The following is a 55680-nucleotide window of genomic DNA, read 5'->3' on the forward strand; positions in this document are numbered from 1 at the left end:
GGCGTTGGCGATGGCCGGCAGCGCAGCGGGGTCGGGGTATGCCAGGTAGAGGGGTTCCCAGCGGGGGTGGAATCTGGCTTTGAAGGCGTGGAGGGTGCGGAAGCCGTAAATCGGCTCCAGGAGCGTACCGACGCGGTCCAGGGCCCGGTCGAGGGCCGTGCCCGAGGAGCCCAGGGTGCTGCGGGCCAGAGGAGCCCCGGAGAGGCTGAGGGTCTCGAAGCCCTCGTCCCTCAGGGCCAAGGCGGCGGACGCGATGAGGAACTCCGTCGCGGACGCGAATCCGCTGCTGGCGCGGCGCATGAAGTCAAGGGTCCACCCGGTGACCGTGCCGCCGCGGTGGACGGGCAACCAGGAGGAGACGGCGTGGACGGCGCCATCGGCGTCGACGGCGAGAAGGACGCGGACCCGGGAGTCCTCCATCTCCTTGATGCCGCCGAGGGTGAAGCCCATTTCGGGCATTGCCTTGTCCGCGATCCACTCCTCGGAGATCACGTCGATCTGGCGACGCAGAGCTGGTGACGTCTCCGAGTAGCGGATCCATCGGGCGCTGATGCCCTCCCGACGGGCACGGTTCAGCGCGGTGCGGGTGTTCTGGTGCTTCCTGCCGGCGAAGTCCAGAGCCTGGAGGTCCAGAACAGCGTCCTCGGCCACCTCCACGCGGTCCCAGCCGAGGGAAGCCGCCGCGGCCCCGGCGGCGGGGCCGATGGAGTAAAGGCAGGGCACCCATCCATTCGCAGTGGCGAAGGCGGAGAAGCCCCGCAAGGCGGTGTCTTCTTCCCCCGCGGGACATACTGGCGGGCCCAGTGCCAGGGCGACCCCGGCGTGAGGCCGGTACGCGATGTATCCCGTCCCGGCGGGAGTGAACCAGTACCGATTCCCGGACCAGGTCGTCATCCAGGACAGGCTGGATCCGCCGGAGGCGGCCAGGATGTCTGCGGCACGTTCCCGGTCCCGCTCCGCCGGCGTACCCGCGGCCCCGAGAAAGGTGGCCAGGGCCAGCGCCGCCGCTGAGCCCCAAAAGACGATCCCGACACCCTCGTACAGGACGGTCGCTGGCACGCTCACCGGCACGAACGCCGGAGGCACGTCGAAAAGGTATCCCAAGGGCAGGAATCGGTCGGGAATATTGGCGAGCAGCTCCAGGGGCCCGGGGATCGGGGAGAAGCTTTGGATCAGGGTCAGCGCGGCCCCGAAATAGAGCAGAGCCAAGGCTCCGGCCGCACCGGCGAGTCGGGCAGCAAGACGGAGGTAGGTGCCCCCGGGGGCGCGGACAGCGAAGTGGCCACGGGCCACGACGAGCAGCCCAGCGAGCGCGGCGGGGGTCAGCAGTGGCAGGACGAGGGCGAGCCGGTTCCGAAAGGTGCTGGCATCGACACCACCGAAGGCCTCCCATCCGGCCGCGCCCGGCGGCACGGGAAAAATGGAGGAACCGATGCAGGACGCCGCCAGGACGGCCAGGACCGCCTCCACCGCCAGTGCCCCGGCCCAGGCTGCGCGGCGGCCCCGGCGGAGACCCTCGGCGAAGAGCAGCAGCAGGACCGAGGGCAGCACGGCCATGAATATCGCCCCGGCGCCCGCCCTCTGTTGCAGCAGGGCCGTTGCGCAGTCTCGGGCCTGGGAGGGGTCAGCGCACAGGGCCCGGACGGTCAGGGGGTCGGTCGGCTGGATCCCGGTGAACGCCAGGTGCAGCACGGCAAACGGGCCGACCGCGTGGGGCAGCAGGCCGGCCAAGACTGGTCCGAGCGCTGCCACGGCGACGGTGACTGCGACCAAGGTCCGCATCTCCCGGCGGGACACGGCTTGGACCGACAGCCGGGGCCCCCGGCCCAGCAGAGCAGGTCCCAGCGCCAGGCCCAGGGCTGCGGCGAGGAACCGCGTCATGTCCGGCAGGGTCCCGCTGTAGAGCAGGAGCAGAGTGAGCAGGGCCATCACGGCCAGGCGGAGACGGCGGCGCCACAAGGCGGTCGAGGCTGCAGTGGCGGCGGCCACCGCGCCCAGCGCCATTGCGGTCGGCCCCGAGAAGGAGTGTGTGAGCAGCTGTGCGGACCAAGCGCCCCCGGTGGCCCGTAACGCCCAAGCCAGGCCCGACGCCGCGAGCACCGCCCCCGCATGGGTTCCCAGGGCTGCGGCCATGAACCTTCCCGCTCCCAGACGGCGTTCTGCCCAGGCGCCACCGCCCCCGAGCAGGACCGCCCCCAGAACGAACCCGGGCACACTTCCGGGCGAGAGGGCGCTTGCGGCCACGGCCCACCACCGGCCCGGGAGCGAGTGGGCGCCCACTGCAGCCCAGGAGGGCCCGGCCCAACCGGCCAAGGCACGTGCTCCGGCCACGGCCAAGTACACGGAAAGGAGCACTCCTGTTACCGGAGCACTCTGCAGCAATGCCCGCATCTGGGCTGTACGTCGGAAGCTGACTGGGCCCTCCGCCTTCATGCTCTCTTCCATGTCCCCTCCGCTTGCGTCCGGGCCGTCCCAGGAGGCGCTTCATGCCTGCCGCTGGAACACGACCCTGCGACGCCACCAGTCTGGGTTGTGGCACCTGAGCGGAGCCTGAGCCGGGTTGCTGATGCCGCTCAGGCTCCTCTCAGGCCGGCCTCCGCGGACTGGACCCGCTGGCCGCCCCTGGCCGCCGAGCCGCCGGCGGCCCGGAGCCCTGGGTCCGCTACTGCCAGGCCCTTTCCCCGACCCGACTGCAGACGTGGAGGCATCATGGGGCCCCTCTCCGGCCTGGACCTCACACAAGGTCCGCTCACCGGTGCCGTGACCGCCCTCGCCGCTGCCGCCGTCGTGTACCTCCTGGCTCGCCGGTGGCGCAGGGGTTTCCTGATTCCCGTTCTGACTGTCGTCGTCGCATGCCTGACCGCCTGCGCGGCTGGCTGGTGGGCAACCGAGTCCGGACTGAGCACCCATCCCCTCCCCGCAGACGTGCTCGCGTGGATCGGAGTTGCCACGCTCGGCATCCTGTTCGCCGCCGCGGGGATCGCCGCAGGACCTTGGCGCCGCCGCCTCCTCTCGCCAATTGCCGCAGCCGTTGTCTTGGCCGCCGCCGCCCTGCAGGCCAACGCCTACTACGGCCAGTACCGCACGCTGGCTGACCTCATCGGCGCCAGCACTGCTGACATCCCCTCCCTCGCCACAGTCTCCGGAACTCCGACGGCTGCGTCCGTGCCGCTGGGACAGAGGCAGGAGAGTTCCGCGGTGTCCGCTCACGGCCAGGTCTTCTCCAGCGGCATTCCCGGGGTTCCCTCCGGCTTCGCCGGACGCCCCGCCTACATCTACCTGCCCCCGGCATACAGCGCACCCTCCCACGCGCCATTGCCCGTGCTCGTCCTCGTATCCGGGCAGCCCGGCTCGCCTGCGGACTGGCTCACCGGAGGCCGCATCCGGACGATCCTCGACGGGTTCGCCGCGTCCCATCACGGCCTGGCGCCCGTCACCGTCGTCCCCGATGTCAACGGCGCCGCCACCGCCAACACCATGTGCATGGACTCTCGCATCGCCCGCGCCGATACCTACCTCTCCGCCGATGTCCCCGTTTGGATCAGATCCACTCTCGACGTCAGCTCCGAGCCCACCCGGTGGGCTATCGGAGGGTTCTCCTTCGGAGGCACCTGCGCCATCCAGATGGCCACCCTCCACCCTGGCACCTACGGCACTGCCCTAGACTTCAGCGGAGAAGGCGAACCCGCGCTCGGTCCCAGCCGCGCCGCCACTGTGCAGACCGCTTTCGGAGGCGACACCAAGGCCTTCGAAGCCCTCACCCCCCTTCACCAGCTTCAAGCTCACCGCTACCCCCACTCCTGGGCCTACTTCGCGGCAGGGGCCGCTGACGCTGAGTTCACTGCATCCATGCACGAGGTCGCCGCAGCCGCCCGCCGGGCGGGCATGACCACCCAGGCCACCGCCATTCCGAGCACCGGTCATTCCTGGGCCGTGCCTGCCACCGCCCTGCCCTCTGCTCTCGACTGGGTCGCCGCCCGCCTCGGCCTCGCCCCGTGACCACAGGCGCCGGAGTCTGCGGGGGGACCTCGACCGGAGGACCTCCGGCGGGTAGGGCCTTCCAGGTTCTTTCAGGTCTGCGGGGGAGGGTTGTCGGTGTTGGATACGCGGCTGCGCCGGACGCGGGAGAGGGGAGACGGTACGCATGCGGGTTCTCATAGTGGAGGACGAGAAGGTCCTGGCCGAGACGCTGCGGCGTGGGCTCGTCGGGGAGGGATTCGTGGTGGACGTAGCCCATGACGGCGTCGGGGGGCTGTGGGCGGCGACGGAGAACCCGTACGACGCGGTGATCTTGGACCTGATGCTCCCGGCCAAGCATGGCTACGCGGTCCTGCGCGAGATGCGCGAGCGGCAGGTCTGGACGCCGGTGATGATGCTCACGGCGAAGGACGGAGAGTACGACCAGGCGGACGCTTTCGACCTAGGCGCTGACGACTTCATGACGAAGCCCTTCAGCTTCCTGGTGCTGGTGGCCAGACTGCGGGCGCTGATCCGGCGCGGTGCACCGGAGCGACCCGTGAGCCTGAGGGTCGGGTCGCTGTTGCTGGACCCGGTTCGGCGGGCCGTCTCCCGCGACGGGAAGGAGATCGTCGTGACCCCTCGAGAGTATGGCCTGCTGATGTATCTGATGCGCAGGGCTGGTGAAGTCGTGTCCAAAGCCGAGATCCTTGACAACGTCTGGGACCCGATGTTCGAGGGCCCGGAGAACGTGGTGGAGGTGTACATCGGCTACCTTCGCAGGAAGATCGATGCGCCATTCGGGGTCGCGACCTTGGCCACGGTGCGCGGGATGGGCTACCGGCTCTCCGCGGACTGACCTTGCGGGCCCATGAGTTAGGGCGTCGGTGTCAGGGAAGGGGGAGGGCGATGCGGAAGCGGCAGCGCCCACAAGGCCCCTCCTCCGCCGAGACTGACCCACCGTGGGCAGCGAGGATCGTCCGGGCAATCGCTAGGCCGAGCCCGCTGCCCCCGGTGTCTCGGGAACGGCTGTCGTCCAGTCGCACGAATCTCTCGAAGATCCGCTCCCTCTCCCGCTCCGGGACCGGAGGGCCGTCATTGTCCACAGTCAGTACGGCTTCCTTCCCTTGGGTCGCCAGAGCCACCCAGACGGTGCTGGCCGCGTGCCGCTCGGCGTTGTCCAGCACGTTCCGGACGACCTGCGTCAAGCGGCGGGCGTCCCCCCGGACGCGGGCGGGTTCGACCACAGACTCGATCCGGCGCGTCCCGGCGGCCCTTGCGCGCGCGAGCTCGGACGAGACGACGTCGTCCAAGTCCACATCTCTGACCTCGGGGACCAGCGCGTGGTGTTGGCCTCTGGAGAGCGTGAGCAGATCCTCCACCAGGGCAGCCATCCGCCGCGCCTCTCCGGCCAGCATCGGCCCCAACTCCGGCCAGTGGCTCCCGCCTGCGTCGCCTGCCGCGACCTCGAGCCCGGTCTGGAGAGTGGCCAGGGGACTGCGTAGCTCGTGGCCAGCATCCGAAAGGAACCGGCGCTGCATCCTATCCGCAGACTCGACCCGCTCCAGCATTGCGTTCATCGTCCGCGCGAGCGCCTCGAGCTCGTCCCGAGTGTGAGGGACGGTGACCCGGCCGCTGAGGCTGCCAGGGGCAACCTGCTCGACCTGGGCACGGATCCGCTCGAGCTGCCTCAGGGACCTTCCCACGAGGATCCGCACAGATGCGCCCACCAGCAGCAGCAAGGCGGGGCCCGCCAGCAGCAGGAACAGGGACACCGTGCCGAGGGTTTCGGTCCTGACCTGGAGGCTCTGGGCGACCAGCACCCAGTAGCGCTGGCTCCCGGAGTCCACTCCGACCGCCTGCACCCGGTACCCGTCTTCGAGGGCGGGCACGGTGCCCCCTGGCATCTCTTGAACGGCGCTGGCGCCCGGGGCCGGACGGAGCCCGCTCATTGGCTCGGCGAGCAGGGCCGGCTGCGAGGCGTGGACGACGTGTCCGGCCGAGTCTACGATCTGGACCAGCACGTCGGGCCGGGTCCCCGACGTGATCGCCTGTCCGGCTTCGCCGACGTCCTGAGCTGAGACCAAGGCGGCCACGTCGTGCGACTTCGTCGCCAGCACGCTGTCGGTCGCGGCAGTGAGCGCGTTGTATAGCAGCAGCAGGGACAGCACGGCCACCGCCCCCAGCGCCAGAGCAGTGACGAGCACGGCGATCGCCATGGACTGGTTCCGGATCCCCCAGCCATGCGGCCGAAAGACCGACGAGGACGGCCGCTGCACGCCTCCAGCATCCAAGCACCTGCGGGCTTCCGCAAGTCGGTTCCCTGTGCGGACGCTCAGCCATCCTCAGCCTCCTCTCACCTGCCCCGAGGGAGAGTGGGGTGCAACCCCAGGCCGCATCGAGGGCTGGGGACGACGAGGAAAGGATGCAAAAGCCCATGAAGCCCAGGACCAAGATCGCAGGAGCCACCCTGAGCCTGCTCGTGCTCGCCGGGATCACCGGGACGGCGGCCGCGAACGCCGCCACCACCCCTGCCCCGGCTCCCAGCTCGGCCTCCGCCCCGGCTGGGCCAGCCGACCAGGCCACCCCCGGTGACCCAGCCGACAGCCCGACACAGGGCAGCACGGCCGCAAACACCGCGGACGGGGCAGACGGCGGGCCCAACGTCCAGCAGACCGGCGATCACGTCGACCCGGGAGACGCCCCCGGATCCAAGTGATCCCACCTCCGACCGCTGCTCTCGGCGACTGACCACGCCGGGAGCGGCCCGGACGGGTGATGACAGCGCCAGACGTGGACGACGGCGCTGCCCGCCGGAAGGCTGGCAGCGCCGTCGTGTGTGTGGTTGGCGCAGTCGTAAGGTCTGGAAGCCTAGGCCTTGAGCTTCGGCTTGACGTCCTTGTCGTAGATCCCCTGAAGGGTCTTCTTGAGGTCGCCCATCGTGGCCTTGACGTCGCCCTGCTGGGTGACGATTTTCGCTACCGACTTCGCCATCTCCTGGTCCGCGCCCGGCAGGAACACGCGGGCGTTGTCCTGGACCTTCGTCACGGCGAGCTGGTCGATCGCCGTCTGGATCTGCGGCGTCTTGGCCAGCACTGCAGTCATGTCCGAGGACTTGCGGACGGGCATGTAGCCCGTGGCCCCGGAGAAGGCTGCCGCATTCTCGGGTTCGCCCACGAACTTGATGAACATTGCGGCGGCCAGCTGCTGCTCCTTCGAGATCCCGGACGGGATGCCGAGGCCGGCACCGCCGGTCGGGCAGACCGGGTTGGTGGCCTTCGGGCCGCCAGGGAGGAAGCCGACCCCCACATTGAACTTCGCGGTCTTCAGGACACCGACGAGGGAACCGGTCGAAGAGATCGTCGCGGAAGTGATCCCGCCGCCGAAGTCGGCAGAGGAGTCCTTCGAAGACACGCCGGCCCATTTGTCCTTATAGACCGAATCCTGCACCCACTGCATGGCGGCGACCGCATCGTCTGAGTCGCAGGTGATGTCCCAGCCCTTGGACCAGCCCGAGCCCCAGCCCCAAAGGTTGTTCTGGAGGGTCCAGCCCGCGTAGTCAGCCAGCGCAGGATACATGTAGGCATACTGCGCCCCCGAGGAGGCCTTCAGCTTGGGGGCCCACTCGGCGAACTCAGCCCACGAGGTCGGCGCCCGGTCCGGGAGGCCGGCGGCCTTGAAGTGGTCCTTGTTGTAGTAGAACAGCGGGGTGGAGCGGGCGTACGGCATGGCCCACTGCTTGTTGGCGTACTGATAGTCCTTGACGAGCGAGTCGCGGTAATCGCTGAGATTGATGTCGAGCTGCTTGACGAGGGAGTCCATCGGGATGATGTTGCCGTTGATGTAGTAGCGGAACCACCAGACGTCCGAGAGCACCACCACGCCCGGGAGGCCGGAGTTCGCCGCCTGGGCCGTCTGGAACTTCTGTGCAATCTCCTCGTAGTTCGCGCCCGCCGTCACGAGGTTGACCTTGATCCCCGGGTTCGCGGCCTGGAACTTCTCCACGAGCTGCTTCTCCACGTCTTCCGACTTGCCCGGGTGGTTCGACCAGAAGTCGATGGAGGCCGCTGGCTTGACGTCCTTGAAGTCGATGTCCGCCGCCGCAGAGGTCGCGCTGCTGCCGGACGTGTCGGGGCCGCCGCACGCGGAGAGGGCTGCGGCGGTGGTCCCTGCTCCGGCAAGGGCCAGGAAATGACGACGGTCCACTCGGAATGACATAGGTGTGCCTTTCGTAGGGTGCTTCTCGAGGGTGATGGAACTGCGGCCTGCACGACCGGGGCAGCCCGGCCCTCACAGCGGCCGGACCACGTGATGCACTAGCCGGTGACGCTGCCCTGGGTGAGGCCAGCCACGATGTAGCGCTGGAGCATGGCGAACACGACGAGGACAGGCACGATCACGAGGACCGCGCCGGCCATGAGGATGCCCCACGAGCCTGTGCCGCCCTCGGAGTTCTGCAGGAGCGTGAGCCCGACGGGGAGTGTCATGACCTCCGGGCGATCGGTGATGATCAGCGGCCAGATGTAGTCGTTCCACTCCGACACGATCGTCACGAGAGCCACCGTGGCGATCGAGGGGACTGAGACCGGCACCACGATCTGCCACAGGCGCTTCCAATGGCCCGCCCCGTCGATCTCTGCCGCCTCGAGGATCGAGGCCGGAAGGGTCATGAAGTGCTGGCGCAGCAGAAAGGTGCCGAACGCGGTGCCGAGCCCGGGCAGGATGATGCCCCACAGTGTGTTCTTGCCGCCTATGCCAGCTATGAGCACATAGTTCGGCAGGATCGCGACCTGCGGGGGCACCATGAGCGCCACCAGGATGAGGATGAAGACCACGTTCTTGAACGGAAACCGCACGAACACGAGCGCGTACGCCGTCATGATCGCGAGGGTGACCTTCACGGCCGCGCCGACCGCGGTGACGATCGCTGAGTTGAGGAAGAACCGGCCGAACGGAACCGTGGTCATGGCCGTGCTGTAGTTGTCGAGATTGACGGATTCAGGCAGGACCTTCAGGTCAGTCGTGACGATCTCGCCGGGAGTCTTGAACGAGCTCAGGACCATCCAGAGGAGCGGAAGGACCACTATGAGCGTCGCGACAATGAGGGGAAGATAGCCGCCAGCGATCGTACGGGCCAGGTTCTGCGACGAGAACGGGCGCGGTCGTTCAGGCTTGCCGACCGTCTCCGTGACCGCCAGGGGTGCGGGGGCACTCATGCGTAGTGCACCTTCCTCTCGACGAACCGGATCTGCACGACCGTGACGACGAGGAGGATCGCGAACAGGACCACCGAGATCGCGGCGGAGTATCCGGCCCGGTTGTACGACCCGAATGCCTGCATGTACGCCTCATAGATCAGGGTGCTCGTGCCGCTGCCGAGCGGGGTCATGATCCGGATGAGATCGAACGCCTGGAGGCTCGAGAGGATCGTGGTGATGAGGAGGAAGAACGTAGTGGGGGAGAGCAGCGGGAGGCTGATGCTCAGGAAGCGGCGGCCAGCCCCGGCCCCGTCGAGCGCGGCAGCCTCCATCACGTCAGCGGGCAGGGACTGCAGCCCCGCGAGGTACACGATCGCGCAGTAGCCCAGGTTCTTCCAGACATAGACGATGATGACCATCGTCAGCGCAAGCGGAGGCTCGTTGAACCACTGCGGGCTCGCGATGCCGATGCTCCGCAGGAACCAGGCGAGGGCCCCATAGCCGGGGTCGAAGATGAACATCCACACGAGGCCCACACCCACGCCCGAGAGGACGTAGGGCGCGAACACGGCCGAACGCGCGAACGTCGTGCCGCGGACCTTCGCATTCAACGCGAGCGCAACGAGCAGGCCCAAAACCATGGACACGCCCACCGTGAGCACGGTGAAGACAGCAGTGGTGCCGAGGACTCGGGGGGCGTCGTCGCTGCCGAAGAACGTCGCGTAGTTCTCAAATCCGATGTACCGCGCCGTCTTCGATCCGAGCGTCCAGTCCAAGAACGAGTACTGGATGTTCGCGAAGAGCGGTCGGTACGTGAACACCGCGATGAGGATCAGGTTCGGGAGGGCCAGCGCGAGGAAAACAAGGAAGTCGCGGCGGGTGCGGCCGGAGAAGCGGGGGCGCTTCCGCTCCGGCTGGGAGGTCGACGACGCGCTGCGGCGGCGCGCTTTGGTCGTCTCGCTCATGGAACAATCGGGCAAGCGGGCTGGGACATCGGCGGGCATTCCTTCGGCAACTGGGATACGGGGGTGACCGTCTCGAAGTAGTCGACCATGCCGGAATGTTGCCAAAGGGCGACATCTGCTGAACCGCGGGTGAATTCCGATCTACCTCATCGAGAATTCACAGCTGATAGCTAAGTGGGTGGTGTAGACGGGGGCCTCCCGCCAGCGAGGGTTCGCGTGAGTCCGCCCTTCGCCAGCCGGACAGTCCCGTGAAACCCACACTTCCCACCAAGGCGCTTGACAGGTATGGGCGTGATTCTGAAGTGGACGGTCCGGGAAGGAACGGCCCGGCGGCCTACCGACTGGAGAACAGCATGAAAGTCAACCAGCGCCTCGGCTACGCGGCCGCTTCGGGGCTCGCCGTTGCAGCCCTCATCGGCGCCGGGACCGCTGCGGCCAGCGCAGCGACCACGCCCAGCCCTTCCACGACTAGCGGTGCGATCAGCAGCTCAGGCACCTCGCCACCGCCACTTCGAACGGCTCGACAGTGCGGTACGAGGTGAGCGCCGACTATTCGAGCGTCACCGCGGACAGCGGCTTCGGCCGGGGCGGGTTCCACGGCCACGACGGGGGAGCGTCGACCTCGAGCAGCGCCTCCCCAGGCACCACCCAGGGCTAAGGCCCTCCGACGGTTCCGGGCTCCATCCCTCCCCAGAGGACCTAGACAGAGGTTCTGGGGAGGGGGGGCGTCCGGCCGAGAGCGCCGTTACTTGGCGGGTTCCTTGGTGACGACCAGGATCCCGTAGATCACTCCCGGAATGTGACCGAGCAGCTGCCACAGCAGCGCCCAGAGCACCTTGCGGGATAGGCCGTCGTGGAAGAGTACGGCCAGGGGTGGGAGGAAGAAGCAGAGGATGACCAAGAGGATCTTCTTCATTCCCTAATCCTGCACCATTAATGCCCCGGTTCTGGAGGTCACGTCCAGAGTGCCTTTCGCAGGAGCTTCCTCAGCGTCGCGGCCTCCGTGTCCGTCAGCGCCGCGAGCTGCTCCCGCTCGCACTCCAAGACCGCAGCCTCAGCCTTTTCGTGCAGCCGCTCGCCGTCAGGCGTCGCGAGCACGGTCTTCTGCCTGCGGTCGGTCCGCCCCTGTTCACGGGATACCAGCCCGCGGCTCTCGAGCTCATCGACGAGCGTTACGATCTGGCTGGGGTCCAGGCTGAGGAAGTCGGCGAGCTCGCGCTGCGTCGGCTCGAGCCCGCTGCACGCGAGACGCAGTACCGAGTACGAGCGCTCGCGCAGCCCGAACTCGGCCAGCGCCTTGTTGTTCACGACAGATCCGGCGGCGCGCAGCTTGGCCAGGAGGAGCCCGATGTCGCCTGCGATCGCTGCCTGTGCCAGTCGCGGCACCCCGCCTTCGATGTCCTCCGCGCTCACGCGCCTCGCCTCCCAATCCGGTGGAGCTAAATCATTGACATTCTCAATGATCGGATCTTTCATGGATCTTGGCAAGGGCCTCGCGGCCCGAGGGTCACCGGACAGGGGACCCGAGCAAGAGTGCAAGGGAGCATGGCATGAGCCTGGCAGGCAAGGTAGCTATCGTCACCGGCAGTGGGCAGGGCCTGGGCCTGGCATACGCCCGGGAGCTCGCGCGGCAGGGCGCCGCCGTCGTCGTCAATGACGTCAACGAGGAGGCAGCGGCTGCCGCGGTGGCCCGGATCGAGGCCGACGGCGGGAAGGCGAGGGCCGTCGTCGTCCCCGTGGGCTCGACGGAGGCGGCCAAAGCCCTCGTCGAGGGTGCGGTCGCGGCGTTCGGACGGCTCGACATCCTCGTCACGAATGCGGGCATCCTGCGGGACAAGAGCCTTCTGAAGATGACCGACGAGGACTTCGACCTGGTCGTCAACGTCCACCTCCGCGGCACGTTCACCTGCGTCCGCGAGGCGTTCGCGTACTTCAAGGCCAATGGTGTCCAGGGCCGGATCATCGCCATCGGCTCCCCGACAGGCCAGCGCGGGAACTTCGGCCAGACCAACTACGCCGCGGCGAAGGCCGGGATCGTGGGCATGGTCCGCACGTGGGCGCTGGAGATGAAGAAGGCCGGCGTGACGGTCAACGCCGTGATCCCGGTCGCGGCGACGGCGATGACCAAGACCGTCCCGTACTTCGCCAAGGCAGTCGAGGCCGACGAGCGCGGCGAGGCCATGCCGGCCTTCTTCCGCCACGACCTCGGCTTCGGGACGGCCGAGGACGTCGCGGGCCTCATCGCGTACCTCGCCTCGGACGAGGCCGCCGGCATCACAGGCCAGGCGATCGGCGCGGGCGGGGACCGCCTGCAGGTCTGGACCCACCCCGAGCCCGCCACGACGGACTACCGCGAGGGCGGCTGGACCTACGAGGCACTCCGGGAGCACGGCGCGGAGCTCATCGGCGCCCACCTGCAGAGCGTTGGCGAGGAGTTCCTCCCGCTCCCGGAAGGGCTGCAGCCCCAGGCCGAGAAGACCGGCGCCGAGGTCCGCTGATGCACTACGAGCTCGGCGTCGACGCCGGCAAGGTCGACGCGATCGACATGCACGTCCACCTCGAGGTGGACGGACACGGGCACGCGTCCCTCCCGACGGCACTGACGGAGGCCTCCGCGAAGTACTTCAAGACGGAAGACCGCTCCCCGAGCCTGGAGAGGATCGCGGAGACGTACCGCGAGCTGAACATGGCCGCGGTCGTCTTCACCGTGGATGCGCGGACCCAGCTGGGGCACGAGCCCAACAGCGTCGAGGAGCTCATCGAGGGCGCGGCCCGCCACAGCGACGTCCTGATCCCGTTCGGGTCCGTGGACCCGCGCACGGGGGAGGAGGCGATCGCCCGCGCGAAGCACCAGGCGCTCGAGCTCGGCGCGCGGGGGTTCAAGTTCCACCCGTCCCTGCAGGGCTTCGATCCCTCGAGCGAGGAGTTCTACCCGCTCTGGGAGACGCTCCAGGAGCTGGGCCTCCCGGCCATCTTCCACACCGGCCAGAACGGGATGGGCGCGGGCCTGCCGGGCGGCCACGGCATCAAACTCCGGTACTCGAACCCGCTCCTGCTCGACGACGTCGCCGCCGACTTCCCCGCCCTGACCGTGATCATGGCCCACCCCTCCGTGCCGTGGCAGGAGGAGGCGAACTCGATCGCGACCCACAAGTCCAACGTCTTCATCGACCTCTCCGGCTGGTCCCCGAAGTACTTCCCCGAATCGCTCGTGAAGGCGGCCAACTCGGTCCTGCAGGACAAGGTCCTCTTCGGCACCGACTTCCCGCTCATCACCCCCCAGAAGTGGCTCGGCGCGTTCGCCGGCCTGCCGCTCAAGGACGAGGTGCGTCCCAAGATCCTCAAGAGCAACGCCATCCGCGTCCTCGGACTGGCCCGATAACAGCGTCACCCCGAAACAGGGTCAACAACGACACAACTCAACCCGGGAAACGCGGAATCCGCACCCAGGAACGCCGCGACTTGTGTCGATTGAGCCCCCCACCCCACCCAAGGAGACACCCATGACCCAGCCCCGTGTTGTCGAGCCCCGCCTCGTCGTCGATTTCGACAGGCTCCTCACTATGGCAGGAGCCGACCTCGGCGCGACCGACTGGCTCGAGATCAGCCAGGAGCGCGTGAACCTCTTCGCGGACGCCACGGACGACCGCCAGTGGATCCACATCGACCCCGAACGCGCGAAGGAGGGCCCGTTCGGCGCGCCGATCGCCCACGGCTTCCTCACGCTCTCGCTGCTCATCCCGTTCTGGGGCGAGCTCTTCGACGTCGAGGGCGTCACGACCAAGGTCAACTACGGCCTCGACCGCGTGCGCTTCACCTCACCGGTCAAGGTCGGCTCGAGGGTGCGGATGCTCGGTCAGATCGCCGAGGTGACCGAGGTCAAGGGCGGCGCGCAGATCAAGGTCAACGCGACCATTGAGATCGAGGGGCAGGAACGCCCGGCTGTCGTCGCGGAATTCCTCGCCCGTTTCTACAAGTAGAGCCTGGGCCGACCAAGGGAGGGATGCTGTGTACAACAACGGTGTTGGTTCGTGGCTCGAGCGACGCCGCCCGAAGTCGGGCGCGAAAACCGCCCTGATCGCGGGTGAGCGGAGCATCACCTACGCGGAGCTGGCCGAGCGGACCCGGAGGCTCGCCCACGCTCTGCGCCGTCGCGGCGTCGCGCCGGGGGACCGGGTCGCGTACCTCGGGGACAACGATCCCGCCTTCGTCGAGACGCTCTTCGCCTGCGGGCTCCTCGGCGCGCTGTTCGTGCCGCTGAACACGCGCCTCGCGGCACCCGAGCTGCAGTTCCAGCTCGATGACGCAGGCGTCCGGATCCTCGTCAGCGCCGAGCGCCTTGAGGCGCTGGCCGGGAGCGCGGCCGGGGGCACCGGCGTCCAGCGCCGGCTTGTCGTCGGGGAGGGCCCGGAGTCGGACGACGACGGCCGGGGAGCCTCCGCCGCTCAGGCCGGCTCCGCAGTGGAACCCTATGAGGAGGCGCTTCGGGCCGCTGCCACCGAACCGATCGACGAGACGGTCACGCTCGAGGACGGGGCGATGATCCTCTACACGTCCGGCACGACGGGCCGCCCGAAGGGCGCGCTGCTGACGCACGGCAACATCATCTGGAACTGCTACAACGTGCTCGTGGACACGGACCTCGCCTCCACGGACATCGCGCTCATGATCTCGCCGCTGTTCCACGTGGCCTCGCTCGACATGGGGCTCCTGCCGATCCTGCTCAAGGGCGGCACGGCCGTGCTGGAGCAGAAGTTCGAGCCGGGCCGCGCCCTCGAGCTCATCGAACGGCACCGCGTCACGACGCTCAATGGCGTGCCGACCACGTTCCAGATGCTGGCCGAGCACCCTTCCTGGGCGGCCACCGACCTCAGCTCGCTCAGAAGGCTCACGTGCGGTGGCTCGGCGATCCCGGCGAGCGTCCTGGCGGCGTATGAGGAGCGCGGGATCGGCTTCTCCAACAACTACGGCATGACGGAGGCAGCGCCAGGCGTGACGACGCTTCCGATCGAGCGCTCGCGCGAGAAGGTCGGCTCGGCCGGGCTCCCGCACTTCTTCACAGACCTCCGCGTCGTCGACCCGATCGGCGAGGTCCTGGCGCCGGGGGAGGTGGGCGAGATCCAGATCTCGGGACCGAACGTCATCAAGCAGTACTGGAACCGGTCCGATGCGGTCCGCGATTCCTATGCGGACGGCGTCTGGTTCAGGTCCGGGGACATGGGCTACCGCGACGACGAGGGCTTCCTCTACCTGTCCGACCGGCTCAAGGACATGATCATCTCGGGCGGCGAGAACATCTACCCCGCCGAGGTTGAGGCCGTCATCGTCGAACTGCCGCAGGTCGCGTCCGTGGCGGTGATCGGAGTCCCGGACGAGAAGTGGGGCGAGGTCCCGAGGGCGGTCTTGACCCTCCGCGAGGGGATGGAGCTATCCGAGGACGACGTGCGCACCCATCTCGACGGGCGGCTCGCCCGGTACAAGATCCCGAAGTCGGTGGTGTTCGTCGAGGAGATGCCGCGCACTGCGAGCGGCAAGATCCGCAAGGCCGAGCTCCGCAAGCAGTGCGCCCACTGAGGATCGTCCTTGCCTACGGGTGGCCCGGTGCCCTCACGGCGTGGCCGGGACGAGGACGCCGGCCTGCGCCTCGGGTGCGAGCTCGCCGAGGACTTCGCGCACATGGCGCTCGGCGAGGGAGGCCGTCGCCTCGAAGACGGCGATGTATGCCGCTCGTGCCCGGAGGAGCGGCCAATCCTCGGGGAGCAGTTCGTAGGGCATCCCCGGATCGTCCCAGGGGAACGCCCGCCACTCGTCCAGGACTTCGACGCGAGCTCGGAAGCCTTCCCGCGCGTCGAGCTCTCCCGCCTGAAGCCGCTTGAGGCGGGCCTCGTTCGCCGCGGCGAACTCGGCATACCGCCTGGGGGGCTCGACAGTGTCGATGATGGCGGGACGGCGTCCCTCGAACGCGTCGTCCTCGACCCGGAACGCCATGAAGTCCTCGACGCCGTACCCGTCGGCGATCTCCCGCACCTGCTCCATTCGATCCCGGGGCGAGAACCAGAGTGCGTCGTACACGGGTGCGAAGCCCAGCCATTTGAGGCGGGCGCGGAACGCTTCGCGGACGTCGCGCTCCTTCTCGGGCACGGAGAACGCGACTGCCGTCCAGTGCCGGTCCCATGGAATGCTCGGGTCACCGAACTGGGCGATCTGGGCGGTGCCGACGACGAGCCTGGCCCGGGCTGCGGCTGTGAAGCGGTATCGCGAAGAGCGCCCTCCGCCGTCGTTCTCGAGGACCCCGCGCGCGGCGAGCCGGCTCAGGGCCGTCGTCACCGCCGAGCGCGTGAGCCCGACGTCCTCGGCGAGCCGGACGATCGCGCGGGCGGGAAGCCACAGGTCCGTGTGCCGCCAGAATTCGCCGAGCATCGTCACGAGGAGATGCTGGCTCGTTCCCCCTCGCTGGGGCCTCGGAAAGTCGACGGCGGTCGCCTCGACTCGCCCTTCTCCGTCATAGCGCACCATCACATCCTCCCAGCCGAAAAGAATCTTTGCAGATTTATTGACGCTCGCGAGATTTATCGCAATCATGGATGTACGAGTGATGCACCCCACACAGCCCGAACGACGAGGTTCACGAGAGCACACTCGCCCCCCACCCACCGCAACACCAGGAGATCCGCAATGACCGCTGGTCCCGCCACTTCAGTCACTTCCACTGGCGTCGCCCCCGGGCGCCACGCCGGCAAGGCAGCCGTCGCAAGCTTCGTCGGCAGCACGCTCGAGTACTACGACTTCTTCATCTACGGCTCGGCCTCGGCCCTCATCTTCAACAAGGTCTTCTTCCCGGGGCTCGACCCGCTTCTGGGGCAGTTCCTCTCGATGGCGACGCTCGGCATAGGCTACGTCGTCCGGCCGCTTGCGGCAGGCTTCATCGGCCACTTCGGCGATCGCATCGGCCGCAAGCAGATGCTCGTCTTCACGCTCGTCTCGATGGGCGTCGCGACGTTCCTCATCGGCTGCCTCCCCACGACGGCGGTGATCGGCGCAGCCGCGCCCGTGATCCTCGTGCTCCTGCGGGTCCTCCAGGGCATCTCGGCAGCCGGAGAGTCCGTCGGCGCCGTGACGCTCTCACTCGAGCACGCTCCGTCCCGCCGTCGCGCCTTCTTCGCGAGCTGGGTCAACACGGGTGCCGCGGCCGGCATCATGCTCGCCTCGATCGCGTTCCTGCTCGTCTCCCTCATGCCCCAGGCGTCGCTGATCGCGTGGGGCTGGCGCATTCCGTTCCTCGCGAGCTTCATCGTTGCGGCCGCCGGCTTCATCATCCGGCGGCGCGTCCCCGAGACCGAGCTGTTCGAGCAAGCCCGCGAGGCGGGGGAAACCAAGCAGGAACTCCCGCTCAAGGTCGTCTTCCGCGACTACTGGCCCACCATCATCAAGGTCATCCTCTTCGGCGTCTGGGCCGTGGTCTCCACGATCGTCTCCGCGTTCAGCCTCTCCTACGCCACGAACGGCCACCTCGTCTCGGGCACCATCATGCTCGCGACGACCATCATCACGGCCGCGCTCGGCATCATCGCCCAGCCACTGTTCGGCATCCTCGCCGACAGGATCGGACGCAAGCCCGTCTTCATCACCGGCAACCTCATCTGCGCCGTCATGATCTTTGCCTACTTCTGGTCGATCTCGCAGAAGGACGTCCCCCTGGTCTTCGTCACCTCGATCGTCGTGATGGTGGTCGGCTACGGCATGGTCAACCCGCTCGGTCCGGCGATCGTCGCCGAGATGTTCCCGACCCGCATCCGCTACTCCGGTGCGGCCATCTCCTCCCAGCTCGGGCTCATCGTGACTGGCTTTGCTCCCACGATCGCCGCCGCCGTCGTACGCCCCGGCCCTGGTGGATGGGTCCCCGTGGCGGTCTTCACCGCCGTCTGCTGCGTTGTCTCGGCCCTGGTGACGCTCATCTGGGTCCGCGAGACCTACCGGATCGACACCGACGACCTCGGGAAGAAGGTGGCTTGAGCTTGGCGTACAACGTCCTCATCGAGAACGATGTCGAGACCCCGCTCCGCGACGGGACCGTCCTCCGGTCCACCGTCTACCGGCCGGCCGCCGAGGCCGAGCGCTTCCCGGTTCTCATGACCCGCACCCCCTACGGGCGGGACCTCTCGGTCAACTCGGCCTACTTCAACCCCGCCACCGTCGCCGCAGCCGGTTTCATCGTCGTCCTCCAGGACGTGCGCGGCCGCTTCGGCTCGGACGGCGAGTTCGTCCCGAGCGAGCATGAAGCGGACGACGGCGCCGAGGCGGTGGAGTGGGCAGCGAACCTGCCGTACTCATCGGGCAGGGTCGGGATGTGGGGCCGTTCGTACTTCGGGGAGTCCCAGTGGCGCGCTGCTCGCCGAAATCCCGTGGGCCTCGCGGCCTTGGCCTCCGGCGTATGCGCGGCGGGCAGTGCAGACAACGGCGCTCTCTTCCGGGGTGGCGCCTTCGAACTCGGCTCGCGGCTGAGCTGGGGCCACGGTTCGATCTCGCTCGAGGCGGTGCGCCGCGAGTTCGCTGGGGACCCCGCTCGGCTCGAGCGGGAGCTCGAGGCCTGGCGCGACTTGGACGCCTCTTTCGCGGACGGCTCCGCGTTCGGGACACTTCCGCTCAACGACCTCAAGTCCCGCGCGAGCACGTTCATGCAGTCGTACATCATCCCCTCCACGGGCGAGGATCCCGGCGGCGAGACGTCGGAGGCGTGGAACTGGCCCGCCTCCGAACCTGTTGCCCTGGAAACCCTCAACATCGGCGGCTGGTTCGACATCTTCCTGCCGAACACGCTCGCCCACTACAGGCTCCAGCTCGAGGCATCGAGGAGGGATCCAGTCGTCCCGCGGCCCAGCCTCATCCTCGGCCCGTGGAGCCACACCAATTACACCGGGATTTTCCCGGGCACGGCGTTCCCGGGAGGGTCTGCTGGTGCGGTCGGGGCCTATGGCGACCTGTCCTCTATCCACGCGCGGTGGTTCGCCCGGGTGCTGGGTGACGGGCCTGGGCAGGAAGGACCTGGGCACGACGGGCCGGGGCGCGACGGGCCTACGCAGGAGCTGCCTTCGGCCCTCGTCTACTTCATGGGCGAGAACAGCTGGCGAGGCTTCCACGAGCTGCCGGAGCCTGACGGGGCGGTGGAGCTCTTCCTGGGTACGGACGGCTCGCTCCTGCGCGAGGCCGGCGACGACGGCGCGGTCGAGTACGACTACGATCCACTCGATCCTGTCCCGAGCACGGGCGGCGCCAGCATGCACCTGGGGGCAGACCTCGCAGGCCCGGCCGAGCAGTCGCCGGTCGAGGCGCGCGGCGACGTCGTCGTCTTCACGACGGAGCCGCTGGCGGACCCGCTCACTGTGTTCGGCGATGTGACTGCGACACTGTTCGCCTCCTCGTCGGCTGTCGACACGGACTTCGTGGTGCGGCTGTGCCGGGTCACGCCCGACGGGCGCTCCGTCGGCTTGGCCGAGGGGATCGTGCGCGCGTCATGGCGCGACGCGTGCGCTGGCGACGGGGTTTTCCGGCCGGGACCGCCGCGCCGTCCGCTCACGCCCGGACAGGTCGAGGAGTTCCGGGTCAACCTCTGGGCGACTGCCTGCACGTTCCAGGCCGGGGATCGAATCCGGGTACAGGTCACGTCGAGCTGTCACCCGAAGTGGGACCGCAACCTCAATACGGGGGCGAAGGCCACAGATTCCTCGGACACAGTCGTGGCCCGGCAGCGAGTCCTTTGGGGCGAAGCCGCACCGAGCCGCATCACCCTCGGGGTGCTGTCCCAGCCATGACCCTGCATCCGGAGCCGCAGGCCCCCGCCCTCGACTACGTCGGAACGCTCACAGTGCACATCGCCGAGCCGATCGACGTGGGCCCAACTCCCGAGGGGCACCGGCGGATCATCCCCATCACCGGCGGGACGGCTGCGGGGCCGCGGCTCACGGGGCGCGTGCTGGCAGGGGGTGCGGACTTCCAGACACTCCACTCCCGGGAGCTCACCGAGCTCGAAGCTCGCTACGCGCTCGAAACGGAGGACGGCGCTGTCATCTCAGTCGACAACGCCGCCCTCCGCTCGGGGAGCCCCGAGGCCATGGGCCGGCTCATCCGGGGCGAGGCGGTGGACCCCGCGGAGATCTACTTCCGGTGCGCGGTGCGGCTGCGGGCCTCGGCCCCGGCCTGGGACTGGGTCAATCGCACGCTGTTCGTCGGGACGGGAGAGCGGTACCCGGGCTCCGTGCTCGTCCACATCTTTGCGATGGGCTGACCGCTGGGCCCACGTGGGCGACGCGCTCGAAACGGGGGAGGTCTCGGCTTCGACGTGCGGAGGCCTACTGGGAGGGCAGGAGCGCTGGCATGGGCGGTGCCTTCGGTCGCGCAGCCACGTCTGGAAGAAGCTGCTCAGATCCGAGCCGCTGACCGACTCCGCCGTGTGGATGAAGTCGTCGGTGGTGGCATTTCCGTACCGATGCTGTGCCGCGTACGTGCGGAGGATCTGGAAGAATGCCGAGTCTCCCACCCGCAGCCGCACGTATCCGGCTCCGCACGGTGGTGCGCCCTCTGACAGCCATGGGCAGGGCTGCTGCGTCCCTGCCCGAGCAGGGCCGCGGCCCATTTCACCGCCAGGGTCCCCACCGCCGGACCAACCGAACCGCAGGAGTTCCGGGGAGAGTCGGATCAATCCCGAGGATGGCGGGAAGAAGCTTCTCTGGGCGTCATCGCGGAAGCGGCTGGGGTGCGGGTGGCCCCCCGTAGCGGGCTGAAGGCCGGATGATCTTCGGATCGGCGGCCTGCTCAAGGATGTGGGGGGCCCAGCCTAGGGCGCGAGCGGCAGCGAACGTTGGGGTGAAGAGGCTGCGCGAGAGGCCGACCTGCTCCATGACGACGGCGGCGTACCACTCCAGATTGGTGTGCAGGTGTCGACCGGGCTTGAGTTTCTCAAGTAGGAACGGAATCCGCTCCTCGACCTGGATGGCAAATTGGACTCTCGGTCCTTCGAAGCGCTGTGCGACCTCCTTGAGCAGACGTGAGCGCGGATCCTCGACCCGGTACACCGGGTGCCCAAAGCCCATGATCTTCTGATGAGAGAGGACGCGTTCAGTGACCCAGGGATCAATGTTCTCGACGGTGCCGATGGCGTCGAGCATGTCCAGTACGCGGCTGGGTGCACCTCCATGGAGCGGGCCGGAGAGGGAACCGAGGGCGCCGACGAAGCACGAAGAGACGTCGGCCCCTGTGGACGCTATGAGGCGCGCAGTGAAAGTGGAGGCGTTGAATCCGTGGTCGATCGCGGCGACCAGATAGGTCGACAGCGCCCTTGCCCTCTCGGCAGTGGGTGGCGCGCCGTCCAGCATGTACAGGTAGTTCTCGGCGAAGCCCAGTTCCGGGCGGGGCATCAGCGGCGTCTGCCCGTTCGACAGACGAGTGAGGGCGGCGATGAGCGTAGAAATCTGCGCGGCCGCGCGGACGACTTCCGTGCGGCGGGTCGGTTCATCCAGGTCGAATAGCGCGGGGGAGCCCCTTAGCGCTCCGTCAAGGGCGACGGCGGCCTTCACAGCCCCGAGCAGGTCGGCTGAGGCCGACGCCGCCACCGTCGCCACCAGCCGCTGGAGTTCGCTCGAGGGGACGGCTGCAGCGGCAATCTCGCTCCGGATCCCCCCGAAGCGTCCTGGCTCGGGCAGTTCGCCGTCGATCAGAAGCCACCAGACTTCCTCTACGGAGCAGCGACGGGCAAGGTCTGTGGCGGAGAACTGACGGTAGGTGTAGAAGCCTTCGCTTCCCCGAACGTCGCTCAGCATTGTCTCGGCGACTACGACGTTCCTGAGACCACGGGGCACGTCGATGAGGGTCTCGTCCACGCGGTCGATCGTGGTCGGATCCTTGACTTCCCTCACCCGCCGACCTCCTCGCAGCAGGGTCCAAGGGTCAGACCCGGGCCCGACTCAAGAAGCTCGCCCCTCCCAAAGTGGTGGCGACGACCGACGTCGGCTGCTCTGCTGGCGAGCCGCACGATCGCCTTCCATGGCTCGACGCCCGCAGGGGCAATGCCGACCTCCCGCGCGTTCTGACCCTCGGCGTCGTGTCGCTCGCGGAGAATCCGCCGGCGCTCCAGCTCCTCCTCGAGGCGCTCCTCCCTGAACTGCCATAGCCGCCAGAACGTGAACTCGTCGATCAACATCGTGTGCCCTCTTCCCTGGCGATCTACTTCCCTCGCGGCGCCCCTGAATGCGCCGCGAGCGTCGTTCCATGCATTCGATATTCGGCCGGTCCAGCGGACATCGGCAGTGGCAGAGGTGACCACTTCCGCGCATTTTCCGCCATACTGGGGAGATGCTGCGTTCGGTTGCCGTCATTGCCCTTCCCGGCCTGCACTCCTTCGAATTCGGGGTGGTGTGCGAGGTGTTCGGCCTGAGGCGCGCGGGACTCCCGGCCTTCGACTTCAGGATCTGCACCGAGCGGCCGGGCCTGCTCCAGACTGACGTGGGAGTGTCCATCCTCGTCGACTCCGGTCTCGATGCCGCCGACGATGCTGACTTGGTGATCATGACCCCCTACGACCGAGGTAGGCCCCTTCCGCCGACCGTGGCCGAGGTGCTTCGGCGCGCGGACTCCCGCCGAGCCCGCATTCTCTCGGTGTGCGCCGGCGCGTTCGCTCTGGCCGAAGCCGGGATCCTGAACGGGCGGCGCGCGACCACCCATTGGCAGCATTCACGCGAGCTCGCGGCGGAGTTTCCGGAGGTGACTGTTGATGAGAATGTCCTCTACGTCGAGGACGGCAATGTGATCACCAGTGCCGGGACCGCGGCTGGAATCGATGCGTCCCTGCATCTGATCAGGACAGAGTTCGGTGCGAAGGTCGCCTCCGCCATAGCACGCGGAATGGTGGTCCCGCCTCATCGGGAGGGCGGTCAGGCCCAGTACATCGATCGTCCCGTTCCGACGCAGCGCGGTGACACGATGGAGAACCTCCTGGTGTGGATGGCCGAACACCTTGATGCCGAGCTTCCAGTCAGCAGGCTTGCGTCCAGAATGCACATGTCTGAGCGAACCTTCGCGCGCCGGTTCCGAGAAGAAACCGGTGCCACACCCGCCGCTTGGGTCAACTCGCAGCGGCTCCTCAGAGCTCAGAACCTGCTCGAGGAGACAGACCTCAGCATCGACGCCGTCGCAAGTGCCGCGGGCTTCGGACAGGCTGTGCTCCTGCGGCACCATTTCCACAAGCGGCTGGGTGTCAGCCCAGCGGCATACCGTCGGACGTTTCAGGCGCGTGAGGTGCGCGCAGGCGCTTCATGAGATTGGCGGAAGGCGCCCCCGGATTGGCAGGAAATTTGTAGAAGCATAATCTCTGCCACTGGAACGATGGCACCATGACCCCTACACGAGCCCGTGATGCCGCCGCTCCTTCGCCTCGGGTGCTGGCAGGGACCCCGACGCTGGGGGATGGCTCTCCAGTGTCAGGGCAAGGGACAGTGGGAGTCCTCCAGGGATCGGCCCTCTACATCTCGGCAGTGCTGGGCACCGGGATCCTTGTCCTCCCCGGCCTAGCCGCCGAGGTCGCAGGCCCGGCATCCCTCCTCGCGGTAGCCGCCGTACTAGTTCTCTCGGTCCCGCTCGCAGGAACGTTCGCAGCGTTGGCGGCCCGGTTTCCTGATGCCGGTGGCGTTGCGACGTTCGTGCGGATTGCGCTCGGCAGGACGGCAGCACGCATGGCCGGCTACTGGTTCTTCTTCGGGGTGGGCGTAGGCGCCCCCGTCGTTGCGGTTCTGGGAGCCTCGTACCTGGTGGCGACCTTCGGCGGTCCCCGCTGGGCCGTCGTCGTCCTCGCCGTACTGCTCCTCGTCCCGCCGTTCCTGTCGAACGCCTTCGGAGTTCGCGTTTCGGGGCGCGTCCAGCTGAGCCTCACGGTCGCTCTCGTGGCGACCGTCATCGGTGTGGTGGCACTCTGCGCCCCGGCCATGGATCCAGCCCGCTTCGTGCCGTTCCTGCCTCACGGGTGGGCTGGGGTAGCGACCGCCGTGAGCCTGTTCGTGTGGGCGTTCTCCGGCTGGGAAGCAGTGACCCACCTTGCCGCGGACTTCAGGGCTCCTCGACGGACCATCCCGTTGGCCACAGGAATCGCCGTTGCGGTCGTCGGCAGCTCCTACTTCGCCCTGCAGCTGATGACCGTCACCGTCCTGGGAGGGAAGGAAGCCGACGGCGACGCCCTGCCATTGTTGGCCTTGGTCACCTCCGCCGCTGGTGGAGCAGGCCGGGCTGTCGTCGCGACCATCGCTGCCGTCGTCGTACTTGGAGTGCTCAACGCCTACGTCGGCGCGTTCGCCAAGCTCGGCGCCTCCCTAGGCCGCGACGGCGACTTGCCGCGTTGGCTTGCGGCGGGCTCGGGACCCGGGCAAGTGCCTCGGCGGAGCCTCGTGGCTGTGGCAGCCCTCACCGGCGTCTATCTCTCAGTGCTGATGCTCACCGGACTGGACCTGTTCCCCTTCATCCTGATCCACACGAGTTCGATGGTCTCGGTCTATGCCCTGGGAATGCTGGCGGCAGTGCGCCTGTTCGACCGGTTCTCACTCGGCTGGTGGCTCGGACTCGTGTCCCTTGTGCTCACCGCCGGCCTGCTCCTGCTGGCCGGGACGCAGCTCCTCGTGCCGGGGTGCATCGCAGTTGGCGCGTTGCTCGTCGGTGCCTCCAAGAATCTGCGCGGCTTACGCATGCGCCAGTGGGCCTCTAGGCTTCCGAACCGGTTTCGCGGTGGCTCGATTCGCGGCGTGACCAGTCCTGTGGGATGGCGGCCTCGAGGGCGTCGTCGACGGTGATGAGGCCGAGGATGTGCCGGTCCTCGGAGATGACGGGCATCGTGAGGAGGTTGAAGTCGGCCATACGGGTCGTGACGTCGATGACGTCGTCGCCGGGGGAGGCGACCACGACGTCGATGTCGGCGACCTCGGCGAGGGTGAGGCCTGGTTCGGCCTGGACTGCCTGGACCAGGGTGAGTGCGCCCTCGAGCGCGCCGTCGGGGGCGAGGGTGTAGATCACGGTGAGGGCCTGGGGCTGGATCAGTCGGGCGCCGCGGACAGCGGTGAAGGCATCGGCAACGGTGGCGGTGGACGGCAGGGCGAGGAAGTCGGTTCCCATCAGGCCCCCGGCGGTGAGGTCGTGGTAGCCCAGCAGACGGTGGACGCGGGACCGTTGGGGTTCCGGGAGCGCTTCGAGGACGGGGATGCGCCGCTCTTGGGGCAGGTCCATGAGGGCGTCGGCGGCGTCGTCGGCCTGCATGCGGGCCAGGACTTCGGCGACCTCGGCATCGGAACGGTCCTTGAACAGCTCGGACTGGGAGTCCTCGTCGAGCTCTTCGAAGACGTCGGCCTCGAGTTCGGGGTCCTCGTGGACCTGGGCCAGGAGTTCGTCCTGCTCGTGTTCGTTGGCCTCCTCGATGATGTCGGCGATCTGGGCGGGCTTGAGCTCGGGGATGCGGCCGGTGGCCTGACGGACGTGAGCGGATTCGGCGTGGCCGATCAGGGGCTCGAAGTCCTTCCAGTCCCTCGGCGGGTGGGCCGCGTGGCGCGGGCCCACGGCGAGCCAGCGCCGGCGGTGGACGTCGAGGCCGGTGGCGGCCCAGCCGTCCAGGACAGGGGTGAGCTCGATGTCGTAGGCCTTGACGAACGCGGCGCGGGAGACGTCGATGAGCCGGTGTCCCAGGACGTCCTCGGAGAGGAGGACCTCGCCCTCCCGGCGGCGGAACTCGCGCACGTCGACGGTACTCACGGCGAGCCGGACCTGTTCCGGGCCCAGGGCTGCCAAATCGGCGGCGGAGACGAACACGCGCGTGCTGCCGACGGCGACGACGAGCCCCGTGACGAGGGGGTAGTCGTCGTCGCGCAGGCGGACGATGAGGTCCGCCAGAGTGCCCATGCGGTGACCGTCCGAGTCGGTCACGGGCTGGCGCAGCAGGGCGGAGAGGGAGAGGGAGCCGGTGGGCGCTGCGGTGGTCATCGGGTGCCTTTCGGTGCACGTCGGTGGCTTCTCGAGGCGACTGTACGTCACCTCGGAGAGGTTGCGGGAGGGGTGTCAGGCGTTGCCGAGGGCGAGTTGGACGACGCGGACGATCACCAGGATCATCGCGACCAGCAGGTATAGGCGCAGCACGCTCAGCCCGATCCGCCGCGGCGTCGAGAGCTGGGGCCGCTGCAGCAGCGCCAGCGGAGGCATCCGCCAGGTGAGGCGCTGGGAGCGGTCTATCGGCTCGGCCGGCGCGGCCTTCCCTGCGGCCCGGGCACGGGCGCGCATGACGACGAGCGCCACAGCGGCCAGGACCGCCAGCAGCGCCCCGCCTCCGAGGATCTCCAGGATCGTCGTCCCGTCGATGTTTGGGAACAGGACTGCGGCGGTGAGGACCACCGAGAGGATCACCAGCACCGCGATCACGGCGGAGGTGAAGATGTTCATGCCGCGGCCGTTGGCCCAGGGCCCCATGACCTCCCTGTCGTTGCACAGCAGCAACAGGAACACGGTGGCCGAGGGCAGGAGAACCCCGGCCAGGACCTGGACGCCGACGGTGAGCAGGCCCAGAGGGCTCCCGGGGATGACGACGATCACGGCGGAGATCAGGATGAGGCCGGCGAAGGCGGCATAGAAGCCCTTGGCCTCGCTGGGCCTCCGGTGCAGGGAGTGCTTCAGGCCCAGCACGTCGCCGAGGGCGTAGGAGGTGGAAAGGCCTACCGCGGCGGCGCCGATGATCGACGCGTCGATCAGGGCCAGGGCGAACAGGATCCCGGCGAGGTGGCCGACGTACTTCCCGAGGCCTTCGGCCACGCCCCCGGCGTCGGTGAACTGGCCGAACTCGGGGTGCCCGGCGAAGGTGGACGCGGTGAAGGAGATGATGGCGGCGGCACCGAGGACGACGATGACGATCCCGAGCCACAGGTCGACCCGCTCGTACTTCATGTAGCGGGGGGTGATGCGCTTGTCGATCACGTAGGACTGCTGGAAGAACAGCTGCCAGGGGGCGATGGTCGTTCCGACGATCGCAATGATCAGCAGCGTCACGTCGGAGATGCTCGAACCCGCGGGCACCCCGGGCAGCACGAAGCCCTGGGCGATCCGGGCATAGTCCGGCGCGCTCATGAAGAACACGGGCACGAGCAGCACCGAGCCGATGACGAGGGCCAAGCAGACCCTTTCGAAGCGCTGGAAGGATCCGGTGCTCGCCGCCCCCACGATCACGAGCGCCGCGACGATCACCCCCGGGATCTTGGGCACACCGAGATAGTTCAGGCCGATGCTGATGCCGATGAACTCGGTGACGATCGTCAGGGCGTTGAGGATGAAGAGGTCGATCGCGCTGAACGCGCCCCAGAAGCGGCCGAACCGCTCGAGGATGAGCCGGGCATGGCCGACTCCCGTGACGACCCCGAGCCGGAGCACCATCTCCTGGTTCACGTACAGCACGGGGATCAGGAGCAGCAGCGTCCACAGAAGGCTTGTGCCGTAGTTCTGCCCGGCCTGGGTGTACGTGCCGAAAGCGCCGGCGTCGTTGTCCCCGACCATCACAATCAGACCCGGTCCGATGATCGCCAGGAGCGTCTTCAGGCGCGCCTTCCAGCTCGACTGCACAGAGGACTCGTCAAGGCGGATCGTGCCGAAGGCACCCTTGATGTCCCCGACATGTGCCGAGTCGAGGACGGCGGAACCAGTGGCGGGCGCCTCGGGGTGACCGGGCGGGGCAGCGGTGCGGGTGGGGGTGGGGTTCGTCTTGGCCATGGGGGACCTGCTTCCTCCCGGCGGTGGCCGGGGACCGGTGAAGCGCACACCGAGGGGACCCTGCGCGGGCAGGGGTCAACTCGGAAGGGGCATAGAGAAAGGAATGCTGGAGAAGGGGCTCAGGATGAGCTGATGGAGGTATGACTGTCGCCACTCGGCATGGGCGAGATCACCTCCTGCGCTCGTCATCACGTGCCCAGGGGCCCCGGGCGCCCGGCCCGGGGTGCCCTTCCTCGTAAGACCTTTGGCACTTCGCGTCGTGACCCCTTCGAGGGGGAGCCAATCGGGGTTGCCCCTTGCATCCGGGGCAGCCTGTCCTGACCTGTGGCGTCTCTCGACGTTTGGGGTCGCTGGCCTGTTTACGCGAAGGAGCCTCAGCTAACGAACGGCACCTTGCCGGAACAGAATACACACCCAACCTCGGCTTCTCGCACTCGGCAGAGCCGATCACTTCGCCGGCGCCGTGTGGGGGCTTCCCGGCCGAGTCGGGTCTTGGGGGTGACATTCGCAGGGGACGGCTCGGGAGCATCCGTGGAAGGGATTTCAGCCGCCGTCAGGTTGGACGCCCGCATCCGTGCTTGAGGTGGGATTCCGCTTCGCTTGAGACCGGACGCGGACCGGGGCTAGGTGTAGGCATGGGCACGAGGCGGGCAATGCCGATGCACAGGGAGATCATGGAACGTGTCCGGCTCCTACTCCTGCACGGCTCGGTAGAGCAGAGGATCAGTGCCGAGATCTGGGGGCCCGTCGTCTCTGCCCACCGTCCCACCGGGCCAGAAATCGGTGACCCATGCGCGGCTTGCCGGCAGGCCTGGCCGTGCGGCCCGGTGCGCGAGATCCTCTCCGCCGGGCTCCTCCCGCGGCTGTAGCGGGATGCGGGAGCACCGCAGTCGGCACTATCTGGAGAGGCGGACGACCGTTGCGCCGAAGGCAGTCGAGGGGCCGAGAGTGTACGCCGTGTCCAGGGAGACGTAGGTGATGAATTGGCCGATGATGCCTCGGCAGGACCCGGTGCACGATAGGGACGAGGGGACGGAAGGTGGCTGGTTGGCGTAGCTGTCGGGCAGGGCGTCGACGCCGCTGAACTTCCAGCCCGCGACCTTGAATGCGGCGAATCCGGCCAGGGTGTAGGTGGCGTTGGCGCCTTCGCCCGCGACCGAGGTGAAGACGGGCAGGAGGACGGTGGGGCTGGTGCCTGCTTGGATCTGGGCCGCCCACTTGTTGAGGAGGTCTGTGCAGTTCGACGGCGGGCTGTTGCCAGGGTCGCTGGATGCGGAGCCCGTGGAGATGTCGATGGTGGCCGCGCAGCGGCCCGGGTCCTGGGTGAGCCAGCCGAAGCCGCCGGGGACGACTTGGCCGGACGGGCCGTAGGTGCAGCCAGGGTTGATGTTCTTCCCGTGGCTCTGCAGCAGCTGCATCCCGCCGTCGACGTAGCCCTGGACCTGGCAGACCGAGAACGCCAGCGGGAACACCGCCGGCCCGGCGCTGGGGCTGCCCCACGCGGCCTGGGCCTGGGCGCTCGCCCGCACACTGGCTATGCCCAGGGTCTGGGCGAGGAAGAGGGAGACCGAACCGGCCTGCTGACCGGGCTGGAGGGGCTGCGTGGTCGCGGTGACCGTCCGGGCCCGCGTGTCGAGTTCCAGTGAGGCAATCCCTGCCGAGTCGACGGCGTCGTTGGAGCGGGCCAGGGAGGGGGCGAGGCTGGACGAGGAGGTGCATTGGGGATCCGTCAGGCTTGCTGCGCACTTCTGCGCCACCGCAAGGGCCGCGGCGTCCGCCCCGCTCTGAAGGGCGGCCCGCTTCGCGTACAGCATGCCGCCGTCGACCGCCAGTGCAGCCGCGGCGAGCAGGACGACCATCAGCAGCGCCACGACGACGGCGACGGCGCCCCGCTCGGGATCCCGCGCCCGACAACGGAGGCGTCCCTCAGAGGGGAACGGACGGTCCGTAGCGCCCATGTCGTGTGCCCGTCCGTTCATGCTTGCTGATCCAGTCACCCCGACGATACGGGCGCCCTCGAGGCCGTTCCAGATACTTCAGCCAGGCCTCGGCGTGCCTTGGGCCAATCCTGCGCCGTCCCTTGCACTGCACCCAGACGCCGCGGAATCCGGGGGGACAAAAGGTCCGTGGGATCACCGGAGCTGTGCGGCCTGCCGGGCGAACGCTACCGTCATGCTGCCCAGGCCCGTGACGTCGTCGTAGCCGGGGCCTGCCGCAAGGGAGGTGTCCCGTCCAAGGGTGACGAGGTAGGTGGAACCCGTGGAGGCGGTGGATGAGGCCAGGGCAAGCGGGAACGACGGCGCGGTGACGTCGCGCTGGGCGCCGCCCGACCCCGCTGCCGTGTAAAGGGCCGGGTTGGCGAACCCTACGCTCCGGTGGGCGCTGGCCTGGGCGATGGCCATCTGTGCGGCGGCCAGAGGGCACGCGAGCGAGGTCCCGGCCACAGTCTGGAAGGCGAACGCCGCTGTGGCGAGCGTGGAGTCATCGCTGATGGGGCTCAGGCCGATCCGGTATCCGGTGTAGGGATCGGCTAGGGAGGCGATGTCAGGGGAGACCCTGTGTCCCTGTGCTTGCGATGAGGGCACGAGCCGTGTCTGGTAGGCCGGTTCCGCGAAGGAAGCGCTGGTTCCGCCGCCAGCTCCCGCGTAGAAGGCCCCGGGCAGAGGACCGGCGTAGGCGAGCTGGCCGGAGGCGTCCGCGACGACGCGCTGGCGGGTGCTGCCCCACGCGGTCTCGAAGAGGTAGTTTCCGCCCTGTCCGACGGCAAGGCTCGTTCCGCCGACCGAGGTGACCCATGGGGAGCTCGCGGGGAAGTCGGGGGCCGGGGAGCCGAGAAGCGCGGACTCGTCGCCGCGGTCGCCGCTGGCGAAGTACAGGCCGATCCCTTCGGCGGCAGCCTGGAGATGGAGGTTGACCTGCCCCTGGATCACAGACGGGGGCAGGGCTTCCCCGACGTCGCCGTAGCTGTTCGAGACGATGTCCGCCAGCCGGCCGTCGAGGATCGTGGAGAGCGCGATGTCCAGGCCGCCGCCGCAGTTGTAGCCGCCGGCGTAGAGGATGTTCGCGGCGGGGGCGATGCCGTGCACAGCCTGGATGTCGAGGGTCTGCTCTCCCTGCCACCCGCTCGGCTGGCCGCACAGGGCCTGGTCAGCGAACTCCGACGGGGAAGGCGCAATCTGGCGGTACTGGCCCTGGCGGAGGGACGGGAGGCCGCTGGCCTCTGACCAGGCGTTGGTGTCCCTCACGATGGTGGGGGAGGCGTAGGCGTCGACGATCGCGACGGTCTGCCCCGCGCCCGCCGTGGCGTCGATGGCCCCGGGCCGTGCGACGCCGTAGGCGCCTTGGATCTGGGACGGGGTGTACCCGCAGAGCCGGGTGGGGAAGTTCGCACTTCCGTACGCTGGGGGCAGTGCAGCGGTGCGCTGGGCCCAGTAGTCCGAGCAGGGAACCGTAACGGGCGGGGCGGCTGTGGCTGTCGCGGCGCCTGCAGCAGCGTCGGGGGACTCGGTGCGCGGGCGAGTCGTCAGCCTACCCTGCCCCAAGTCCACTGCCTGGACCCCGGGGGCGATGTCGGCGGGGACCTGTGGAGCGCTGGTTGGGCCGACGAGGGTCTGGCCCTGGAAGGCGTAGTCGGCCAGGGATGTGCCGAAGGCGGCGGCGACCTGGTCGGCTGTGCCGCGGAAGACGACGAAGAGGCGGCTCGCGGGGACCGAGACGATGCTGATGCCCATGGACCGGAGCCAATCGACTGTCTTCCCGACCGAGTCCGCCGTCGGCGCGTACGCGTGAATCCACTGCTGCGGGCTCAGGTAGTGCCCGTGCTGTGGGTTTCCGGGGGTCGAGACTGCTGCGGCGGTAGCCTCGGCGCCGGCTGGGTCGCGGAGGGAGAAGTAGATCTCGCCCTCGACTGTGTCGGTTCCCAACGGGGTGCCCGTCTTGTGCTTGGACCCCGCCCACGAGGGGACAGACCCGGGCAGGGACGTCGCGCCGGGGGACGGAGCCGCGGCTGCCCCTGAGGCCGTCAGACCAGCCAGGGCGACGGCGGCGGTGGCGGCGGCGAGCGCGCGAAGGACGCGGCGGGCTGGGGCCATGGTTGTCGGATCCTCTCCTCGTCCAGGGAGTCCCATCGTCCCCGGCCACGCCGGACGTTACAGTCCGGAGTTCTTCGCGGCGGTCACAACACGCAGCGCCTGCCTCTTCTCGCGCCAGTGTTACGAGCCGGGCGGGTTGACCCCGGACTTGTCTCGCCTTCGCCGCCGTCCGCGCTTTCATCGTTCGGCAGCGAAGGTGCGCGCGGCGTTCAGGACTCGCTGGGCGGCCTCATCTGAGACGCCGTCCCGCAGCAGGCGGGCGGGGGAGGCGTCGCCGAGGAGGGGGTTCATGCCTTGAAACCAGGCCTGGACGGTCTCGGTGGGGTGGGACCCGTTCAGGAAGCCGGCAATCTGATACGAGTCCCGAAGCCTTCTGACCACTGCGGGTGAGGGAGTGCGTTCCCCGGTAGCCCACAGGCGAACGGAGCGGGTCGCCTTCACAGATCCGATATAGGCGACGAGGTTGGGGCCGAGCATCTCGGCGAGCCCGCCCGTGAGGGCGGGCACGTCGAGGCTCATCGCTTCATGGAAGGCGGACATTGCTGTGCTCGGCGACGGGCAGGTCAAGGCGGGCTTCGGCGAGATCGGACTCGAAGTCCAGTGGAGGCGCCCCGATCTGGACCGGCCGTCCGAGCGCCCGGTAGTCCCAGCCAGCTGCACGGTAGGCGTCTGCGTCGAGGGCGTGACGGCCGTCGACGATGCAGGGCGCGGCGGCGAGTTCGAGCAGGACCGCGGGGTCGGCTTGGCGGAACTGCTCCCATTCCGTCAGGAGAGCGACCACGCCAGCTCCGGCGACGGCTTCGTCGAGCCCGTCAGCGTAGTCGAGGTCGGGATAGGCGCGGCGGGCGTTGGGCATGGCCTGGGGGTCGTAGACCGTGACCCTGGCGCCTGCCTCGTGGAGCATGCGGGCGACGTCGAGGGCGGGGGCGTCGCGGATGTCGTCAGAGTTGGGCTTGAATGCCGCGCCGAGGCACGCGACCTGGACTCCCGTGACGTCTCCGCCGGCGAGCTCGGTGATGAGGTCGACCGTGCGCTGGCGTCGGCGGTTGTTGATGGCGTCGACTTGGCGCAGGAACGAGACCGCCTGGCCTACGCCGAGGGTTTCGGCGCGGTGGGCGAACGCTCGGATGTCCTTGGGCAGGCATCCGCCGCCGAATCCCAGGCCGGGCTTGAGGAACCGTCCTCCGATGCGGGTGTCGTAGGAGAGGGCGGTGGCGAGTTCCGCGACGTCGGCCCCGGTCGCCTCGCACACCTCGGCCATCGCATTGATATACGAGATCTTGGTGGCGAGGAAGGAGTTCGCAGCCACCTTGACGAGTTCTGCTGTGGCGAGATCGGTGGCGACGACGGGAGTCCCGGCATCGATGATCGACGTGTAGCAGGCGGCGAGCTGCGCATGGGCCCACGCAGAGGCGGTGCCGAAGACGAGTCGGTCCGGTTCGAGGGTGTCCTGGACGGCGTAGCCCTCCCTGAGGAACTCGGGGTTCCAGGCGAGTTCGACGGCGGTGCCAGCCGGAGCCGTCTCCTGCACCAGGCGCGTGAGGCGGCCCGCGGTGCCGATCGGAACGGTGGACTTGCCGACGATGAGGCACTTGCGGTGCAGGTGCGCGGCCAGGGCCGTGACCGCCGCGTCGACGTAGGTCAGGTCGGCTGCGTCCGAGCCTTTCGCCTGGGGGGTGCCGACGCAGATGAAATGGACGTTTCCGTGATGCGCAGCCAGGGCCGTGTCCGTGGTGAAGAGGAGCCTCCCAGAGGCCAGTGCCTCTCGCAGCTTCTCTTCGAGGCCAGGCTCGAAGATCGGCAGGCGTCCGGCGGCAAGTTCGTCGATCTTCGCCTGGTTCGACGTCGAGTCCGACGACGTTGTGGCCGAGGAGGGCCATGCACACGGCATGGGTGGCGCCCAGATAACCGGTGCCGATGACTGTGATGTTGGGATTCTGTGCCACGGGGGCAGAGCTGACTGAGGACTTCTCGGACATTGATCTGGCCTTTCATCGAGTGTCTTGGCTCGCCGCGATTCCGGACGGGATCACGGGTTGGTGCAGGGGATGTTGCTCAGACCGCTTCCGGCGCCCGCGACCGTGTTCGAGCAGGCCACCTGGTTGTGCATCGCCGGGCGCAGGGCGAATGCGTAGCCCGAGCCGCCCACGCTGCCCGTGTTGTTCTCGAAGATGTTGTTGTCGCCCCACTGTTGGAGGATGTTGTGGGTCTGGAATCCGTCCTGCGGCGCCCGGACTCCGTCATTGCCGGCGATGGTCCAGGCGTTGCCCTTCACGTTGACCCATGCGGTGGCAGAGGTCATTCCTGTTCCGTCGAAGTGATTGCCCTCAATGACCCCGCCGACGGTTCCTTCCTTGATGTCCACGTTCTCGGCGGTGGTGTTCGAGATCGTGTTCTCGGCCAGCACGTTGTAGTTGCTGGCGTCCGGAAGGCAGTTGCTGTACGTGCACCAGTTGCTCTTTATCTGTCACGGGGGTGCGATGGTGTCGAAATGGGAATTGCGGCTCCTTGGCTGCTGGCAGCTGTTCCGGGATGGGAGTCCGGTCACGCTGGGCATCCGCCAGCAGCGTCTGATCGCGGTGCTGGCCCTCTCGGGTCCGTGCGCGCGGCCATACATCGGGGGCCTTCTCTGGCCCGAGAGCAGCCAGAGCCAGGCGGCCGGCAGTGTGCGGGCCGCCGTGTTCAAACTGCGTCATGAGCTTCCAGGCCTTCTGGCGGAAGGCGCGGACCCGGTCAGCCTGTGCGAGGGGGTGCGGGTAGACGCCCTGGAACTGCGGCGCTCCGTGGATCCGGAGTCTGTAGGGGCCGTGCTTGCCCCCGGAATAGAAGACCGACTCGCCGGCCACGAGCTCCTTCCCGGGTGGTACGACGACTGGGTGATCTTCCAGCAGGAGCGCTGGCAGGGATTCAGGATGGCCGCACTCGAGGCCATCGCTCGCCACCGCCTGGAGGCGGGCCATGCCGGGAGCGCGATTACGGCGGCCGAACGCGCCGCCGAAATCGAACCCCTTCGCGAGAGCCCCCAAGCCCTGTTGATCCGCGCCCAGATCCTCGCCGGGGATGCGGCCGCTGCGGTGAGATCCCACGAGCGCTTCCGAAACCTGCTCTGGGAGGAGATGGGTTTGAAGCCCTCAGCCCAGTTCCGAGAGGCGTTGGGCGCGCATCTGGCCCCTCGGCATGCCGAGCTGTCTTCGGCGTCCGCGGAGATCCGCCAACCCGTGGGAGTCCGCTAGAGCGCCGACCGCTCGTCCGAGGAGAAGACCTATGGGAATCAATATCAAGCACGACTGGCAGGTCCAGCTGCTGAGACAGTGGGAACTCCGGTGTGACGGCTCACCAATCCCGCTCGCTGGATTCACGAAGCGCGTCGTCGCGGGGATCGCCCTAGCTGGGCCTGCCCCATTGGAGGCGATCGCCGGACTGCTGCTGCCGCATCGGGGATCTGGGGAAGCTGCCGGCAAGCTGGAGGTCGAGGTGCTCCGGATCAGGAATCGGACGCCCGGCCTTCTGGACGAACGTCTCGGCCGGCTGGGGCTCGCACCGGGGGTACGGGTTGACCTCGACGAGCTGCTGCGCACGGCTGACCGCCAGACCGCGACGGCCCAGGCGGATTCCGCACTCATCGGAGAACTCCTCGACGCCGAGCTCCTCCCGGGATGGGGGGACGACTGGGCACTGTTCTACAGGGAGCGGGTGCGTCTGTTCCGTCTCGCCGCTCTCGAAGCCATGGCGCGGCACAGCCTGCGCCTGGATGAGCCGCGAAGGGCCGCTTTCGCCGCCCGGAGTGCCTCAGCCATCGAACCCCTGCGGGAGTCCTCCCACGCCCTGCTGATTCGTGCCCTCGTACTCGCCGGGAACCTCCGGGAGGCCTTCTCCGTCCACGAGGACTTCCGCCGTCGATACCTGAAGGAGACAGGGGCTGAGCCGAGCGTGGCGCTCACTTGTGCCCTCGGCTTGCCGTCGGACGCTGTACGGGGCCCTGGGCAGGGGTGCCCAGACGCCCACGCCAACACTGAGAACCGCTCGGCTACAGAAGGAGGCTGTTGAGGATGGCGATAGACAGTAGGGAACCGGCGGCTGGCGCAAGCCCGATGAGCAACGCGGGAGGACTCCCGCCGGGGCAGGGGTCGCGGCACGGTGGCCACAGGACTTGGCTGACAGGGTGTCTGACGTTTTTTCGCGGCCTAGTCCACCACCCGCGCCATTCGGCCGGGTAGGCCATCTGCTCGCCAAGGGACCGGCCCTCGAGGCGACTGAAGCGCCAGACGGCCTGCCCGCATGGTGTTGCGGGCAGGCCGTCGGCTTGGTTCCGGGTGTGGGCCGGAGGGGCGGTGGGTGTTCCGCCTTGTCGTCCCGGTCAGGGGCGGAAGAGCTCCTCGAACGTGCCGGACGTGGTCGGCGAGCACGTGTTGGCGAGGCAGCCGAGGTGCCACATGCGCTCAATCGTCGAGAGCATGGTGTAGTGGTCGGCCGACTTGTCGGTGGTCTTGTGCGGACCCTGGGCCGAGTTGATCACGATGAACGGGGCGTCGCCGCCGCCGAGCACCGTGCCGTTGGCCCCCACGGGGCTGCCGGGGCCGCCCGAGTAGCCGGAGTAGTCGTTCTCGTCCCACGCGAGGACGATGCTCGAGTTCGTCGTCTTCCACGTCGTCGAGCTCATGATCTGCGCGACCTGCTGCTTGAGGTAGTCGTCGCCGAGCTGGATCGCGCCGTGGTCAAGGCCGGAGTCGGGGTAGCCGCACTTCGGCATGTTCACGAGCGCTGCGCTCGACGGCGAGATGCCATGCATGTCGTGGCACTGGTCCGGGCTGATCCAGACGAAGTTCGGCACGTTGCCGGAGGAGAGATCGCTCGCGAGGTTGTTCTCCAGCGGGACGATCTTCGAGGTCCGCGCCGGGTTGTTCGCGATGTCGGAGAAGTACATGAACGGGTTGTGCTTCTGGGCGTAGAGCTTGACGGTGCTCGAGCCGATCGTCGGGGCGTACTCGACCGTGGAGCCGGCCGACGGCATCGACTGCATGTAGGCCTTCCAGGACAGGCCCTTGGACTCGAGCTGGTCCACGATGTTCTGGCTCGAGAACATGTGAGGCGTGGCGGAGGCGCTTGAATACTGGGCAGGCGTGAGGGAGGCCGTGTCGGTGGAATCGCCGGATCCGGGCACGAACTCCTCCGGTGCGCACGCGACGTTCGCCCCGGCCTTGCAGTCGTCGAAGATGCCTTGGGGGCTTCCCGAGATGGCCGAGAGGTAGTTCGGCAGGCTCGGGTGGGTCACGCCGTGGTAGTTGGTCGCGACGTTGTACTTCTGTGCGAGGGAGTTGATGTAGGGGGCGTCGGCGGTGTTGCCGATGATCTGGTTGTAGCCGTGGTTCTCCATCATGATGACGAAGACGTGGTCGGGCCCGTTTGCCCCTTGCCCGCTCGACTGGGCGTTGGAGCCAGCCGCCGTGAGGGCGTTGGCGGGAGCGACCGCACCGACGGCCGCGGCGCCTGTGAGGGCGACGGTGGCGGCAATGGCCGCCACGGTGCCGGTGGCGCGGCTTTTCAGCACATTCAGCATTGGACTGTCCTTTCGGGTTGCGCCCCGGACGGGGCCCAATGCCTTTCCTACAAGAGCCGGGTGAAGCCCGCTTGGCGGCGGGGTGAACGGCAGCCTCATTCCCGCGAGGTTCACGCGGTCGAGGTGGCCCTCGCCGTCGACGGACGGTCGGGTTTCTTCTTCAGTGTCGACGCTGGCGTCTCAGGCGGCCGGGGGCTCTTCCGGGGCCGGGTCAGACGGAGCGGTTCCGGAGGTCAGTGGCGTCGATCTGAAGCCCTTGACGATCAGCCAGACGCCGAGGGCGAACTCGAAGACCGCGACGGGAAGCGCCGCGAGACCGGCAAGAGAGGACACGTTGGTATAGGCGCCGAAGAACACCGCGATGTCGGAGGCCAGGAGCAGCGGGGCGCCGACGAACGCGATGATCGGCAGGACGCGGGGAACAAGGCGGGACCGGTAGAGCACGTAGCCCAGGAACAGGTCGCACGCGACGGGCATGAGGCTCTGCGAGAGCAGGAAGGTCGAGTTGTAGAAGGCGACCAGAGTGTGGCCGGTCGTGACAAGAGCCGCGGAATCCGCTCCGGCAGCCCCGGCGAGCTGAGCGCGCAGGGTGAGAAGAGTCAGCAGGCTGATGACGCCGACAAAGATGAGCGTGGTCTCCAGAACCCGCGCGGCGAGGAACCCGAGCGCGGCGGTCTGGCTGACCCGCTTTGCTATCGGGTACAGCACGACGGCGGTGCCGACGCCGGCGAGCCCCACGACGACCTCGGACAGGCCTCCCCACAGCACCCCAGTGTCGCTGCCGCCGCCGAGGATGAAGGTGCCGACGTCATCCTTCACCGGTCTGTACAGCGCCAGGGTCGGGATGGAGACGAACGTCAGCAGGTACAGCACGCCGGCAGTCAGGGAGATTCTCCGGGTCGCAGTGCTCATCTCGTGGTCCTCGCGGCTGGGGAGTTGCGGGTGCAGCTGGTCATCTGCAATGTACCAATGGCGAGGGCTTGCGCCTGAGCGGCGCCGCAACCGCAACATCACCCAGCTTCCGCGCCCCGATCCCGCGCCAAAGATTTGCCAAGGAATGGCCGAATCGGGCGTGGGAGCAGCCCGGGGACTGCGAGGATGCTCGTGGAGCCCAGCCGGGCCTCCTCATACACCGACATTTGGAGCATGCGTGCATATCAAGAGGTCGCTGGCCGGACCCGTCGTGTCCGGCCTCGTACTTGGCCTGGCGGCTGTGCTCGGTCTTGCCGGCCCATCGCAGGCGGCATCCGCGGGAACGCACGCCACACCCGCGCCGCGAGGTGGGACGTACTTCGCGCCGTCTGCCTCCGCTGGAACCAACCTTGCCCGGTCAGCGGGCCCGTCGAAGGCGGTGTCCGCGCCGAAGACCGCGACGGCCGCGCTGACTCCGCCGATGAGCAGCGCGCGGCTGCGGTTCGGCGTCGGAACGCCGGGCGGACCGCAGGCCTCGAGCGAGCTCGACCAGGTCGCGGCCTTGGTGAACGAGAACCCCTCGATCGTGCTGTCCTACAAGGACTTCTCCCAGCCGGCGCCGATTGACGACCTCAACGCCGTGGCCGCACGGGGTGCCACGAGCCTGGTCACGTGGGAGCCCTGGCTGTGGTCGGGCAACGGGACGAGCCAGCCGGCCTACTCGCTGAAGGCCATCGCGGCCGGGAACTTCGACTCCTACATCCGCTCATGGGGCGCCGCGCTCGCTGCGTGGGGCAAGCCTGTGATGCTCCGGTTCGCCCAGGAGATGAACGGGAACTGGTACCCGTGGGACGAATCCGTCAACGGCAACCAGCCTGGGGACTTCGTGGCCGCGTGGCGCCACGTCCACGACGTGGTGACTTCGACCGGCGCCACGAACGTCCAGTGGGTATGGAGCCCCAACGTGCCCTACTGGGGCTCGACGCCGTTGTCCGGGCTCTACCCGGGAGCCGGATATGTCGACACCGTTGCCTTGGACGGCTACAACTGGGGCACGTCCCAGTCGTGGAGCTCGTGGACGAATCCCTCGGACCTGTTCGCCGACGGACTCAGCCAGCTTCGGAGTATCGCCCCCGGCAAGCCGATCATCATCGCCGAGACCGCCTCCGCAGAGGCCGGCGGCTCGAAGGCCGACTGGAACACCTCGCTCGTGTCCTACCTGAACTCACAAGCCGACGTCACCGGTTTCGTCTGGTTCGACTACAACAAGGAAGTCGACTGGCGGATCGACAGCTCCACTGGGTCGGCGAGCGCCATGGCCACCGCACTTGCCGCACGGCGAAGCTGAGCACCGGCGAAGCTGAGTACCGGCGAAGCTGACACCGAGCCCGCAGCGCACCCTTGCTGGTCGCGCTGCGGGCTCACCTCTTATCCCGAACCGCGGACGGTCACCTTCTGGCCGGTCGGCAGCAGCGGCAGCCGTTGCCCCAGGATTGGCCGGACGAGCGAGTGTGCGGCAGGCTTGGGTGCGGCATATCGGGGTGGGAGAGGAGCAGGTGAGTTTGAAGAGCGGTAGAGACGAAGAGCAGCGGCTGAAGGCCTTGGCGTCGCTGGGTCTGGTCGGCGCGGACCCGGAGGAGCGGTTCGAGCGCATTGCGCGGGCGGCGAAAGTCATCTTCTCGGTCCCGGAAGCGGAGGTGAACCTCCTTGACGACCGCCATCTCTTCGCGATGACCCCGCAGGTTCCGGGCAGGACCGTCTGGGACCGGGTCGACACCTTCTGCGACGTCGCGGTCGACGACGACCAGCTCACCGTGACCCCCGATGCGACAGCCGATCCACGGTTCGACTGAAAGCCGGACGTCGCCGGTGGAAGGGGGATCCGGTTCTACGCGGGGCGCCCTCTCCACGTAGACGGGCAGCCGGTGGGCACGCTCTGCATCTACGACTTCCGCCCCCGCGAGCTCACGGAGGAGGAGCTCAGACGCTTCGACGCGATCGGCGCCTGGGCCGAACGGGAGCTGCTCGACTCCCGTGACCTCGAGCAGGCAGTCAACGTCCAGCATGCTCTTCTGCCCACAGGCAACCCCGGGGCGCCGCTCTACTCGATCGCCGGGCTGAACATGCCGCTCAAGGGGATCGGGGGCGACTTCTTCACGTGGCAGCGCAGCGGCGAGACCATCGAACTGACCGTCGCGGACGTCATGGGGAAGGGCACCAGTGCAGCGCTCATGGCCGCCACCGTCCGGGCCACGCTGAATGCCCTCAAGGCTCCCACGCCGTCGTCGCTCCTGCACTCGGCTGCGGAAGTCCTCGCCGCCGACTTCGAGGCGACCGGGATCTTCGCCACGCTCTTCCATGCACGCCTGGACATGCCCACGGGCCTGCTGACGTATACCGACGCCGGGCACGGGCTGAACCTCATCGTCCGGTCGGACGGCACGCATGAGCAGCTCGAGGCCGCGGGCCTCCCGCTCGGCTTGGAGCTCGGGATGCCCCGGGCGGACCAGCAGACTGCCCTCGCTCCCGGGGACACGCTGCTGTCCTTCACCGACGGCCTGCTCGACTTCTATGGCGGCACCCAGAGTGCCCTCAAGGCGGTCGCCGCGCTCATCGCCGAGCACCGCGAACCGGCCTCGATCGTCGAAGCTGTCAGGGACGCGGCCAGCCATGCCGGCGTCGACGACGACATCAGCATGGTTGCCATCCACCGGCCTTGACCGCATCGGACCTGGGACCGTCGGGCCCAGCGTAGCCAGACGGTCGTCTGCCCGTAGAAGACAATGGAGCACGTGGACGGCTGTGTCGATTTCTGGCCGCCCCGTTCGACCTGAGATTGACAGGGTCGAGAAGCGGCCCTTCTATCGAGGAGAGACAGAGATGTCGAAGTACATGCTGATCATGCGGGGCACCGACGAGTCCATGGCCAAGATGATGCAGACGCCGTTCGAAGAGATGCTGGAGACGGTCGGGCGCTTCAACGAGGAGCTCATCCGGGCCGGGGTGCTCGTGGCCGCCGAGGGCCTCGACGACCCGGCCCAGGGCGTTGTGGTGGACTTCAGCGGGGAGACGCCCGTGGTCACCGACGGCCCCTACGGCGAGACGAAGGAACTGTTCGGCGGCTATTACGTGCTGGACGTGGGGTCGAAGGAGGAAGCCGTCGAGTGGGCCAAGCGCCTTCCGGCGATCCCCGGCAGCAAGGTCGAGGTTCGCCGGGTGCCTGGCATCGACGAGTTCCCGCAGGACAACCAGTGGATCATCAAGGAGCGCCAGTGGCGCGAGCGGACAGGTCAGCTCTGACGAACGCCGAGCCCCTCGGAAGCCCGCCGCGCGCCGAGGCCGCGCGGCGGGCCGTCGAGGCCGTGTGGCGCATCGAGTCAGCGCGGATCGTCGGTGCCCTCGCCCGCTACACCCGCAGCTTCGAACTGGCCGAGGACGTGGCGCAGGAGGCGCTCGCAGAGGCCCTCGTCAGCTGGCTGCGCGAGGGCGAGCCAGCCAACCCGGTTGGCTGGCTTCTTGCGACGGCGCGACGGCGCGCCATCGATGCCTTCCGCCGTCGCGCCGCGCTCGACGCGCGGTATGCCGCGCTCGCTGGCCCGCTCGCCGAGGGCCAGACGAGTTCGGGAGCCCTCGCGCCGCAGGAGAGCCCGGATGAGCTGTGGGATCCGGACCTGGTCGAGGACGACGTTCTCTCGCTTGTCTTCATTGCGTGCCATCCCGTCCTCTCGCCTGAGGCGCGCGTTGCCCTGACACTGCGCGTGGTCGGCGGCCTGTCCACGGAAGAGATCGCCCGAGCCTTCCTTGTTCCGGTGCCAACGATCCAGGCGCGGATCACCCGGGCCAAGAAGACGATCGCGGCTGCGGGAGTGCCGTTCGAACTCCCACCTGCCGAGGAACGCGGCGCGCGGCTTGGGGGCGTCCTGAGCGTGCTGTACGTGATCTTCACCGAGGGGTCGACGGCGACGAGCGGGGACAGCCTGCTGCGCCCGGATCTCGCCTACGAGGCGATGCGCCTGGCCCGAATCCTTGCGGCCATGCTGCCTGACGCGCCGGAAGTCCACGGCCTCCTCGCGCTGTTCGAGCTCACCGCCGCACGCTTCCCTGCGAGGACGGCGCCCGACGGAAAGGCAGTGCTCCTCGAAGACCAGGACCGGCGCCTGTGGGACCGATCGGCGATACGCCGCGGTGAGGCAGCGCTGGATCGCGCCGCGGCGGTTGGGCGAGGACTCGGACCATACGGCCTGCAGGCGGCGATCGCTGCCTGCCATGCGGCGGCGCCGTCCGTTGCGGACACTGACTGGGAACGCATTGTGCTCCTCTATGAGGCCCTGGGGCGGGTGGCACCCTCACCCGTCGTCGAACTCAACCGTGCGGTCGCAATTGCGATGGCCGAGCGTCCGCTCCCCGCTCTCGCCATCGCCGACCGGCTCGTCGCCGAAGGCCGCCTCTCGGGCTCCTATCTGCTCCCGAGTGTCCGCGGCGAACTGCTTGCGAGGCTGGGCCGGACGGTCGAGGCGCGGGCTGAGTTCGAGACTGCGGCGCAGCTGTGCCGCAATGACCGCGAACGGTCGGTGTTCGAGGACAAGATCGCGGGACTCGCCTAACTTTGTGGCTGAGTTCCCCCTTCTGTACGTCTGTTCAATTTCCGGAATCGGGATCTGGTTCTTTGCACATACGGACCGAAGCCTTTTCAGGGATAGTTTGTCGTGTCGGTGTTAGGCAGGTCACAGGGGCCGGGCCCACGCCGGCGTGAGCGATCTCAAGAGGGAGAAACAGATGGCCAGCTCCACCGGTCAGGCCCAAGGCAGCCGCGGGCTCGAAGTCCGATCGATCGACTACGTGCCGTTGGACGAGCGGCACGGGAAGGTCACCAGCATCGGTCCGCTGTGGTTCATGAGCAATGCCCAGATCGCCACGCTCGCTGTGGGGCTGATCAGCATCACTTCGGGCGGGAACCTCATCTGGTCCATGATCGCGATCGTCGTGGGTGTTCTCATCGGGACCCTGTTCATGGCGGCCCACTCCTCTCAGGGCCCGCAGCTCGGCCTTCCGCAGATGATCCAGTCCCGGCCGCAGTTCGGCTACGTCGGGGCCCTGCTGGTGTGGCTGTTCGCGTACCTCCAGTACGCCGGCTTCAACATCTTCAACACGGTGCTGGCAGGCCAAGCCATCGGGGCATCCGTGCACGTGGGGTCGGACAACCTGTGGTTCTGGGTGGTGACCATCGTCGCGGTCGCCGTCGCCCTCTTCGGGTACGACCTCATCCACCGCTTCGAGCGGTACCTGACCTACCTGACCGTGGCGATGCTCGCGCTCCTGAGCATCGCCGTCCTGACCCACCTCGGCCTGCCGTCGGGGATGTTCGACCTCGGCGGCTTCCAGATCGTGCCGTTCCTCGCCCAGCTCGGCGTTGCGGCCGGGTACCAGATCTCGTGGGCAATCTATGTCTCGGACTACTCCCGGTACCTCCCGCCCAGCGCCGCTGGCCGGACGTTCCGGTACACCTTCTGGGGCAGTGCGCTCGGCGGGATCTGGGTGATGTTCCTCGGGGCCTTCATCGCCGCGGCTGCAGGGAAGGACTTCGACACCATCCCGTCCATCCAGGCCACCGCAGACAAGCTCTTCCCGGGGTTCGGCTCGATCGCCCTCTTCGTCGCCGCCCTGGGCCTCGTGTCCGTGACCGCGCTGAACATGTACGGCGGGTCGCTGACGCTCATCTCGTCCATCGACAGCCTGCGCAAGATCAGGCCGACACTGACCCTGCGGATCGTCACCATCGCCGTCACCGCCGCGATCTCGGCCGTCCTGGCGAACGTCGCATCGGCGGACTTCCTCTCCAACTTCAACAACTTCCTGCTGCTGGTCCTGTACTTCTTCATCCCCTGGACTGCGGTGAACCTCACCGACTACTTCATCGTGCGCAAGGGCCACTACGCCATCGCAGAGATCTTCAAGCCCAACGGGATCTACCGGCGTTGGGGATGGGCCGGCATCATCTCCTACCTGGTGGGCTTCGCGGTCATGATCCCGTTCTTCTCTGCGGGGACTCTGTTCGTGGGCCCGATCGCCCAGGCCATGGACGGCGCGGACATCTCGCTCTTCGTGGGGCTGCCGGTCGCAGCGCTCCTGTACTGGCTGCTGACGCGGAACGTGAACGCCACCGAAGAAGCCCGGCTCGGCGAAGCCGAGTACGCGGACCTGGATGCCGCGGCCCACACCCACAATCTGCCCGAATAGCCGGCAACCCGCACGAACCGCAGGCGACCGGTCCGAATAGTTGGGTGGACTCGGAGGGCCTCCCTCGCCCCCTCGTCTCGGCATACGGTCGAAAGGTCGCTCCAGAACCGACCACGAAGGGGAATGCAGACAGATGAAGCAACGCACCATCGGAAACGTGCCTGTCAGCGCCATCGGACTCGGCGGGATGCCGATGTCCATCGAGGGGCGTCCCGACGAGCGTCAGTCCGTCGCGACGATACATGCGGCCCTCGACGCGGGCGTGACCTTGATCGACACGGCCGACGCCTACCACTTGGCCGCCCAGGACGAAGTCGGCCACAACGAGGAGCTCATCAGCCGTGCGGTCCGCGCCTACAGCGGAGACGTGTCGCACGTGGTCATCGCCACGAAAGGCGGGCACCTGCGGCCGGAGGAGGGTCCTTGGGCGAAGAACGGCGATCCCGAATACCTCAAGAAGGCAGCCAAAGCCTCTGCCCGCCGTCTCGGCGTCGAGGCAATCGACCTCTACCAGTACCATCGGCCGGACCCGCAGGTCCCCTACGCGGACTCCATCGGTGCTCTCGCCGAGCTCCTGGATGAGGGCGTGATCCGCATGGCGGGGATCTCGAACGCGAACGTCGAGCAGATCAGGGAGGCCCAGGAGGTGCTCGGCGGCAGGCTGGTTTCGGTGCAGAACCAGTTCTCGCCGAAGTTCCGGTCGAGCGAGCCCGAGCTTGAGCTCTGCGCGGAGATGGGCATTGCCTTCCTCCCGTGGAGCCCGCTAGGGGGGATATCGTCGGCCCGCGATCTGGGTTCCAACCACGACGAGTTCGCTCTTGTGGCCCAGAAGTACGGTGTATCCCCGCAAGTGGTGGCTCTCGCATGGGAACTGGCCAAGGCCGACGTCGTCATCCCCATTCCGGGGGCGTCGCGCCCGGAGTCGATCCTGGACTCGGCGACGGCCCCAGACCTCGAACTCACCCCCGAGGATCTCGGCAGGCTCGACTCCGTCTCCGCCTCGGCCGCCTCCTGAGGGGTCTCCGCAGCGGCTAGCTGCATCAGCGCTAGCTGCATCAGGTCAGCGGCCCGGGAAGTCGTCGCTTGATCTCGATGTAGAGCGGGCGCCCCTTGAGATGCCGGGCGAGGGGGCGGTTCCGGGGAATGCGGGGCCGGTAGGAGTGCCCGAAGGGATCAACCACGACTACCGGCCTTTCGGCCTGAGAGACCTCCGCACCCACGGAGGCCAGACCAGTGCACCGCCACGTGTGCTGTTCGTAGTCGATGGTCCAATCATGGTCGTCGTTCGGATCCTCCAGTTCCAGTTCCTCGAAGATGGCCGCGAGGAGCGAACGCGACGACACTGCGCGCATAGGCCTTCCAGGTCTGGGTGCTGTCTGCCCCGACCCCGGCGGCTCGGTAGATCCAGCGCTCGAACCGCAGGTGGCCGGCGTCGTCCGCGGCCCTGGCAAGGTAGGCGCCCAGGGGCCGGTGGACCGCGGCGAGTGCCACGACCAGGACGGTCACTTGGGTGACGAAAGCGAAGATGCTGAACCGCATGTCCTACTTGCCTCCCGGACGGAACAGCTGATCCACGAGGTAGACGCACAGCGCCAGGGCGAGGACGCCCAGCAGCGCCCACGTGATGACGTCACCGCTCATTTGCCGTCCACCAGCCTCGAAAGCGCTGAGACGCACCACATCACGAGGCCTGCAAGCACCAGAAAGATCGCCACAACGGCCACATCGGCCATGTCCACTGTCCCTTCCGCGGCCGCACCGTGCGGCCCTGTGGAAAGAGTGAAACGCCTCCTCCGCGCCGCAGCTGCGCTATTGACGGCTTCCTAACAGCGCCCGGCCTTTTCTTTGCACCGTCTTTGCGCCGTGGCCCGGGAGAAGCGATCCGGGGCACTCGAATGGCGGCGAGTCGAGGCATGGACGGAGGACCGCCAAGGAGGGGATAAAGGTTGCGTTAACGCCCGTCTGCTCGCGTTGCTGGCCGGGTAGTCTTCGACAGTCGGGAAGAACGGACGAGATGAGCGGAAGGATCCTTCGGTGACCACTTTGAGCCGACCGCCGGCAGAGCCGGGATCTGCGAAGAGGACGAGGGGCGGTTCCTTCAGGGCTTGGCTCCTGCACGACCTGCACCAGTCCCAGGCCCTCCACCAAGGGCCGCATGCCCTGCCGCAGGGGCATGAGAAGAAGCACTCGTGGTGGCAGGTCATGTGCCTGACCGGCGTCGACTACTTCTCATCGCTCGGATATGCGCCGGCGATCGCAGTCGTCGCGGCCGGTGTCGTCTCCCCACTCGCGACCCTCGTGCTCGTGGTCGTGACGCTCTTCGGCGCCCTGCCCGTCTACCGGCGTGTTGCGGTCGAGAGCCACAGCGGCTCAGGATCGATCGCGATGCTCGAGCGGCTCCTGCCGCGCTGGGGCGGCAAGTTCTTCGTGCTTGCGCTCCTCGGCTTCGCCGCCACCGACTTCATGATCACCATGACCCTCTCGGCCGCCGACGCCGCTGCACACCTGATCGCCAACCCGCTCATACCGGGCTGGCTCCAGGGCCAGAACATCGGCGTCACCCTCTTCCTGCTCGCCCTCCTCGCCGCCGTGTTCCTGCGCGGGTTCAAGGAGGCGATCGGTGTCGCCGTCGTCCTTGTCGGCTTCTACCTGTGCCTCAACGCGATCCTCGTGGTGGTCACCCTGGGGGATGCCGTCACCCACCCACTCAAGGTGGACGACTGGTGGCAGGCCCTGACAACGTCCCAGGGGAATCCGGCCCTCATCATCGGCGTCGCCCTCCTCGTCTTCCCCAAGCTCGCCCTCGGCATGTCCGGCTTCGAGACAGGTGTCGCGGTGATGCCGCAGATCCGCGGCGACGCGAACGACACCGAGGAGTATCCCGCCGGACGCATCAGGGGCGCGAAGCGCCTGCTCACGACCGCGGCCCTCATCATGAGCACCTTCCTGGTCACCAGCAGCTTCACGTCAGTGGTCCTGATCCCCCAGAAGGAGTTCCAGCCCGGCGGCGCCGCGGACGGCCGCGCGCTCGCCCTCCTCGCCCACGAGTACCTCGGCGTCGGCTTCGGAACCGCCTACGATCTGAGCACCATCGCCATCCTCTGGTTCGCCGGGGCCTCCGCCATGGCGGGCCTGCTGAACCTCGTGCCCCGCTATCTTCCCCGCTACGGGATGGCGCCGCAGTGGACGAAGGCAACCAGGCCGCTCGTGCTCGTCTTCACAGCAATCGGGTTCTTCATCACCCTGATCTTCGCGGCCAACGTCGACGCCCAGGGCGGCGCCTACGCAACCGGCGTCCTGGTCCTCATGACGTCTGCGGCCATCGCCGTCACGCTCTCAGCCCGGCGCCGACAGCAGCGCAAATCGATGATCGGCTTCGGGATCGTGGCTGTGGTCTTCGTCTACACGACGCTGACCAACATGATCGAGCGCCCCGAGGGCATCCAGATCGCAGCCATCTTCATCGCCGGCACCATCGTTGTCTCGTTCATCTCGCGTGCCCGGCGGTCCTTCGAACTGCACGCGACGAGCATCAACTTCGACGAGACGGCCATCGAATTCATCGCGCAGGCCGAATCGGGTCCCCTCCAGATCATCGCCCACGAGCCGCTGCGGCTCACGGGCCAGGCGTACCGCGACAAGCTCGAGTCAGCGAGGGAGGTCAGCCACATCCCCCTGACGGACAACGTCCTGTTCCTAGAGGTCATCGTGGACGACTCCTCGGACTTCGAGACCGAACTCGAGGTCCACGGGGTCATGCGACACGGATACCGCGTCCTCGAAGTCCACGGACCGGTGGTCCCCAACACGATTGCCTCCGTCCTCCTGCACATCCGAGACGTCACGGGCCTCATGCCGCACATCTACTTCCGCTGGACGGAAGGCAATCCGGTCCGGAACCTCCTGCGCTTCATGTTCTTCGGGGAGGGCGAAATCGCTCCCGTCACGCGCGAGGTCCTCCGGCAGGCAGTTCCCGACGTCACGCAGCGCCCCTGGGTCCACGTCGGCTGATCCTCTGCTGGACTTCTGGCGCTGACGTTCTGCTGACGCCCGTGTGAGCCCTTGTTGCGGCGTGGCCCCCGTGCCACGGTTGTGCCCATGGGACGGCTCATAGTTCAGGAAACGATCAGTGCGGACGGCTTCGCGGCGGACCCGGAGGGCAGGACGTCCTTCATGGAGCCCTTCATCGGGGGGACGGCCGAAGGATTCGCCCGGCGCCAGCTCGAGCTCATCGAGGGCCTTTCGGGCATGCTCATGGGGGCCCGCACCTACGAGGGGTTCAGCTCATTCTGGCCGACGGAGGCAGCGGCCCAGGAGCTGATCGCGCCGGCGTTCAATTCGCTGCATCGCTACGTCTTCTCCCACTCCCATTCAGAGGCGCCGTGGGGGGACATGGGTGACTGCGAGGTGTTCTCCGGCGACACGCGCGAGGCGATCAGGCGCATCAAGGCGGAGTCCGAGGGCGACATAGGGTGCTGGGGGAGCCTGAGCCTCGTCCGGGAGCTCCTGGACCTCGGCGAGGTCGAGGAGCTGCGACTCGTCGTGGCGCCGTCCATGATCGCCCAAGGCCGCCGCTTCGGCTCGGGGGAACCTGTCAAGCTCACCCTGCGGGAGTCGACGACGTACGACGACGCGCTGGTCGAGATGGTCTACGACGTGCGCGGGGACTGATGAGACGGATGACGAGCGTGCGTGGCGTCAGACCGGCGGCGGCGCGGGCACCCAGGCGATGCTGCTCGCGGGTGCTTCGCTCGACTGCCGCTGGTCCTCGATGAGCAGGACGGCCATGCTCCTGGCGCGTTCGGCGGCATGGGCGTCACCTTCGGCCGCGGCGACGATGGCCCCCTTCACGAGGATGTGGATGGACCAGGCGAAACCGGAGGGGTCGTCAAGGCCGGCGGCAGCTGCGAGTCCCGAGATCTGCTCGCGTGTCCTGTCGAGGTAGTGGATGCTGGCCTGGCCGAGGGGGTGGGCGGGACCCATCTCCATCATCACGTGCAGGAACGTGCTGACCTGGACCAAGCCCTGGCGGAACCAGTCGTCGAAGACGTCGAAGATGGTGAGCACCGCTGCTCCGTTGCGGCCGCCGTGGCGGGCGACCGCTTCCTCGATGGCGGCGTGGCGCTCTCGGTACCACTGCTCGAGGTACGCCAGGACGACCTGGTCCTTGGAGCGGAAGTGCTTGTAGAACGTCGCCTTGGCCGCCCCCGAGGCCAGGATCAGCTCGTCCACTCCGACGTCACGTATCCCGCGGCGCGCGAACAGCTCGTAGGCAGCGGCGAGGATCCTCTCCCGCGCATTGCCCGCGCGGTGCTCGGCCTGAACGGCCTTCTCTCCGATACCCACCCCCCGAACCCTACTCGCTCCCGCGGGATCCAGAGGGGTGGGCCCGATTCGCGGACGGTTTAAAGCGGGGACGCGTGGATCAAGCGGGTCTCGCAGGCTAGGCCGGGACCTCGCGGATCTGCAGGTGGTCGCCGCCGTCGTCGATCGGACTCTGGCCGCACGAGTAGACGAGAAGCTTCTTCGGTCCCTTGAGCCCAGCGAACTGATGAACCGCCACGATCTGCATCGGTCGCCCGCACACGCACGTCATCTCGGGATCCATACTCCGAGGGTACGCTCGGCCCCGGGACTGAGGTAGGTCGGGGAGGGCAGGGGAGTCCGTCGGGCAAAGGTTGCCGCGGGTCAATACGATGGTCACCATGGATCAGCGTTCACTGCGGGGATCGGCCCTCATCGGCCTTGGACACTATCAGCCCGAAAACATTGTCACGAACGACGACCTGGCGCGGAAGGTCGAGACGAATGACGAGTGGATCCGCACTCGCACCGGGATCCGCGAGCGGCGCATCGCCTCCGAGTCGGAGACCGTCGTCGACATGGCCTCGGCCGCGGCCCGGATGGCCCTCGACGATGCGGGGATCGACGACGTTTCGCTCGTGGTCGTGGCCAGCACCACCCTGATGGATCGAAGCCCGAACTCCGCGGCGCGCGTGAGTGCCGAGCTCGGCCTTGACGGGCCCGCCGTGCTCGACATCAATACGGCCTGCTCGGGATTCGAGTACGCCCTCGCGATCGCCGATCAGGCCATCAGCGCCGGGACCGCGGAGCACGCGCTCGTGATCGGCGCCGAGAAGCTCTCCGGGGTGACCGATTGGACGGATCGTCGGACGTGCGTGCTGACGGCGGACGGCGCCGGTGCCGTGGTCTTGGGCCCCTCGCCGCAGCCGACGATCTCTCCCGTGGTCTGGGGCTCCGTCCCGGGGATGCTCGAGGCCGTGGTGATCGACAAGGAGACCCAGCTCTTCTCGCAGGACGGCCGCAGCGTCATGCGCTGGGTCCTGACCGAGGCGGCGGACCAGGCGAAGCGGGTCCTGGACCGGGCCGGGCTCAGCCCGGCGGACATCGACGTATTCGCCTTCCACCAGGCTAACCTGCGGCTGCTCGAGCCCCTCGCCCGCGCGCTCGGGGTCACCGATGAGCAGGTGCTGATCCGAGACATCGAAGAGTCAGGCAACACCTCGGCGGCCAGCGTTCCGCTCGGCCTGTCGAAGGCGTGGCACCGAGGCGAACTGCCGCGTGGGGGCCGGGCATTCCTCTTCGGCTTCGGGGGCGGTTTCACGTACGCAGGCCAGGTCGTGACACTGCCCAGCTAGAGATTCCGCGTGGTCTTCGGAGAACCGGCCCTCGTCCGGTGCAATGATGGCGGATGGAAAGAACCATGAGGGAAAGGGCCGGGGATGCCAACACCTGAACATCTCGTTGTGCGCTCCGACGCGGACGGGCTCGGCCTGTCGGTCCTGCGGTGGCAAGCGCTCGGACCCAAGGTCGGGGCGGTGCAGATCAGCCACGGCATGGCCGAGCACAAGGAACGCTATGCGCGGCTGGCTGTTGCCCTCTCCCTGGAGGGTTTCACCGTCTATGCCTCCGACCATCGTGGCCACGGCGAGTCCATCTCGTCCTCCCTGCCGCTGGGAGACTTCGGCGAGGTCGGCTGGGACGGCCTCCTGGAGGATCTCGCCCAGCTCGGTTCTTGGATCCGCGGCAGGGAGGGTGCCCCGGTGTTCCTTCTGGCTCACTCGATGGGCTCCATGGCCGCCCAACAGGTGCTTCTGAGCCACCCGGACCTCTATGACGGCGTCATTCTCTCGGGCACCTCGGCACTGGACGAACTCGCAGCTGCGTCTTCCGGGGGCGAATCGGGAGGGCTGCAGTCGTTCAATTCGGCCTTCGAGCACCGGACCGGATTCGAATGGCTCAGTAGGGACGACGACGAGGTGCAGGCCTACGTCGACGATCCCCTGTGCGGCTTCGATCTCACGGAGGCTTCCTCCCTCGCCTTCTACAGCTCGGGAAGCGCGGCCGCGGATCCATCAAGGCTCGCCATGTTGCGAAAGGACGTTCCCGTCCTGTTCATCTCCGGGCAAGCCGACCCCTGTTGGCGGAGCAGATGGGGTCTGGGTCCGCAAAGTGGCCGACAGGTATCAGGCTGCCGGCGTCAAGGACGTCGAGGTCCACATCTATCCCGAGGCGCGGCACGAGCTGCTCAACGAGACGAACCGCGACGAGGTCACCGCCGACGTCATCAGCTGGCTTCAGCACCGCATCCCCTGACACTGACCTCCAAGACGCCAACGGTCCCGCACCCGCCTCGCCCGCGAGCTACCGGGGGGAGCCGTCACGGCGTCTCGCTGGGCTGCGGTCCTTCGTGATCGCTCCCGTCGGAGTCCGAGCTGCCTTGACGTCGTTCATCGAAGGTCACGTCGATCCGCTCGAAGCCCTTCAACCGCTGGGCCTTGGCCTGCCGTGCGTAGGACTTGCGGTCGCCGGCCGTGAGGTCCACCTGGTCGGTGAACGGCGTGAGGAGGGCGCGCGGATGGAGCCTGTCGACCCGGACGACGTTCGCCTCGACGCACAGCACGATCGCGACCGCCGCGACGTACAGGAACGCGAGCAGTCCGAGGACGACGGCGAACACGCCGTTCATGGCGCTGGCCCGCCTGACGACTTGGGCGACATAGATGGGCCCCACGGACTGCAGAAGCTGCCACGCCACCGCAGCCCCGACGGCCCCTGGGAGGACCTGTCTCACGGTGAGCGGCCTTACCGTGCCGATGCGGAAGGCGAGGATGAACGCCCCCGCGTTCACGGCAACGGACAGCGCGAGGAAGAGCACTCGGCCCGCTAGGCCGAGCGCGTCGGCGTAGCCTCCGAAGGCCGAGAGGACGGTGGTGCCGATCAGGGCCAGGCCTACGGTGCCGAGCAGGAGCAGGCTGCGCACGCGCGACTTGACCGCGTCCGGCCGGCTGTTGCGCGGAATCGACCAGGCAGTGTTCATCGCGTGCTGGATCGCCTGGGCTACACCGATCCCACCGTAGAGGGCGCCAAGGATGCCGATGACGATGCCACCGGTCCCGCCCCCGAGCCCCCTCGGCTCGGACAGCTGGGAGCCGATGACGGGGAACTCGGCGAGCGCCGACGCCATCACCTGGGTCCGGAGCTGCGGGTCGCCGGCCAGCACGAAGCCCAGGAGCGTCGACAGCAGCAGGAGCAGCGGGAACAGCGATACGAACCCGTAATACGTGATCAGCGCGGCGAGGAAAGGTCCCTGATCGTCGAAGTACTTGTAGAGGACAGCCAGGGGATATCCCACCCACGGATGCCTCTGCTGCAGGGCGTCGAATCGCCCGACTGAGCCCACGGTCCAGCCTCCCTCCCCGCGCAACCGATCCGGCCGCCGTCGGCCGCGGTAGCTTCTTTTCCGATCATCCTGCCGCATGCGCGCGGCAGCTACCGCGCGTTGAGCCTGGCCAGGAGCAGTGTCTCGGCGAGGATCGAGTGGCGCAGCTCGCCGAGATGGACCGATTCGTCTTCGCCATGGGCCCGCGAATCCGGGTCTTCCGCGCCGGTTACCAGGATCTGCGCTGCGGGGAAGCGCCTGGCCAGGGCCGAGACGATCGGGATCGAGCCGCCGACACCGGTCTGGACGGGAGGGACCTGCCACGCCTCCTCCATGGACCAGAGCGCGTCGCCGACGGCGGGCGAGGAGAGGTCGGCCGCGAAGGGCAGGCTTGCGCGTCCAGGCCGGACCGTCACCTCGGCGCCGGCGGGGGCGTGCGCTGCAACGTGGCGTCGGATCGCGTCCATGGCGTTCTCAGGATGGTCTCCGGGTGCGATCCTGAGGCTGAACTTCGCCGTCGCCCTGGGGACGAGGGTGTTGGACGCGGTGGCCACGGCGGGTGCGTCCAGGCCGACGATGGCAAGGGCAGGTTTGGTCCACAGCCTCGACGTGATCGTCCCCGTTCCGGCAAGGCGGACTCCCGGGGGCACGGCGGCATCCGAGCGGAACGCCGCTTCGTCGACATCCCAGTCCGAGCCGTCCGCCTCGACGAGGCCTTCGACGGCGACGGCCCCCGTCGCGTCGTGCATCGTCGCCAGCAGCCTGGCCAACAGCGTGACGGCGTCGAGGACAGGCCCCCCGTAGGTTCCCGAGTGCAGGCCGTGGCTGAGGGCGCGGAGTTCGATCGTTCCGTCCACGAGTCCGCGGAGGCTGGTCGTCAGGGCGGGCACGCCGACCCTCCACACCCCCGAATCGGCAACGACCACCACGTCGCTCTCCAGGAGCTCCCCATGCTGCGCGAGAAAGCTCTCGAGGGACACCGACCCCGACTCCTCCTCGCCCTCGACGAAGAGAGTGAGCCCGAGCCCGAGATCGTCGCCGAGCACTTCCTTCAGGCTGCGGAACGCTGCGAGGTGCGTGGCGACGCCGGACTTGTCGTCCGCAGCGCCGCGGCCCCACAGTCGGCCGTCCCGTACTTCGGGAGCGAAGGGGCCCGAAGTCCAGAGCGCAGGGTCGCCGGGAGGCTGCACGTCGTGGTGGGCGTACAGCAGGACGGTCGGCCGCCCCGGCTTGGGGAGCGAACGGGCGACGACGGCGGGGGCCCCGGGCGCGCCGTCCGGTCCCTCGGAACTGAGGATCTGGACGTGTGGGAAGCCGGCCGACTCGGCGAGGGCGGCGACGAGGCCGGCACTCCTTGCAAGGTCGGCTGGATCGAACTCAGGCCAGGCAATTCCCGGGACGGCGACCATGGCCTTCAGCTCGTCGACGGTGCGCGCGTAGTCGGCGTCGACCTGCTCGCGGAGCAGCTGCACGGGCACGGTTGGAGGGGCCATGCGCTTCAGCCTAGCGGCGCCGCTCGGTGGCGCCGGATATCGCGGGCGTTGGTTCACCTTCGATTTGTTGGGTAAGTCCCGGGCATGGATGTGAAGGGGAGTGTCCACGCGCCGGCGAAGCCCGGCGCCCGGCAGCGGATCCTCGATGTCTCCTTCGCCCTGTTCGCGGAACGGGGCATTCGCGACGTCGGTGTCGACGAGCTCATCGAACGGTCCGGCGTTGCCAAGGCCACCTTCTACAAGCATTTCCACACGAAGGACGATCTCGCCCTCGCCTATCTCCAGCGCTGGTACGAGGAGAGAAGTGCGGCGATCGACGATGCCGTCAAACGCCACAGGGGAAGCGACACCCCGGCCCTCCTGGCCGTCTTCGACGTCTTCGACGAGTGGTTCAGGCAGGGGGCATCCGAAGTGAGCTCCTTCCTGCACGTCCTCATGGAGATGGGGCCGACGCATCCTCTCGGCAGGGCGAGCCTGGACTACCTTGCCCGGACCCGCGAACAGCTCGGGGACATCGCCCGGGAGGCCGGCCTGACCGACCCCGATGGATTCGCGTGGTCATGCCACATCCTCCTCAAGGGGGCGATCGTTGCTGCGGCGGAAGGCGATCCCGATGCCGCCGCACGTGCACGCCATATGGCGGCCCTTCTCATCGCAGACCGTCGGACTGGGTAAGCCGCCGGACTCAGGGGGCGGGTTCGTTCTCGGGGAGCTCGTATTCCCAGCCGGCCTGCGGCTCCTCCTGCAGCCCCGTGTAGTAGATGCGCGTATTCGGTTCGGGCCGGACGAGTGCGAGGCCGACCGAATGCCCGAGGAAG

52 protein-coding genes, 3 pseudogenes and 1 riboswitch (2 of these 56 only partly in view) are annotated in these 55680 nt (G+C 68.1%); of the genes and pseudogenes, 28 read left to right on the plus strand and 27 right to left on the minus strand.

The window, feature by feature from the left end:
* On the minus strand, positions 1–2244 hold the 5' portion of the coding sequence (locus E6A21_RS10775) for a bifunctional lysylphosphatidylglycerol flippase/synthetase MprF (RefSeq protein WP_171041362.1). 192 nt of this gene lie to the left of the window's left edge; 2244 of the gene's 2436 nt are visible here — the first part of the coding sequence; it begins with the start codon at positions 2242–2244; its stop codon lies off the left edge, out of view.
* A 465-nt stretch (positions 2245–2709) separates the two neighbouring features.
* Here E6A21_RS10775 and E6A21_RS10780 point away from each other — a divergent pair, with 465 nt between their 5' ends.
* Together E6A21_RS10780 and E6A21_RS10785 are read left to right on the plus strand one after the other, a co-directional pair.
* Positions 2710–3999 (plus strand): alpha/beta hydrolase, encoded by a 1290-nt coding sequence (locus E6A21_RS10780; RefSeq protein WP_138444158.1) that lies wholly within the window; start codon positions 2710–2712, stop codon positions 3997–3999.
* A 145-nt stretch (positions 4000–4144) separates the two neighbouring features.
* Positions 4145–4816, plus strand: coding sequence for a response regulator transcription factor (locus E6A21_RS10785; RefSeq protein ID WP_138444159.1), 672 nt, complete (start codon positions 4145–4147; stop codon positions 4814–4816).
* A 31-nt stretch (positions 4817–4847) separates the two neighbouring features.
* Here the strand turns inward: E6A21_RS10785 and E6A21_RS10790 are convergent, their stop codons facing one another.
* Complete coding sequence (locus E6A21_RS10790) at positions 4848–6236, minus strand: sensor histidine kinase (RefSeq protein ID WP_212745917.1); 1389 nt, start codon at positions 6234–6236, stop codon at positions 4848–4850.
* A gap of 158 nt (positions 6237–6394) precedes the next feature.
* On the opposite strand from E6A21_RS10790, the gene E6A21_RS10795 reads away from it, so the two are divergent.
* Entirely contained in the window at positions 6395–6676 is a 282-nt protein-coding gene (locus tag E6A21_RS10795; protein ID WP_246036377.1) for a hypothetical protein, read from the plus strand.
* 152 nt (positions 6677–6828) lie between these two features.
* On the opposite strand, the gene E6A21_RS10800 is transcribed toward E6A21_RS10795, so the two are convergent.
* The 5 genes from E6A21_RS10800 to E6A21_RS10820 form a co-directional block, all read right to left on the minus strand.
* The gene (locus tag E6A21_RS10800; protein WP_138444162.1) at positions 6829–8175 is read right to left on the minus strand and encodes an ABC transporter substrate-binding protein; all 1347 of its coding nucleotides are present in this window, start codon (positions 8173–8175) and stop codon (positions 6829–6831) included.
* A gap of 98 nt (positions 8176–8273) precedes the next feature.
* Positions 8274–9173, minus strand: a complete 900-nt coding sequence (locus E6A21_RS10805) for a carbohydrate ABC transporter permease (protein ID WP_138444163.1) — start codon at positions 9171–9173, stop codon at positions 8274–8276.
* Positions 9170–10120 carry a carbohydrate ABC transporter permease gene (locus E6A21_RS10810; protein WP_171041363.1) on the minus strand — a complete coding sequence of 317 codons (951 nt, stop codon included), beginning with the start codon at positions 10118–10120 and terminating at the stop codon, positions 9170–9172. Before E6A21_RS10810 ends, E6A21_RS10805 begins: the two co-directional genes overlap by 4 nt.
* 745 nt (positions 10121–10865) lie before the next feature.
* Positions 10866–11036 (minus strand): YqaE/Pmp3 family membrane protein, encoded by a 171-nt coding sequence (locus tag E6A21_RS10815; RefSeq protein WP_138444164.1) that lies wholly within the window; start codon positions 11034–11036, stop codon positions 10866–10868.
* A 38-nt stretch (positions 11037–11074) separates the two neighbouring features.
* Complete coding sequence (locus E6A21_RS10820) at positions 11075–11533, minus strand: MarR family winged helix-turn-helix transcriptional regulator (protein ID WP_246036379.1); 459 nt, start codon at positions 11531–11533, stop codon at positions 11075–11077.
* A 137-nt stretch (positions 11534–11670) separates the two neighbouring features.
* Here E6A21_RS10820 and E6A21_RS10825 point away from each other — a divergent pair, with 137 nt between their 5' ends.
* The 4 genes from E6A21_RS10825 to E6A21_RS10840 all read left to right on the plus strand — a co-directional run bounded on the left by E6A21_RS10825 (position 11671) and on the right by E6A21_RS10840 (position 15694).
* Positions 11671–12618 (plus strand): SDR family NAD(P)-dependent oxidoreductase, encoded by a 948-nt coding sequence (locus E6A21_RS10825; RefSeq protein WP_138444166.1) that lies wholly within the window; start codon positions 11671–11673, stop codon positions 12616–12618.
* Positions 12618–13502 (plus strand): amidohydrolase family protein, encoded by an 885-nt coding sequence (locus tag E6A21_RS10830; protein WP_138444167.1) that lies wholly within the window; start codon positions 12618–12620, stop codon positions 13500–13502. The genes E6A21_RS10825 and E6A21_RS10830 overlap by 1 nt, the downstream gene beginning before the upstream one ends.
* 121 nt (positions 13503–13623) lie before the next feature.
* Positions 13624–14100 carry a MaoC family dehydratase gene (locus E6A21_RS10835; protein ID WP_138444168.1) on the plus strand — a complete coding sequence of 159 codons (477 nt, stop codon included), beginning with the start codon at positions 13624–13626 and terminating at the stop codon, positions 14098–14100.
* A 28-nt stretch (positions 14101–14128) separates the two neighbouring features.
* The gene (locus tag E6A21_RS10840) at positions 14129–15694 is read left to right on the plus strand and encodes an acyl-CoA synthetase (RefSeq protein WP_138444169.1); all 1566 of its coding nucleotides are present in this window, start codon (positions 14129–14131) and stop codon (positions 15692–15694) included.
* A 33-nt stretch (positions 15695–15727) separates the two neighbouring features.
* Here the strand turns inward: E6A21_RS10840 and E6A21_RS10845 are convergent, their stop codons facing one another.
* Complete coding sequence (locus E6A21_RS10845; protein WP_171041364.1) at positions 15728–16636, minus strand: PaaX family transcriptional regulator; 909 nt, start codon at positions 16634–16636, stop codon at positions 15728–15730.
* A gap of 159 nt (positions 16637–16795) precedes the next feature.
* On the opposite strand from E6A21_RS10845, the gene E6A21_RS10850 reads away from it, so the two are divergent.
* Genes E6A21_RS10850 through E6A21_RS10860 form a run of 3 tightly spaced genes read left to right on the plus strand, consistent with a single transcriptional unit; the run spans position 16796 to position 20402 of the window.
* The gene (locus E6A21_RS10850) at positions 16796–18133 is read left to right on the plus strand and encodes an MFS transporter (protein ID WP_138444171.1); all 1338 of its coding nucleotides are present in this window, start codon (positions 16796–16798) and stop codon (positions 18131–18133) included.
* Complete coding sequence (locus E6A21_RS10855; RefSeq protein WP_246036381.1) at positions 18130–19929, plus strand: CocE/NonD family hydrolase; 1800 nt, start codon at positions 18130–18132, stop codon at positions 19927–19929. The genes E6A21_RS10850 and E6A21_RS10855 overlap by 4 nt, the downstream gene beginning before the upstream one ends.
* Positions 19926–20402: a DUF3237 domain-containing protein gene (locus E6A21_RS10860; RefSeq protein ID WP_138444172.1), complete on the plus strand. Its 477-nt coding sequence runs from the start codon at positions 19926–19928 to the stop codon at positions 20400–20402. Before E6A21_RS10855 ends, E6A21_RS10860 begins: the two co-directional genes overlap by 4 nt.
* A gap of 448 nt (positions 20403–20850) precedes the next feature.
* On the opposite strand, the gene E6A21_RS10865 is transcribed toward E6A21_RS10860, so the two are convergent.
* Entirely contained in the window at positions 20851–22029 is a 1179-nt protein-coding gene (locus tag E6A21_RS10865; protein ID WP_246036383.1) for a citrate/2-methylcitrate synthase, read from the minus strand.
* Positions 22026–22313: a hypothetical protein gene (locus tag E6A21_RS10870; RefSeq protein WP_138444173.1), complete on the minus strand. Its 288-nt coding sequence runs from the start codon at positions 22311–22313 to the stop codon at positions 22026–22028. Before E6A21_RS10870 ends, E6A21_RS10865 begins: the two co-directional genes overlap by 4 nt.
* A 152-nt stretch (positions 22314–22465) precedes the next feature.
* On the opposite strand from E6A21_RS10870, the gene E6A21_RS10875 reads away from it, so the two are divergent.
* Both E6A21_RS10875 and E6A21_RS10880 read left to right on the plus strand, forming a co-directional pair.
* Positions 22466–23428 carry a GlxA family transcriptional regulator gene (locus tag E6A21_RS10875; RefSeq protein ID WP_138444174.1) on the plus strand — a complete coding sequence of 321 codons (963 nt, stop codon included), beginning with the start codon at positions 22466–22468 and terminating at the stop codon, positions 23426–23428.
* A 176-nt stretch (positions 23429–23604) separates the two neighbouring features.
* A complete protein-coding gene (locus tag E6A21_RS10880; RefSeq protein ID WP_246036385.1) occupies positions 23605–24945 on the plus strand; it encodes an APC family permease in 1341 nt (446 codons plus the stop codon).
* On the opposite strand, the gene E6A21_RS10885 is transcribed toward E6A21_RS10880, so the two are convergent.
* The 7 genes and pseudogenes from E6A21_RS10885 to E6A21_RS10915 all read right to left on the minus strand — a co-directional run bounded on the left by E6A21_RS10885 (position 24857) and on the right by E6A21_RS10915 (position 34387).
* Complete coding sequence (locus E6A21_RS10885; RefSeq protein WP_138444176.1) at positions 24857–26122, minus strand: magnesium transporter MgtE N-terminal domain-containing protein; 1266 nt, start codon at positions 26120–26122, stop codon at positions 24857–24859. The genes E6A21_RS10880 and E6A21_RS10885 overlap by 89 nt on opposite strands.
* Positions 26123–26197: 75 nt before the next feature.
* A complete protein-coding gene (locus E6A21_RS10890) occupies positions 26198–27889 on the minus strand; it encodes an NRAMP family divalent metal transporter (protein ID WP_138444177.1) in 1692 nt (563 codons plus the stop codon).
* 222 nt (positions 27890–28111) lie between these two features.
* Positions 28112–28282, minus strand: a riboswitch (M-box (ykoK) riboswitch).
* Positions 28283–28785: 503 nt separating this feature from the next.
* A complete protein-coding gene (locus tag E6A21_RS10895; RefSeq protein ID WP_246036387.1) occupies positions 28786–29868 on the minus strand; it encodes a pilus assembly protein TadG-related protein in 1083 nt (360 codons plus the stop codon).
* Positions 29869–30021: 153 nt separating this feature from the next.
* Positions 30022–31980: a S53 family peptidase gene (locus E6A21_RS10900; RefSeq protein ID WP_138444178.1), complete on the minus strand. Its 1959-nt coding sequence runs from the start codon at positions 31978–31980 to the stop codon at positions 30022–30024.
* A gap of 177 nt (positions 31981–32157) precedes the next feature.
* Positions 32158–32499, minus strand: a complete 342-nt coding sequence (locus tag E6A21_RS10905; RefSeq protein ID WP_212745918.1) for a hypothetical protein — start codon at positions 32497–32499, stop codon at positions 32158–32160.
* A 4-nt stretch (positions 32500–32503) separates the two neighbouring features.
* Positions 32504–33959 (minus strand): annotated as a pseudogene (locus E6A21_RS10910) (UDP-glucose dehydrogenase family protein).
* Between the two features lie 50 nt (positions 33960–34009).
* Positions 34010–34387, minus strand: coding sequence for a hypothetical protein (locus tag E6A21_RS10915; protein ID WP_138444180.1), 378 nt, complete (start codon positions 34385–34387; stop codon positions 34010–34012).
* 73 nt (positions 34388–34460) lie between these two features.
* On the opposite strand from E6A21_RS10915, the gene E6A21_RS10920 reads away from it, so the two are divergent.
* Together E6A21_RS10920 and E6A21_RS10925 are read left to right on the plus strand one after the other, a co-directional pair.
* Positions 34461–35213 carry an AfsR/SARP family transcriptional regulator gene (locus E6A21_RS10920; protein WP_138444181.1) on the plus strand — a complete coding sequence of 251 codons (753 nt, stop codon included), beginning with the start codon at positions 34461–34463 and terminating at the stop codon, positions 35211–35213.
* A gap of 31 nt (positions 35214–35244) precedes the next feature.
* Positions 35245–36027, plus strand: coding sequence for an AfsR/SARP family transcriptional regulator (locus E6A21_RS10925; RefSeq protein ID WP_171041365.1), 783 nt, complete (start codon positions 35245–35247; stop codon positions 36025–36027).
* A 310-nt stretch (positions 36028–36337) separates the two neighbouring features.
* Here the strand turns inward: E6A21_RS10925 and E6A21_RS10930 are convergent, their stop codons facing one another.
* Positions 36338–37537: an alkaline phosphatase family protein gene (locus E6A21_RS10930; protein WP_212745919.1), complete on the minus strand. Its 1200-nt coding sequence runs from the start codon at positions 37535–37537 to the stop codon at positions 36338–36340.
* A gap of 180 nt (positions 37538–37717) precedes the next feature.
* Complete coding sequence (locus tag E6A21_RS10935; protein ID WP_138444184.1) at positions 37718–38449, minus strand: DUF4386 domain-containing protein; 732 nt, start codon at positions 38447–38449, stop codon at positions 37718–37720.
* A 244-nt stretch (positions 38450–38693) separates the two neighbouring features.
* On the opposite strand from E6A21_RS10935, the gene E6A21_RS10940 reads away from it, so the two are divergent.
* The 8 genes and pseudogenes from E6A21_RS10940 (at position 38694) to E6A21_RS10970 (ending at position 45701) form a co-directional block, all read left to right on the plus strand.
* Positions 38694–39797, plus strand: a complete 1104-nt coding sequence (locus E6A21_RS10940; RefSeq protein ID WP_246036412.1) for a glycoside hydrolase family 26 protein — start codon at positions 38694–38696, stop codon at positions 39795–39797.
* Positions 39798–40011: 214 nt separating this feature from the next.
* The gene (locus E6A21_RS10945) at positions 40012–40302 is read left to right on the plus strand and encodes a hypothetical protein (RefSeq protein ID WP_138444186.1); all 291 of its coding nucleotides are present in this window, start codon (positions 40012–40014) and stop codon (positions 40300–40302) included.
* Between the two features lie 18 nt (positions 40303–40320).
* Positions 40321–40458, plus strand: a pseudogene (locus E6A21_RS18360) (GAF domain-containing protein); the annotation flags it as partial.
* Between the two features lie 114 nt (positions 40459–40572).
* Positions 40573–41169 (plus strand): PP2C family protein-serine/threonine phosphatase, encoded by a 597-nt coding sequence (locus E6A21_RS10950; protein ID WP_342777867.1) that lies wholly within the window; start codon positions 40573–40575, stop codon positions 41167–41169.
* A gap of 160 nt (positions 41170–41329) precedes the next feature.
* Positions 41330–41749 carry a YciI family protein gene (locus E6A21_RS10955; RefSeq protein WP_138444188.1) on the plus strand — a complete coding sequence of 140 codons (420 nt, stop codon included), beginning with the start codon at positions 41330–41332 and terminating at the stop codon, positions 41747–41749.
* A complete protein-coding gene (locus E6A21_RS10960; protein ID WP_212745930.1) occupies positions 41746–43053 on the plus strand; it encodes an RNA polymerase sigma factor in 1308 nt (435 codons plus the stop codon). Before E6A21_RS10955 ends, E6A21_RS10960 begins: the two co-directional genes overlap by 4 nt.
* A gap of 172 nt (positions 43054–43225) precedes the next feature.
* Positions 43226–44686: a purine-cytosine permease family protein gene (locus E6A21_RS10965; RefSeq protein ID WP_138444190.1), complete on the plus strand. Its 1461-nt coding sequence runs from the start codon at positions 43226–43228 to the stop codon at positions 44684–44686.
* 133 nt (positions 44687–44819) lie between these two features.
* A complete protein-coding gene (locus E6A21_RS10970; protein WP_138444191.1) occupies positions 44820–45701 on the plus strand; it encodes an aldo/keto reductase in 882 nt (293 codons plus the stop codon).
* Positions 45702–45741: 40 nt separating this feature from the next.
* On the opposite strand, the gene E6A21_RS17895 is transcribed toward E6A21_RS10970, so the two are convergent.
* The 3 genes from E6A21_RS17895 to E6A21_RS10980 are packed head-to-tail and all read right to left on the minus strand — an operon-like array spanning position 45742 to position 46327.
* Positions 45742–46038, minus strand: a complete 297-nt coding sequence (locus tag E6A21_RS17895) for a hypothetical protein (RefSeq protein ID WP_171041367.1) — start codon at positions 46036–46038, stop codon at positions 45742–45744.
* On the minus strand, positions 45959–46225 hold the full coding sequence (locus tag E6A21_RS10975; RefSeq protein WP_138444192.1) for a potassium-transporting ATPase subunit KdpA: 267 nt from the start codon (positions 46223–46225) through the stop codon (positions 45959–45961). The genes E6A21_RS17895 and E6A21_RS10975 overlap by 80 nt, the downstream gene beginning before the upstream one ends.
* Before the next feature lie 3 nt (positions 46226–46228).
* Complete coding sequence (locus E6A21_RS10980; protein WP_138444193.1) at positions 46229–46327, minus strand: potassium-transporting ATPase subunit F; 99 nt, start codon at positions 46325–46327, stop codon at positions 46229–46231.
* A 393-nt stretch (positions 46328–46720) separates the two neighbouring features.
* On the opposite strand from E6A21_RS10980, the gene E6A21_RS10985 reads away from it, so the two are divergent.
* Positions 46721–48697, plus strand: a complete 1977-nt coding sequence (locus E6A21_RS10985; RefSeq protein WP_138444194.1) for an APC family permease — start codon at positions 46721–46723, stop codon at positions 48695–48697.
* 87 nt (positions 48698–48784) lie between these two features.
* Positions 48785–49357, plus strand: coding sequence for a dihydrofolate reductase family protein (locus E6A21_RS10990; protein ID WP_138444195.1), 573 nt, complete (start codon positions 48785–48787; stop codon positions 49355–49357).
* Positions 49358–49384: 27 nt separating this feature from the next.
* Here E6A21_RS10990 and E6A21_RS10995 read toward each other — a convergent pair whose 3' ends face one another.
* Complete coding sequence (locus tag E6A21_RS10995; RefSeq protein WP_246036389.1) at positions 49385–50032, minus strand: TetR/AcrR family transcriptional regulator; 648 nt, start codon at positions 50030–50032, stop codon at positions 49385–49387.
* 97 nt (positions 50033–50129) lie between these two features.
* The gene (locus tag E6A21_RS17900; protein ID WP_171041368.1) at positions 50130–50294 is read right to left on the minus strand and encodes a hypothetical protein; all 165 of its coding nucleotides are present in this window, start codon (positions 50292–50294) and stop codon (positions 50130–50132) included.
* A gap of 97 nt (positions 50295–50391) precedes the next feature.
* Between E6A21_RS17900 and E6A21_RS11000 the strand changes: the two genes are divergently transcribed.
* The 3 genes and pseudogenes from E6A21_RS11000 (at position 50392) to E6A21_RS18165 (ending at position 52303) form a co-directional block, all read left to right on the plus strand.
* A complete protein-coding gene (locus tag E6A21_RS11000; RefSeq protein ID WP_138444196.1) occupies positions 50392–51345 on the plus strand; it encodes a beta-ketoacyl-ACP synthase III in 954 nt (317 codons plus the stop codon).
* A 198-nt stretch (positions 51346–51543) separates the two neighbouring features.
* A pseudogene (locus tag E6A21_RS18420) lies at positions 51544–52101 on the plus strand (alpha/beta fold hydrolase); the annotation flags it as partial.
* 58 nt (positions 52102–52159) lie between these two features.
* Positions 52160–52303: a hypothetical protein gene (locus tag E6A21_RS18165; protein ID WP_246036391.1), complete on the plus strand. Its 144-nt coding sequence runs from the start codon at positions 52160–52162 to the stop codon at positions 52301–52303.
* 64 nt (positions 52304–52367) lie between these two features.
* On the opposite strand, the gene E6A21_RS11010 is transcribed toward E6A21_RS18165, so the two are convergent.
* A complete protein-coding gene (locus E6A21_RS11010; RefSeq protein WP_246036393.1) occupies positions 52368–53342 on the minus strand; it encodes a YihY/virulence factor BrkB family protein in 975 nt (324 codons plus the stop codon).
* 137 nt (positions 53343–53479) lie between these two features.
* Entirely contained in the window at positions 53480–54862 is a 1383-nt protein-coding gene (locus E6A21_RS11015; RefSeq protein WP_138444198.1) for a M20/M25/M40 family metallo-hydrolase, read from the minus strand.
* An 84-nt stretch (positions 54863–54946) separates the two neighbouring features.
* Between E6A21_RS11015 and E6A21_RS11020 the strand changes: the two genes are divergently transcribed.
* Positions 54947–55537, plus strand: coding sequence for a TetR/AcrR family transcriptional regulator (locus E6A21_RS11020; protein ID WP_138444199.1), 591 nt, complete (start codon positions 54947–54949; stop codon positions 55535–55537).
* A 10-nt stretch (positions 55538–55547) separates the two neighbouring features.
* Here the strand turns inward: E6A21_RS11020 and E6A21_RS11025 are convergent, their stop codons facing one another.
* Positions 55548–55680, minus strand: partial view of a hypothetical protein gene (locus E6A21_RS11025; protein ID WP_138444200.1) — the end only. It continues 575 nt past the right edge of the window; only the last 133 of its 708 coding nucleotides appear in the window; the start codon falls outside the window, past its right edge — the gene reads right to left on this strand; the stop codon is at positions 55548–55550.

Origin of the sequence: Sinomonas susongensis (assembly GCF_005877005.1) — a bacterium.
In the GTDB taxonomy this organism is placed as follows: Bacteria; Actinomycetota; Actinomycetes; order Actinomycetales; family Micrococcaceae; genus Sinomonas; species Sinomonas susongensis.

Coding starts and splice junctions, on each gene's coding strand:
- E6A21_RS10780 (WP_138444158.1), top strand. CDS start 2,710: ATGGGGCCCCTCTCCGGCCTGGACCTCACACAAGGTCCGCTCACCGGT.
- E6A21_RS10785 (WP_138444159.1), top strand. CDS start 4,145: ATGCGGGTTCTCATAGTGGAGGACGAGAAGGTCCTGGCCGAGACGCTG.
- E6A21_RS10795 (WP_246036377.1), top strand. CDS start 6,395: ATGAAGCCCAGGACCAAGATCGCAGGAGCCACCCTGAGCCTGCTCGTG.
- E6A21_RS10800 (WP_138444162.1), bottom strand. CDS start 8,175: ATGTCATTCCGAGTGGACCGTCGTCATTTCCTGGCCCTTGCCGGAGCA.
- E6A21_RS10805 (WP_138444163.1), bottom strand. CDS start 9,173: ATGAGTGCCCCCGCACCCCTGGCGGTCACGGAGACGGTCGGCAAGCCT.
- E6A21_RS10810 (WP_171041363.1), bottom strand. CDS start 10,120: ATGAGCGAGACGACCAAAGCGCGCCGCCGCAGCGCGTCGTCGACCTCC.
- E6A21_RS10815 (WP_138444164.1), bottom strand. CDS start 11,036: ATGAAGAAGATCCTCTTGGTCATCCTCTGCTTCTTCCTCCCACCCCTG.
- E6A21_RS10825 (WP_138444166.1), top strand. CDS start 11,671: ATGAGCCTGGCAGGCAAGGTAGCTATCGTCACCGGCAGTGGGCAGGGC.
- E6A21_RS10830 (WP_138444167.1), top strand. CDS start 12,618: ATGCACTACGAGCTCGGCGTCGACGCCGGCAAGGTCGACGCGATCGAC.
- E6A21_RS10835 (WP_138444168.1), top strand. CDS start 13,624: ATGACCCAGCCCCGTGTTGTCGAGCCCCGCCTCGTCGTCGATTTCGAC.
- E6A21_RS10845 (WP_171041364.1), bottom strand. CDS start 16,636: ATGGTGCGCTATGACGGAGAAGGGCGAGTCGAGGCGACCGCCGTCGAC.
- E6A21_RS10850 (WP_138444171.1), top strand. CDS start 16,796: ATGACCGCTGGTCCCGCCACTTCAGTCACTTCCACTGGCGTCGCCCCC.
- E6A21_RS10860 (WP_138444172.1), top strand. CDS start 19,926: ATGACCCTGCATCCGGAGCCGCAGGCCCCCGCCCTCGACTACGTCGGA.
- E6A21_RS10870 (WP_138444173.1), bottom strand. CDS start 22,313: ATGTTGATCGACGAGTTCACGTTCTGGCGGCTATGGCAGTTCAGGGAG.
- E6A21_RS10875 (WP_138444174.1), top strand. CDS start 22,466: ATGCTGCGTTCGGTTGCCGTCATTGCCCTTCCCGGCCTGCACTCCTTC.
- E6A21_RS10885 (WP_138444176.1), bottom strand. CDS start 26,122: ATGACCACCGCAGCGCCCACCGGCTCCCTCTCCCTCTCCGCCCTGCTG.
- E6A21_RS10890 (WP_138444177.1), bottom strand. CDS start 27,889: ATGGCCAAGACGAACCCCACCCCCACCCGCACCGCTGCCCCGCCCGGT.
- E6A21_RS10895 (WP_246036387.1), bottom strand. CDS start 29,868: ATGAACGGACGGGCACACGACATGGGCGCTACGGACCGTCCGTTCCCC.
- E6A21_RS10900 (WP_138444178.1), bottom strand. CDS start 31,980: ATGGCCCCAGCCCGCCGCGTCCTTCGCGCGCTCGCCGCCGCCACCGCC.
- E6A21_RS10905 (WP_212745918.1), bottom strand. CDS start 32,499: ATGAGCCTCGACGTGCCCGCCCTCACGGGCGGGCTCGCCGAGATGCTC.
- E6A21_RS10920 (WP_138444181.1), top strand. CDS start 34,461: ATGGTGTCGAAATGGGAATTGCGGCTCCTTGGCTGCTGGCAGCTGTTC.
- E6A21_RS10925 (WP_171041365.1), top strand. CDS start 35,245: ATGGGAATCAATATCAAGCACGACTGGCAGGTCCAGCTGCTGAGACAG.
- E6A21_RS10930 (WP_212745919.1), bottom strand. CDS start 37,537: ATGCTGAATGTGCTGAAAAGCCGCGCCACCGGCACCGTGGCGGCCATT.
- E6A21_RS10935 (WP_138444184.1), bottom strand. CDS start 38,449: ATGAGCACTGCGACCCGGAGAATCTCCCTGACTGCCGGCGTGCTGTAC.
- E6A21_RS10950 (WP_342777867.1), top strand. CDS start 40,573: ATGCCGCTCAAGGGGATCGGGGGCGACTTCTTCACGTGGCAGCGCAGC.
- E6A21_RS10955 (WP_138444188.1), top strand. CDS start 41,330: ATGTCGAAGTACATGCTGATCATGCGGGGCACCGACGAGTCCATGGCC.
- E6A21_RS10965 (WP_138444190.1), top strand. CDS start 43,226: ATGGCCAGCTCCACCGGTCAGGCCCAAGGCAGCCGCGGGCTCGAAGTC.
- E6A21_RS10970 (WP_138444191.1), top strand. CDS start 44,820: ATGAAGCAACGCACCATCGGAAACGTGCCTGTCAGCGCCATCGGACTC.
- E6A21_RS17895 (WP_171041367.1), bottom strand. CDS start 46,038: ATGCGCGCAGTGTCGTCGCGTTCGCTCCTCGCGGCCATCTTCGAGGAA.
- E6A21_RS10975 (WP_138444192.1), bottom strand. CDS start 46,225: ATGCGGTTCAGCATCTTCGCTTTCGTCACCCAAGTGACCGTCCTGGTC.
- E6A21_RS10980 (WP_138444193.1), bottom strand. CDS start 46,327: ATGAGCGGTGACGTCATCACGTGGGCGCTGCTGGGCGTCCTCGCCCTG.
- E6A21_RS10990 (WP_138444195.1), top strand. CDS start 48,785: ATGGGACGGCTCATAGTTCAGGAAACGATCAGTGCGGACGGCTTCGCG.
- E6A21_RS17900 (WP_171041368.1), bottom strand. CDS start 50,294: ATGGATCCCGAGATGACGTGCGTGTGCGGGCGACCGATGCAGATCGTG.
- E6A21_RS11000 (WP_138444196.1), top strand. CDS start 50,392: ATGGATCAGCGTTCACTGCGGGGATCGGCCCTCATCGGCCTTGGACAC.
- E6A21_RS11015 (WP_138444198.1), bottom strand. CDS start 54,862: ATGGCCCCTCCAACCGTGCCCGTGCAGCTGCTCCGCGAGCAGGTCGAC.
- E6A21_RS11020 (WP_138444199.1), top strand. CDS start 54,947: ATGGATGTGAAGGGGAGTGTCCACGCGCCGGCGAAGCCCGGCGCCCGG.